Origin of the sequence: Paenibacillus sp. FSL H3-0329, assembly GCF_037963285.1 — a bacterium.
Lineage (GTDB): Bacteria > Bacillota > Bacilli > Paenibacillales > Paenibacillaceae > Paenibacillus_AQ > Paenibacillus_AQ odorifer.
Genome location: NZ_CP150150.1, coordinates 2,595,216 through 2,652,886, shown reverse-complemented (window position 1 = coordinate 2,652,886; position 57,671 = coordinate 2,595,216). Strand labels below are relative to the sequence as shown.

Sequence of the window (57,671 nt, the reverse complement as noted above, 5' to 3'; positions counted from 1 at the left end):
CGGGAAGGTCTGTGCCCCCCAGAAATGTCCACCTGCACGAACAATGGAAATATTCTCAAAATTCGTTGTCGGTGAAGCGCCAAAGCCGTTCATTGGATACCCGAAGTCAAGTGAGCTGATCGTAATTCCAGAATAGCAAAGCGTGTCGGCAATATAAATGTTGCGGAAGGTATTGGCATATCCGCCATAGACGGCTACACCTGCTGCCCGCCAGGTTAAGATTGAAGTGAGATTCTCATAAATATTATCCTTCATATCTGCACCACCGGAATCAATAGCCGAAAACAATGCAAAGCTATCATCCCCTGTAGCCCGTGCCTCAATATTGGATACGAGATTATTCGTGCTGCCATTCGTCATATTGATGCCGTCAGCGAAGGTGTTGCGGATACGGGAGTTTTTGATCACCATGTAATCCGTATTAGCTCCCCAGTACATACACACCTGATGTTCGGTCCAGATGTTATCGATCGTAATATTTGCCACATTGGAGAAATCAAATACTTTACCCGGACCATCAATACGTGATGTGTAGTTCCCAAAGTAAGCAAAATTCGCAAAAGTAGAGCCATTAGCAGTATCGCTTGCCCGGAAACCGATATCCGTATTCTCCTGATTCGTTGGAGCGTAGAATCTCGTATACCATGGGCCTGCACCAATGATCTTCACTGCTTTTCCATAGACTTGAAATTTACTGGAGGTCTGATAGTTACCTGCTGGCAAATACACACCTACGAGATTTCCGGTCGTATCCATGCGTACTTTATCTAGCGCATTTTGCACATCCTGATGTGTAAAGCCGGCTGGGACCGTATATTTGGCCGGATCTGGATTGGCAATCGGTGAAACCTGCTCCAGACTGATGAAATCAATGGCATACTGCGAGGTATTTGCCACATCCTTTTGCAGTCGAATCGTACTACCTTTCGGAATCGTGCTGTCGAACATAATGTTGGCTTCATCATAAATATGCCGCGGAGAGCCCGCGCTTGGTGAATTGCCGGGACTTATCTCTGAACCGTACAGCCATGCATATTTAGAGGTCAGATTAATCGCCTTGGTATAAACTCCGTTCACATAGATGTTCAGTGTAGCATTCGTACCGTCTCCACTCGCCGAATCTGGAATCGAGAAGCGGGTGACCAGTGTATTAGTGTCAGCCTTAGTAGTGAATTCTACATAACTGCCTGTAGTATTCAGTGTAACTGCTCTTCTGCCTGAAGCCTCACCCGCAAGATCTCCAATGGTCCGATTAGCAGTAAGCTTCACAGCCCCGCCACCAATCACGCCCTCCTCAGCCTCATACATGTCGTAAGGCATATTGGCTCCACGACCTACAAAAAGAGACTGTGTTTGAATATTGTTGGCTTGTTTAACTGGCAGCTCATTAGTGTCTACGGCAATTTCGGTCTTCACAGTATATTTGCCATTAGCTGCTGTCCAAGTGCCAAGGCTAACAGGAGGCGCTGTTACTCCACTGCCAATCACGCCGTTATAGGTTCCAGTTAAGGTTTGGAGTACAGCATTCGTAGTAGCATCCAGAACCTTCAAGGTTATGTTATGCGCACCCCCTGCGGATGCTGCCGTCCCTTGATTCTTAATTGCCACCGAGAAGCTGACCACATTGCCGCCTGCTGGATTGCTTGGTGTCCAGCTAACTGGGGAAGCTACTAGATCAGAACTGGATACGGGAGCAATAATAAGAGAATTTGGACTAGTGAAGCTGTTATTGCCTTCGTTCAATTCAATAACCGTATTATTCTCGTCAACCTTTGCAGTTAATGTATAGGTAGCTGCATCCTTTACGCCCATATTTAAAGTGACGTTCGTAGATGCGCCAGCCGCTAATGCCCCCACTGGGCTAGTACCTACAAGTGTGCTGCCCAAGTAGAAATTTACATTAGTCGCTGTGGAAGCTAATGTTCCAATATTTTTTACCGTTGCATTTAAAGTAATGGCATTGGTCTCTACTGGAGCTGAAGGTGACCATGTAAGACCGGTTATCGCCAAATCCGGATTAGCAGCTGGTGCACCCATCACTTGGAATTCAGCGATTTGTCCAGCGGTTGAACCAGTATTGGTGGTAATCTTCAACTGTACTTCACTAGCCGTGGCCGTTACCGGAATAGTGACCGTATTGCCGGTTGCCGGATTAAAAGTATACACGGTTGCTGGCACAAGACTAGTAAAGGCTGTTGTATTCTGATTATGCCCAAGCACTTGAATAGTCTGAGTACGTGTGGACCAGGCCGATGATGGATTCAGTTTGAGGACAATGGATGTAATATCGGCATTACTCCCCAGGTTTACAGATAATGTATTGGGATAACTTCCTCCTGCTCCTTCCCAGTAAGTAGTTACATCACCGTCATTCGCATTTGCAGGAACAAAGGTAAAGACGGAAGAGGAAGCGTTGATGCTTTTGTTCAAAGCCAGATTGGAACCCGCCCCAGGCGTTGGTGTAACTGTTGGTGTCGGGGTCGGTGTTACCGTTGGAGTTGGTGTAGGTGTTACTGTCGGTGTTGGCGTAGGAGTTACCGTCGGTGTCGGTGTTGGTGTTACCGTTGGAGTTGAGGTAGGTGTTGCCGTTGGTGTTGGAGTTGCCGTCGGCGTTGGTGTTGTCGCAGAAGCTGGAGTGACGTTCAAATTATCTAGATTCACATTTCCAGTGTCTCCTGCATCGTACTTATAAGTAATCGTGTTAGTGCCAGCATTCAGAGCCAGCGTCTCAATCTTTGTTGACCAAGTATTCCAATTGGCCAGATTCGCAAGTGAGATTTGCTTAATTTTAGTTCCATTCACATAAACACTGATGGTTTTTGTACTGCCTGATGCATTTGAAAATCTTAATGTAGCATCATAGTTACCAGCAGAAGCCACATTAACGCTAAATGCAGTCGCAGCACCTTGATTTAGGTAACCATCAACAAATCCTGTACCTGTATAACCTGTATGATCCGTGTTAACCTTGGCACCACCGGATAATGCGGCATTCTCCGCTTCATATCCTGAGGATGGAGTTGTAGTTGTATTACCATGAACCTCAAATTCCGCTAACTGTGCTGCTGGCCAGACCGTATTGGATGTGAAATTCAGTTTAACATATCTGACATTCGCAGCTGTAAAGCTGATGGTCACTGTATTGGAATCACTCGTTGGATTAAATGTATAATTGGCGGAATCTACTAAGTTATTGTAAGCTGCATCATCTGTACTCCCTTGCACCGCTAACGTTTGAGTTCTTGTTTCCCAATTCGTTGGCAGCTTTAGCACAACCTGATTCACGCTGCTTGCTGCCCCTAAATCCACTTTAATCCATTGCGGAAAAACACCGCTTGCGCTCTCCCAATACGTTCCTTGGCTGCCGTCATTAGCATTGGCTGCTACGTATACATCACCGAACGAGCTTGAAGTAATAGTCTTCCCTTGGGCTAAATTCCCCGCAGCTAAACTCACCGAGGGATATAACGTTAACTGACCTATGCATAATATAACAATTAAACAATAAAGTACTGCCGTCTTCCCGGTAAATCTTTTAAAAGCTGCTATCATTGAATAACCACCTCCCAAAGTTTTGTGGAGCTATGAAGCAGAAAGGATGCGCTTTCAAATTAGTAGTTTTATAGACATTCGCCTCCTACATTTGAAGTGATGAATTACGGATACAAGCTAACTAATAACGCTAATAATATAAGTTATACGTAGATGGCCGTCGATGGCAATTTCTATGCTTTGTATGTGGGATATTACGTTCAACAAAAAAAGCCCCGGAGAGGACAAGGGGACTATATTGCCCCTTAACTCTCCGAAGCTTCATGTTATACATTAAATCTAGCTACCAACCCTTGCAGTCCATGCGCCATTGTACTTAATTCACTTGCAGAGGATGCAATTTGTTCGACCGAAGCCATTTGCTCTTGCGAGGCTGCCGACACATGCTGAGTACTCGCAGCGGTTGTTTCCGAGATTTGCGTAACGTTACGAATTGACTCTACAATCTCATCCGCAGCCGCCGTAATCTCCTCCACGGCTCCAGATACTTCCTGAACCTGTTCGGCGAGTGAATCTATAGATAATCGAATCTCACCGAACGATCGTCCCGCTTCTTCGATAATCTCCGTACCTCCCTTTACTTCACGCATGCTGCTCATCATCACCTTCATGGCATCATCTGCTTCACTTTGGATCCCAGTCGCCATTTCTGCAATTTGATTGGCGGATTCCGCGGACTGCTCTGCCAGCTTGCGGACCTGATCGGCAACCACAGCGAAACCTCTACCTTGCTCACCAGCACGAGCTGCCTCAATCGTCGCATTTAGGGCCAGCATATTCGTCTGCGAAGCGATCCCTTTTATGACTCCTACAATACTGCCAATCTCCTGAGATCGATTCACAAAACCTTGGACCTGCTGTGATAAAGATTGTATGGAGTGATTAATCGATTCCATTTGCTGCCCAGCGGCCTGAAGGGATTCATCTCCTGTAATGGCAAATGCCGCAGAGCGATGGGAGGCTTCCGAGATGTCCTGGACACTGGCAGCAATTTGGCCGATTCCTAGTGATATTTCTGAGATTGTAATCGTATTGGTCTGCAAATCATTCATCTGTTTGGCTGTTCCGGTAGCGATTTCACCCATAAAATCCGATATTCGTTCTGTGGCGCCTGCCGTCACTCCACTATCTGACCTAAGCTTTGTAGAGGAATTCGCGAGACTATTTGCCGATAACTTCACCTGTTCAATCATCGTGCCCAGATTATCTGTCATTTTATTAAAGTTAAACGCCAGTTCACCAATCTCATCTTTAGAACGAACACTTAATTTGCGCGTAAGATCGGCATCCCCATCTGCAATTTCCTTCAACTGCGTGTTCACATCACGAAGCGGTTTAATAATCCGTCCAGAAATTAGCAGCGCAAGGGTCACCGCGAGCACTACCGACAATCCGGTCACACCAAAGCTAGTAATCAAAGCGTTATTACGATGCGAATTTGCCAGGCTTTGTCCATTCTCTATTTCCTCCATGAGCATGTTCTGAAACACAATCTGAGATTCTATCATAGCGTCTAATGATAGGTCCGTGAATTTCTTTTGCGCTTCCGGGAAGTTGCCTTCCTTAGCTAAAGCAAAAGCTTCCTTCAGAACGATCAAATAATCATTCCATTTGCTCTTCAGCTCAGTTACACCCTTTAACTCAGCTTCACTTAATCGGGCACTCTCCAGCTCTGTAATAGCATTTTCAATCAATGGGAGCATTTCTTCATACTGCGCCAGATAGGAATTCCGCTCATCATCTGTGTTGCTCATCACATAACGAGCACCCAGCTCATCTGCGGTACGAATCTTATCCGTTAAGCCTTGAACAAGTGACAGCTTGTCCCAGTTACGATTAACCTGATCTGTCAATTGGGTAACCTTCCCCTGAAACAATGTGTTTCCGGCTATCGCCACTAGAAAGACTATAATCACAGCAGTAAATCCTAAGACTATTTTCCCACGGATACTTTTCACCATCGTTTTTCCTCATCTCTATATGTATGTAGGTCTATTTGGTACTTTTATCCTACTAGCTCTCCCTTAAGCCTCTCTGAATTTGAACTGAATGTTTGCTTAAAAAAACAAAAAGACCCCTATTTCCGGCCGAGGGCAGGAACTAATGGTCTTTTGAGATCTTTTTATTCGTATAAATTTCCGTTAGCCAGCTCTGCCAGCTTCGATTCATCCAGTACACTTAAGCGTCCACGATTTCGTGTAATGATTCCTTCATCAATAAAACGACGTACGATTCGATTAAGATGCCGATAGCTTGTGCCGAGCAATTCTGCTGTTTCAATAAGACTTGAGGTCCGAATCTCCTCCACTCGCCGGTCACCGTTTTTATCTGCGAACAAAGACATTAAATAACTGGCAAATCGATTCTCCACAGGATACAACAGGTTAAGTGCGGAGGCTTGACCGAGCGTATGCAATTTGTGACTAAGTTCTCCGACGAGAAAACGTAACAACGCTGTATTTTCCTCAAGCTCTCTCAGGAGTAGTCTTCTCCCTGCAAAAAGAATCAAGCTCTCACCCACAGACTCCACTTGATTCTTAACAGGGAACCGGTGAAGCAGCTCTACATCCCCAATCACAGATATCGGATTTGTAAACCGCACCAGCATAGATTTGCCATTTGGCAGCAAGGTCTGAATTTTGAGCTTGCCCTCAACCAATATGAACATTCCATCCAATTGATCGCCAACCAGACACAGCTTTTCTTCATCCGCGTAACGTCTCAACTCCATTTTATGCGTTACCAGCGGGCTAAATATTCCGTCCAGACCGTTCTTCACTGCCAAGGCACGGACAGCCTCACGGTCATTTATCGTCTGCATGTAGTGCCCCCTCTATTGTTTGCTCCAGTGTAATTTAGAATACCCCACAAAAAAAGGACATATGTCCTTTTTAATGAGGTTTTCCTATGACACTTTACATTACAACAGAATCCACACAATAACGAATCATATCTACCTTCTGATCCTGCAGCCAAAATTCAATACTCCGATGGTTGATTTTATCCACGTATCCGATAATCTCAGCCCCTTGCTCCCCTCTTTTATAATAAGAAGTGCCATAAGCCTTGATCACTTCGTCTGCTGAAGCTCCAACATGAATATCTCTTGCCGTACTCATCGTATGATCGGAATAGACGCTGATTAAAATAATTTTATCATCGCCACGTGCTGTGGCTATTGTTGTCTCGTGGCCCAGATCATAATACTGATACCGCTCTATATCATTATTTGGCTTAGGTTCCCTAGCAATTGAATCAAGGCTTAGAAGCAGCTGAATGCCGCCCAGACTTTCCTGTTCAAGATTGGTGCTGGAAACACGCGAGTAATGATTTTGTTTGGGCGCATTGTATAAATAGATATGATAGATCCCGTAACTTAAACCTACCGTAATAAAAATGATGATAAATGACCAGCCTCTTTTAAATGGCTTCTTCCTCACTGACCTCACACCTTCTTCTTACCTTTACTGTGCAAAATATTCAGCCAGCTCACGCTGCGCCAGATATTGCGGGAAATTGAACGACTGCCAGGCCCGCTCACGCTTATTGAGTTCTCTCCATTCATTCTTTAAAAAATCATCCAGCATCCCATCTTCCTGTTCACTAAACCTTATCAGAGAAGGGATGACCTCCGGAGATAAACGGACCAAATAATTGGCGTCCAATTTACCACTTGCCGCATAACGATCCATATTTTTATTAGCGATAATAACATCCATCCCGATATAGTTCATGACGACGTAGGAGATCAAGCCCAGCACAATATAACATTTCGCCAATGGAACACGCTGAACAGCTATCCGTAAGGCTGCAACCACCAACAATAAGCCCATAAATATCATAAATGCATGCACTAAAAACCGAGTCGTGGTATAGCCGTACACCTCTTCATATAGAGTCAGACGGGTATAGGCGGAATATAGCATCACTGTCGAGCAACCAACCAGAATGTAGAGCAGGACATTAATAAATTTTTGCAGCCCTCCACTTCTATTTCCTTCCGATACCAAAGCCAGCAGCAAAATCACGAAATTAATCGCAGCCACCATAATCAGCTCAAAAAATCCACTACGTGCGTAATCAGCATATGAGCTGCCCTCTGGTAAAATCCCTTCCCATGCTCCAAACAAGTAAGAAAACTGTACGAAAACAAACAATACATATACCGTGTTAATGGCTATAAGAATCGTCGTCATAATTATCGGATCCATTTTAAAGCTTACAGGCGCCAGCACTGGACCATATTCCTTAGGCTGCATATTCCAGTCATAGATTTTCGAATCCACATACCCCCACACTAAGCCGAACAAGCCCATGCCCAGCAGGATAATCCACAGCACCCGCACAAAACCTTCCCCAAATGAAATCCGATCCAGCACATTCGGCAGCGCCAGCAGTACATGATGAAACACTCCGTCCGCTGAGGACAGCAGAGTAACCACAACCAGCAATATTGGAAAAGAGATCGCAAGTCCTATCAGCACTTTCCCCATGACCTGCTTACGCTCGTCCTTCATTTTACTGCCGCCAGTCCTTTTAATGATCGTAAACACAGTGCTACAATGGCGGAAATTCTGTGGAAGCACATGCTCCAGCGTGTTCCCCACTAATCCAAGCCGGCTCCAAGCCGGCCGTTTATCACTAAGCAAATAAGTCATATGTAATAAAATCAACACCGGGATCACCAGCAGGTTCAGCCCAAAGAAGAAAAAATTATGAAAGAATAAATAGGTTAATGAAAGTAGAAAAATCGCTCCAAACCAGAAGTAACTGAATTTGTTGAGCTTGCGGATTTTAGCCTTGGCATAATAAAGCATGAACGCATAGAACAGACACACAAAGATTGGATACGATAGGCCCGCCAGCTTTCCATAAAATAAATACTGATGAACTATTGCCAGTAAGAACGCAGCAAGCAAAGCAGCAAGTGATCGATTAAGCCTAAGTCCCGTTCCCGTTTCCATTTCCTCGGTCATGGTAATTACCCCCATTTTCTTACTTTCTCATCCTTATTTTACGTGATAAAATAAGAAAAAAAAGAGAAAGAATTTATTTATAATTTCCTATTTTCCGAAAGGAACCAAAACAATGAAGCTGCATAGCCAATTTTTAAAGCTGCAATCTCATTTTGGGGGAGCCACAGAAATCTCAGTGACGATGGATGAGTTGGCATTGATTTTCGGCTGTACACACCGCAATGCCATGCATATTGTGAATAAAATGATGTTGCAGGAATGGATCAAATGGACGCCTAAGCGTGGGCGAGGAAGCCGCTCTTTGCTGCAATTTCTTGTTCCCTCCGAAGAAATTGCCCTTCAATCCATGATGCAGGCGATTAGCCGCAAAGATGTCCACCACGCTATAGAAGGCATCAAAACCCATGCCAGCTCCACCTCACTGCAGGATACACTACAGGGTTGGCTGCTGACCTATTTTGGGCATCATTCTGAAATTCGTAGTGACAAACAAATTGATACTCTCCGCCTGCCCATTACCCAGCAGCTACATACCTTCGATCCGTTATATATGAATTTGCTGGCAGAGTCATTTGTTTCCAGCCATGTTTTCGACGGGTTAGTGAAAAGAAGCGGTGAACGGGACAAAATTGTTCCCTGTCTGGCTCACGCCTGGGAAGTCGATGAGAGCCGGACGCTCTGGACTTTTTTTCTGCGCAAAGAGGTGTTATTCCATCATGGAAAAGTGCTTACAGCCAAGGATGTAGTCTATTCCCTGGGACGGTTGATGCGAACCTCTAAACGGACACTCTATAGCTATATTTTCAAAGAAATCCAGCGGGTCACCGCATTAAATCCATCTACCGTTCAAATTACGCTTAAGCAGCCTAATGAACTATTTCTGCCATTTTTGTGCACGAGCAGAGCCGCAATTGTACCGCGTGATTTAGAAGGAATAGATGAGCAGAGCTTTGGCCGTAGACCCGTGGGGACTGGCCCCTTTAAGGTTGTGGACATGACCGAGGACACTTGTGTGCTGGAGGTTTTTCCTTATTATTTTCAAGGACGGGCTCATTTAGATCGGGTTGAAATCCTTTATGTCCCGTGGGATACCGAAACGTCATCCTCTGATACGGGTTCTGCTTTTCACGTGATTCAAAACCCCTCATCCGCCAGTTCTTCGACCTGGAGCCGAATTCATTCGGAGTCTTCCATTCGGAAATTCGTCACCTGCAATACGCAAAAAAAGGGACCGCTAAGCGATCCCCTGCTTCGGGCAAAAATAGTCTCCTGTTTAAAAGACGATTCAGCGTCCATCGAGCAAGAAGCGATAAAAGATCAAGAAATCACGTTGCAAATCTCTACGATTCCACAATATGCTGGCGATGCTGATTTTATTGCCACTAGACTAGAGCAACAAGGTTATAAATGCAATGTCATTTCCGTGTCTCCAGAGGAATTTAAAGGTCCGATTCGGCTGGAATCTGACCTGATTGTTTTCTCACTATTCCGTGATGAGGATGAACAACTTCGTTTATTTGATCTATACCTTACGCTCTCCCAGCATATTGAACCGTATACCCGGGCGGATATAGAAGGCTGGCTGTATACCATCGCGCGCGAACCTAATCCGGTGGCCCGAGCGGAAAGTTTCAGTATCATCGAGAACCGTCTGATTAAAGAACACCACCTACATATTTTGTATGAAAAGCCCACTCAGACAGCTTATCTCCCCTCTGTCCGCGGGGTTAGCTTCAATAGCCAGGGTTGGGTCGATCTTCGTCATGTCTGGTTTCCGCCACTGCTCTCTAGCAGCAGCACGAGTTGATCTGCTTGAATTAAAAAATGCGGAAATCCAGAGCTTGCCCCGGATTTCCGCATACGCGATAAAGCCTAATTATTAAGCTGCTGTTTTAGTCGTAGCTGTAACTGTAGAAGTCCCCGCATCCCACTTCACATCCATATTCAATCCCTCGGAAATAAATCTAACCGGAACTAATGTCCGATTTCCGATAATTTGCGGAGGAACGTCGAGTGTGAGCGCTTTGCCATTGATGTAAGCAGTCTTGCTGCCAATGGCCATTACGATCGTTGTATTGTCTTTTACTGCGGTGATTTTCTTAGTCGTTTGATCCATGGTTACTGTAGCACCCAGAGCATTAAAGATTGCATTCACTGGCACAAGCACCCGGCCATTCTTATTCACAGGAAGCTGATCTGCAAAGCTGACCGCTGTTCCGTTTAAAAGTACAGATATTCCGTTAGTGCCCGTCGTGTTCGGATTAGTTGTTGATGGTGTAGTAGTTACAGAGGGTAGAGGTGTGACGTTAAGTCCTAGCTGGCCTTGCAGATTAGCAAGTCTGTTCAGCGCAAAGGTCATAATCGAACCTGCAGCCATTGTGCCCATACCTTGTCCCCCGCCTCCAGCGTTACCTGTTGGAGGTGTAGGATTACCATCAGTCGCAGTCCCTGTATTATCAGGACGTGCTGGCGGTGTCGTTCCATCCGGAGGTGTCATGCCCTCCATCCCTTCAGGAGGTGTCATGCCTTCCATCCCAGCTGGTGGAGTCATTCCTCCACTACCACCCATCTCACCTGTTGCTGAATAAGTAACATTACTTTCAAATTGTTCCATGGTATAAAATTTGGTTGGGTCTGCTTGAACGTAAGGTTTAATTAAGGTAGCCAATTCAGTAATTCTGCTCTGAATTCCTTCCAAATAATCAACCAGCTCAGATACATATTTCAGGTATTTAGTCTTATATTCAGGCACTTCCAACAGATTAGCAATCATTGGGACCTGATCTAAACTTATCCCAAGTGTAGGATTATCAATTGATGCAGTTACTGCGTTGCTATTGGCTGCAATGGTTGTTGCCGATGTAGAAGTTGTGCCTGCAGCAGCTGTTGTACCTGCTCTGCCGCCTCCGCCACCAGAATACCCGTTAAAGGACATGTTCATGTCCCATGGAAGTACACTAAATTTACCGGATGCATCCCCGTACAACATATAATTATGACCTTTATCCCCGTTATAGCTGTCATAGTTACCCAATACAGCATTAGCGGCGATATACTTCAGGGCCGAATCCACATCTAGCACACTTTCAATAGAACCCTTCACACCGGCAGGCATCTCATTCAGTACCTTGATGAAGTTCTTTAACGAAGCTTTATCATCTTCTTTACCTGTATCATAAGTTATCGTTTCGTAGTCACTGTCTTCTTTGTACTGCAGATAACTTTTTTCTTCTGTATCATACAGAACACCTTCGTCATAAGTTTCTCCATAGGTACGTTCCAGGTAGCTGTCATCTATCGCTTCCACACCTACATAAAAACCATATAATTCTCCGTTGATATACAGATTGGTGAACACAGTCAAAGGTGCATCCACACCAACAGAACGGAGCGCTTCGTAATGTAAATATTCACGAATATACGAAGGGTCCGAAAAATTGTTGTTCAGTACCATTTTATCAAGACCAAGTAACGTTTGCTTCTTATCATATTTATCAAATTTCAGCCGGAAGCTGTATCTGTCCGAGTCTGTCATACTGGCTACCGATTTTAACGTCAGATTCCCTTTAGTAGAAAATCCAACATTTTCAACAACATTCCCGTCAACTTCAACCTTAACTTTTTTGTATTCTTTTTCGAGGGGACTTGCTAATATACTTTTCCAATCCGCATCATCAATCGTTACTTTAACATCAATGATTCTGTCACCCGCGAACAGGGATTCATACGCTTTCGTTACACCTGCATCCGCCGCACTAACTACGGGCGTGTTTCCAGCAACTCCAAACGCCGTTGAGACGATAGCAAGACTTAGTGTAACTGCCATGAACTTTCTCAGCAAATTTTTCTTCTTCACCATGTGTAATCCTCCTTGAAGTACAGATTTATGTTTTCGCAGTTCAAGGAGATTGTAAAATATGAATCTGAATATACGCTGAATAGCTTGTCTAAGCTTTGCCAGGCAGGCTGTTTATCAGCCCTTTGCCAATCAGATTAGCTGAAACCGGCGGTTTTCCGATCTCTCTGGCCCAGACCGATAATTGCCCGACATGATGAATCTCATGAGCAATCACATGGCGCATTACCTCACCCCAGGCATCGGTCACGATCCTGCCATCCGGAAGGTGATCCTCAAAAATCCTCTGCTCCAGCCCCTCATGCCAAGCCGTTACAAAGGGTTCCACCTCTGTGTGGAATTTTGCATCCAATTCTCGTACTTGCTGCAAAGTCTTGTACTGCTCAAAATCCTCTTGGAAATCCGGTTTTCCTTGCAATACTTGAATCCAGCTCCACTCCACATCCACAATGTGAGAAAGCGTCTTGAGTATACTGCCTACACCACCTATACGTATTGCAAGCAGCTCCTCCTCAGAAATATTTGCACACCACTCATACCATTGTTCGCGGACCATCCAGTTATATTGAAAAAATGTCTGCAAATAAAAACCTCCTAGAAAGTTGTTGTACTTTTTAATGGGAACTTAAATGTTTTCGGTATCCTTCTACCTTTTCATCTCTATAACCTAACGATTCATAGAACACATGCGCTTCCTTCCGCTGCTCACCGGAGACTAAAATAATATAATAGCAGTCTCTTTCCCGGGCCGCTTGTTCAATGGCGTTCATAAGTTTTTTGCCGACGCCTTGACGACGTGCCCGCGCTGAAACGACCACATTCTCAATCACCATAAACGGTTTGCAGTCCCCCACTAAGTCCTGACACACGATGCCCATCAAAGACCCTAGTAACTCCCCCTCTACAAAAGCACCCAATAGAATGTACCGGTTATCCGCCTTAACCACTTTAAACACTTCTTCAAGCTTATTAAAGTCAGACGGTTTATTCATCAGCTCTTGATATAAATTCCCCAGTTCAGGAAGAGATTCCATTTCTATTTCTTTAATATCAACCATGATTGTTCATCCTGCTTTCTTTTAAATTAACAGCCCTGCTCATACACATACAGTCCACCATTCCGTGGATGAGATATACGCTTTCAATTATAACCTCTTTGGACCAACTGCTGTGCCAACATCTTCATAAAAGAAGAATGCCCATAATACCAAGCCATCCGCCCCAGCACTAGCCACATAAAATGGATGCAGCTTAATCTTCTTCATAGCCCCATTATTTACGAACTATCAACTCGAATTCATCCATCTGTCCATCCCACTCTACGCACCAATCCCAGAATGTACGGACTTTAACTCACCTTTGACTCCCTCAACATTATTGCTGAATTCTTCTGTAGCCTGTTGAATATATTCCGCCGACCAAAAGTTCCTCCTATGCCATTTGTAAATATCTGAGCACGATCTCAACACGCTCTCCAACCGATAAATCTTCCTCTATTCGTAAAATAGGACATTCCAGTGCGGACATCCATTCCTCATGCAGCACTTTGCTCCTGACTTCAACTCCAGCAACATCATATAATGCCGCCCACTCCATAAAGGTCTGATACGCTTCGTATTTACTTCCTCCAGGCAAAATATGATCACCATATCTCTCGTACTCTCTGGCTCTTAATCTATCTAAACGAATTTCCGGTGGAAGTCCTAGAAAAATAACCAAATCGAATAATGGTCGAAGGCCATCTCCCCAGCCACATACCGCACCACTTAGAATCCAAGGCTCCATATGGGTCAAATCGTTTGTAAGTTTCGCTAATCGCGCATTGACCTCACGTTGCTTAGTGAATTTATGCTCCCAAAAATAGTCGTCACTGTCCAACTGGACATGTGGCAACACTTTAGCTAATTCGTAACCTAATGTACTCGTTCCTACGCCTGAGGCTCCCATAATATGAATTCTTCTCATACATTCCCTCACCTTTAAGTGGATTTAAAGTTGCAATTAAGGCAATTTCCCTCCAAATATAAAAACAAATAGACTGCTCTCTAATGAAGCAAAGCAGTCCATTTATCATATAGCTCTTATTCAGTTATAGCTGCTACGTCTTTAGGAATCCGGCGTGCTGCATCCGTGGATATAGCCGCTTGGATTACTGCCAGGCGGACCTGTTCAACTACTTTTTCGTTAAAAATACTTGGGATGATATATTGCTCATTGAGTTCATCCGGATGAACGACCGATGCAATGGCTTTTGCCGCAGCCAGCTTCATTTCCAGATTCACAGTTCTAGCCCGGCAATCAAGTGCGCCACGGAAAATACCCGGAAAACATAACACATTGTTGATCTGGTTCGGATAATCACTTCTGCCTGTCGCTAGAACGCGAACAAAAGGTTCTGCCAAATCCGGTTCAATCTCCGGTGTAGGATTAGCCATCGCAAAAACGATGTTATCACTGGCCATGCTTTTAAGATGCTCCACGGTCAGAATCCCCCCACGGGACACCCCAATAAAGACATCTGCCCCTCGTATAACCTCCGTTATTCCACCCTCAATTCCCTCAGGATTGGTTGCGGCAGCAAGCTTCTGCCATTCCGGATTATCATACTGGAGATCTTTTCTGAGAACGCCTTCACGATCAACAGCATAAATATAACGCGCGCCCGCTGCCAGCAGCAGATTACATATGGACACCCCAGCCGCCCCTATACCCACAACAACAATCCGCGCATTTTCAATAGATTTATTTACAACTTTAAGCGCATTCAAAAGTCCTGCAAAAGCCACCACGGATGTTCCGTGCTGATCATCATGGAATACCGGAATGTCCAGCTCTTCCGCAAGCCGGCGTTCGATTTCAAAGCAGCGTGGTGAACTTATATCCTCTAAGTTTATCCCTCCAAAGCCAGGAGAAACTGCTTTTACGATATTGATAATTTCTTCCGGATCTTTGGTATTTAAGCATAGCGGAAAAGCATCAATGTTCGCCAATTGCTTAAACAGCATCGCCTTACCTTCCATGACAGGCATAGCTGCTTCCGGGCCGATATCCCCTAGTCCAAGCACAGCAGTGCCGTCCGAAACGACTGCAACTGTATTTCTTTTCATCGTCAGAGAATAAGCTTTTCTGGGATCTTCGGCAATCGCCGTACACACTCGGGCTACCCCCGGCGTATACACTAAGGATAAATCCTCCCGATTTTTAATCGGCATTTTAGGTGTGATTTCGATTTTTCCGCCAAGATGAGCCAGAAACGTCCGATCCGACACGTTGATTATTTTAATTCCCGGCATCTTCGATAATATTGAGATAATTTCTCCATTAGCTGCGTCTTGCACATTCACTGTTATATCTCGGGTAGTGACATCCTTCCCTGCACGTATCACGTCAATAGCAACAATATCTCCGCCAGCTGCGGCAATTCCTGAAGCAACATCGCCAAAAGATGCAACCGATTTCCGAATTTCGAGCCTGATAATCATTGTAGTCGCAATCGACATGAATTAGCCTCTCTTTCTTCAATCCTATTATTTAAAAAATACTATACTTTCCCATTTAAACATATCTTCCGCCTATTAACTAGATCAACGAAAAATTTTTCTTCATACAGTATTCCCATCCGCACCCGGTCCAAATACATCAGGTATGGCAGCTACGGACACAGAGCCATTTTTCCCGTGAAAATAAATTTCATCATAATCTTAAGTGTATGTAAGCATAAACAAACCGTAAGCTCTTCTACTCTTCATTACCTTCACTGCATGCTGTAGAGCATCCCGCCGATTCTTTTCTCCGCTGGCACTTTCAGTTGCTCTCCCTCACTAAGGTCTGTACTGCTCTTCTAGCAAAACAGCCTTACCTTCTACAAATGTCAGATGGAATAATCTATCCACAAGCTCTTCGCTAATAAAATTCGTATAGTCAACTTGCTGAGGTCTCGCCCCATTTAGTTCAGCTATAGTTACATCAGTCTCAAGCTTAAGTCGTTCGATTTCATCGCTTGCATTTCGGATATAGAATCCATTAGGCAATGATTCGGGTTCTTGTATACCATCTTCTTTAGCCGCAATTTCTGCCGCCTCTCCACCGAACCATTCCACCTCATCCAGATCCAGATAAACCGTATTCCCTTCTGTGATTACTCCCTTTATAAAAGCTAATTTTTTCTCCACTTGAGGTAAGTTATAAATAATTTTTTTCAGTTCCTCCACGCTTTCACCCTGCACTCCACTCTCAGAGTTAGATTGGATTGAAATCTCGCCTATAGTTTGAACAAGCTCCTTGGTAGTTTGGTTAGTCTCTTTTGGTGGCTTGTTATAAAAAGAATATCCATTAAAGCCAAGTGAGACTAATGTGATACCCGCTAAGACTGTACCCATTAAATTTTTCCATTTCATAAGCTTCACCCTCTATCACAAGATTTAACGGAACCTTAATAAACAATTGCGCTATATCATAGACAATCACAAGTTGACCGGGCAGAATAAATATTATATACATGTCTTACCTATAACGTAGTTGAAGGAGCTCACACTTATGACAGAATCATTTCAAGCGTTAGTTGTCGACAAAACAGAATCTTCCTTCTCCGTAGCTGTTAAACCGGTTACCCTAGAGGATCTGCCAGCTGGAGAGGTTGTAATTAAGGTTGCTTACTCCAGTGTAAACTATAAAGACGGTTTAGCCAGTATTCCAAACGGTAAAATTCTAAGAACATATCCCTTTATTCCAGGGATAGATTTATCCGGTGTTGTGGTATCTTCCACAGATGAGCGGTTTCATAAAGGGCAGCAAGTCATTGCGACAGGATATGGTGTTGGCGTATCACACTTTGGCGGCTTTAGCAAATACGCTCGGATTCCAGCAGGTTGGATCACTCCCCTTCCCGAAGGCCTGACGCTTAAAGAAGCTATGATCTACGGTACTGCAGGACTGACAGCTGCCTTGTCCATACTAGCCCTGGAAGATCATGACGTTTCCCCGGACAAAGGCAAAGTACTTGTAACAGGCGCTACCGGCGGTGTAGGTGGATCTGCTATTGCCATGCTTGGCGCAAAAGGGTATAGCGTAGTGGCAAGCACAGGTAACGCCAAAGCTACCGATTACCTTAGAGGTATAGGAGCCGAAGACGTGATCTCACGTGAAGAGGTCATTGGCGGCGCCAGCAAACCCTTGGACAAACAATTATGGCAAGGCGCAGTAGATTCGGTGGGTGGTGACACCCTTGCCGCAGTTTTGAGTAAAATCACCTACAGAGGTTCTGTAGCTGCAAGTGGCTTAACCGGAGGCACTTCAGTTCCAACTACAGTACTTCCGTTTATTCTTCGGGGTGTTAACCTTCTCGGCATAGATTCCGTTGAATGTCCTGCAGACCTTCGCCAGAAGGCTTGGAAACGGATGGCGAGCGATCTGAAGCCAAGTCAGCTGGAGAACCTCGTGGATCGTGAAGTCACGTTAAACGAGCTACCGCAAGCATTGGAAGATATTCTACAAGGAAACCTTAGAGGAAGAGTACTTGTCCGTTTATCCTAGGTTTAACAACGAAACCTCCCGGAATCTAGAGTTCCGGGAGGTTTTTTTAGTTTACTCTTGGTTATTTGGATACTGGTAATGCGGCTGCTGCTGTACATAGGGTTGTTGGCGATAATGCTGATCATAACCCTGCGTATAGTACCCTTGCATCGGGTATGGCTGATAATTAAAGGCTTGTGTAGCTGGAGGCATTTGTGAAGATATCGGGATGGGTTGTGCCTGCATATGAGCGTATGGATTCATATTAGGATGCATATTTGGGGCCATGTTAGGGGCCATATTAGGAGCCATATTGCTGCTGCCCATTACTTTATCTTCTTCGCAGCAGTCAGCAGGAGGGCCGATGAAGGTTCCCGGCTTGATTGGAGCAAGAGCTTCTTTTACCTTAGCTTCATTTAAGCAGTAAGTATGGGCTAATACATTTGCTGGGGTTTTGCTAAGAATATCCGAACCTAAAATGACCTCAGGAATAGGTGCGTCAAAAATCGCGAGCAGATGTGTATTATCCGCAGTAGCTACCTCATAATGCCACCAGCCTTGCGGCACGTTTGCCACTTGACCCGGACAAATCGGAAAATGCAGAAGTTCATTTGTGAACGGATTGATTAAAGACACTACCGCTGAACCGCAGATACAATATACAAGCTCTGCAGCATTTTGATGATAATGAGGTTCCACAACATTTGATTTGCTAAGAAAAATATCCAGCAGCGATATGTTCTCAAGCGTGTTCAATTGTTTAATCGACAGCAAGTTAATGAAGTTGTTGGCATCTTTTTTAAAAAGTGTATTGGTGTTCACATCAAAAGTAAACTCTGTATTGGGGGACGTATAGTCCATGTATGAAGTCACTTTTTTTCCTGCCTTTCTGTTGCTATAAATTTTTGCTTTCCCTAAACACAAGATATGCGTTTGCCTATGCCTAGGTGCGGAGATTCACTACTCCTGATAAAAATTCATCTTTCTTTTCTAAACGGGGCATCCTCTAAGTATTACACTCTCACCCCACATAGGAGGCATAGTATGAAATCCATTCACACAAAAATAGTGTTAGCGTTATGTATCACTCTCTTTACAATTATGGGTTTCCAGCCTATGAATCTCAGCTCCACGGTTGAGGCCGCCAATAACAAAACATCATCGAAACAGGCGCCTCTTACATTTGTTCTAGTTCATGGGTCTTGGGCTACTGCTGGTTTTTGGGATCAAACGGCCGCCGCACTTCGCAGCTTAGGACACACCGTCTATACTCCGGAATATGCCGGTCATGGCGGGGACAAAAACAATAATGTAACGCATGCGCAAATTACACAGTCTGTTGTCGACTTTATCAAGCAAAAAGACTTAAAGGATATCATTCTGCTCGGACATAGCTTTGGTGGATCGGTGATCCAAACCGTCTCTCAGCAAGTACCGGATCGGATCAAACGTCTGGTATTCTTCGATGCCTTCGTACCGCTGGATGGGCAAAGTCTGGCGGACCAATTTCCAGCTGATTCGCTTAAGTACTTTGAACAGCTAAGAGATACTTCCGGCAATAACACCATAACGCTCCCCTTTCCTCTCTTCCGGGATACATTCGTCAACACCGCCAGTCTTGCGGAAGCGCAAGCTTTTTATAAACAAGCTCCTCCTGAGCCAGCAAGTCCACTTTTCGAAAAGCTTGATCTCAAGAAATTCTACAGTCTCCAGATCCCCAAAAGTTATCTTTATCTAACGGAGGACACCGCGATACCGCAAGGTCCATACGGATTCCATCCTACACAATCCAGTCATTTAGGCGTCTTCCGCTTCATCGAGGGCAAAGGAGATCACATGACCACCGTTCGAACCGAACCCAAAATGCTGGCGGAATTGATGGTGAAGGCGGGAAGAGATTAGTCGCTTAACAGCTGGATAGCCTAGTAGCTGTTGTGGCTTGAGCTGGGGTTCGCGAGCTGGGCTGGTGACGTGAGCTGAGCTGGTGGCTCGAGCTGCGCTTTGTGATGTGAGCTGAGCTATGCGATGTGAGTTGCGCTTTGTGATGTGAGCTGAGCTATGCGATGTGAGTTGCGCTGTATGATATGAGCTGGGCTGGTGACGTATGCTATACTCTATAATGCAAGCTGGGCTTTGTGATGCTGAGTTGGCCTTCCACTCTGAGCTGAACAATGCGACTCTAAATACACTAGAGCTTAGCGGGGATCGGACCGAGGAGCTCTTATTTTCACAATTTCGGCGATTTAGCCATGCTATCGGACTCAGATGCAGCTATTCACCCAAAAGTACTCCTATAATGCGTGATTTCAGGGGAATAAGAGCCATACAGTCCGAAACTCTCGCCAGAACGATCATAATGCCAAAATAGCTGCAATACGGTCCGTAACGATGTCTGACGCGAGGTCTCTTAATTAATCACCAACGTAGGCTGATGATTTGTGACTCGAGCTGGCATTGCCACTCTGGGCTGAACATTGCGACTCCAAATCCACTAGAGTTTGGCGGGGATCGGACCGAGGAGCTCTTATTTTCACAATTTCGGCGATTTAGCCATGCTATCGGACTCAGATGCAGCTATTCACCCAAAAGTACTCCTATAATGCGTGATTTCAGGGGAATAAGAGCCATACTGAAGCTAGAATAAAAAGTGGACAGTAGTTAACAGACTGGCGATAATGAGTCCACGGAGGTGTGTTCACATGGGAGAACATCGACAACGGTATAACGAAGAATTTAAAAAACAGACAGTGCAGTTCATTCAAGAGCAAACAAAGACAGTGGGCGACTTGGCGGAAGAGCTCAACATCCCAAAAAGTACCCTGCATCAATGGATGAGCCAGTATCGAGAACTAAAGAATGAACCGGCAGCTAGCGTGGATCGAGTACGGGAACTCGAGGCACAGTTGAAAGAAATGAGCCGTCAACTTCAAGAAAAAGATAACAAGATTGCTGATGTGGAAGAGGAATTAGCGATCGTAAAAAAAGCAGTGCACATCTTCAGCAAACCAAGGAACTGAGATTCCAGTTTATTGAAAAACATCGCTCCGAGTTTCTCTTGGAGAAGATGTGCATGACCCTACATGTGTCACGGAGCGGGTACTACAAGTGGCGGACAGAAAAAAACAGTACGCATATGCTTCGTAAGGCTGCGATAATGAAGCGAATTCAGTATCATTTTGCAGACCATCAAAAGCGGTATGGGAGTCCGAAGATCACCCGCCTGTTGCATCAAGAAGGTTATACCGTTACCGAACGCACGGTGAGTGTGTACATGCGACATATGAAGCTTCGCTCCATTGTCTCCAAAACGTATCGCGTACAGACCACCGACTCCAATCATGACCATCCGATTGCCCCAAATACGCTGAACCAGCAATTTAAAATACTCAAACCCAATTCAGTATGGGTTACCGACATTACATACATTCCTTGCCGGGGAGGGCGCTTGTACCTGGCTAGTGTGATGGACCTTTGCACGCGCGAAATCGTGGGGTGGCGCTTGGAGAACCATATGGAAACTAGCTTAATTTCGGGCGCCTTACAAGATGCTTACGAAGCTAAACAACCGGAAAAGGGTCTATTACATCACTCCGATAGAGGTTCTCAATATACTTCTCATGAATACAGGCAGCAGTTGAAAGCGTATGGCATGGAGTCCAGCATGAGCCGCAGAGGTAACTGTTATGATAACGCCTGTATCGAGTCGTGGCACAGCATTTTGAAAAAGGAGCTCATTTATTGTAATCCACGATTCAAAACTAAGGAGCAAGCCTACCAGACACTTTTTCAATATATTGAGTTTTACTATAACCGCAAGCGAATGCATGGCGCGCTGGGGTATCTTTCTCCAGTTCGTTTTGCTGAGCAATTGACTAGAATGTCTGTTGCGTGACTGTCCACTTTCTTGACAGAGGTCCATACAGTCCGAAACTCTCGCCAGAACGATCATAATGCCAAAATAGCTGCAATACGGTCCGTAACGATGTCTGACGCGAGGTCTCTTAATTAATCACCAACGTAGGCTGATGATTTGTGACTCGAGCTGGCATTGCCACTCTGGGCTGAACATTGCGACTCCAAATCCACTAGAGTTTGGCGGTGATCGGACCGAGGAGCTCTTATTTTCACAATTTCGGCGATTTAGCCATGCTATCGGACTCAGATGCAGCTATTCACCCAAAAGTACTCCTATAATGCGTGATTTCAGGGGAATAAGAGCCATACAGTCCGAAACTCTCGCCAGAACGATCATAATGCCAAAATAGCTGCAATACGGTCCGTAACGATGTCTGACGCGAGGTCTCTTAATTAATCACCAACGTAGGCTGATGATTTGTGGAGAAACAGACCACGTGGACTGATCGATGTGCTTTCGAATCAAAAAAAGAGCAAGCGTATGGGAACCCCCTACTACGCTTGCTCTTTTTCCTATCCATAACCAACCTACTTCCTAGGCAATCCGCCACGCGGCAGCTCGGGGTCCGATGTCACTCCGGTAATCACCCAGCTATTCTTCTCTTGCACAAGTGAGATTGTCAAAAGTATAGAAGGTGCTGGTCCACTTGAAGTCGCAGTATCCAGACGCATTTCAATGACCTCTGAATTCTTGTTAATTATCGTTTCTTTAGTGACCTCGTAGTTCGTGATCCAAGGGCTAGAGACACCCGTCACCCAGTTTAGTTCGACAAACCGCGGATACATAATCTTTTTGAAATCTTTGGAGAAGATCGAATATTGAATTGAGGCATTCCGATGCTGCAATCCGAACCCGTAAAGCTCTGATGCTTGAATTGCAGAAGGTAATATAATGCGCTTGGACTCCGGAGCTGGCTTGGGCATAGCCGATAGCAGTTCTCCATTAACGCGAGTCATAGCAACGGGGGCTGATGCACCCAAGGCCATTCCCGGCAGAAGCAACAACCCTGCAATTAGAGCAGTCGCCATTTTCTTTTTGCTAATTAGAATCACCTCATTCGTAGCCTGTTCACTACATGTGAATTGAATCTAATTATTCCCCCACTTCACCCATAAATATGTACACTGTTTCCAAATCCACCAATAATGTATACCTCAATGAATTAAACTGGTAATATAAAATACATACGATACTACGCAATCATCAATTCCATTAGATTTTTATAGGAGATGTTCTCATGAAAAAAATCTTAAACATTTGTCTAGCATCAGGCCTGCTACTCACTCTATCCGTCGGTACCTTAAATACAGCAAGCGCAGAATCCAAGGTCAAAACCTACAAAAACTGCTCGGAGCTAAACAAAGATTACAAAGGTGGAGTTGCTATTTCCAGCTCAACCAAGAACAAAGGCGGCAAAACGAAAAATAAACCCTATGTATCGAAAGAACTCTATAATGCCAATAAAAAAAGCGACCGTGACAAAGACGGAATCGCTTGTGAGAAATAGGCTTAACCTTACTCAACCATTTGCTTGAGCCTTAGATCCCGCGTGAATATCGCATTTCAACTATAAAAAAGAGAAAGACATCCAGATCCAAGACGCCTTTCCCTATTCGAACTATTGCTTTTTATTGATTAAACCGGGCCACAACAAACACCGCAGGTGAATTCCAATAGATCGTCACTTCATTCGTAGAATAGCTAAGCTCATGATCGACAAAGCACTGCGCAGCTGGTTTTCCCTGTAAATGCTCAACTACATATTCATCATGCAGCCCACGATCTGGCCCCCCTGACACCAATCCTGGCACCGGATCAGCCACTTGGTCACCTACAGAAGGGCGATGATGCGGATTCATCACGGCATGATCCCCAAATCCGGTAACATAGCTGATATCCAATATGTTACGCCCCATCAGATAATGTAGATGATCTAAGGCACAGTCCGCAAAACCGGAGTCTCCACTAAAATATTCAGCCGCCAGCAGCAGTATTGCATTGTTCATTACAAGCATATTGCTGCCCCAGATATAGTCCTCCTCTTTTAAAGAGATCCTATGGCCCTCCTCACGACTCTGTTCCACTAATCGTTGCGCCTCAGCAACAAGCCCTTCTTTTAACGAGACATATAAAGCACGTTCTGCTTGCTCCTCACCATTTAACAGATAAGCAATAGTGCCATAACCCCCCATATCACCCCAGCCTAAACTGTATTTTGGAAAAGCCAGCTGCACTAGCTGGAGAACAGCTTGATGATACTCCTCTTTCCCTGTCGTACGATACAGCTCCGCCGCTGCCCAATACCGCTCGTCCTTATCGACTCCATCCCCGTATTCTCCAGTGCTAATCTCAGGCGGATTCGTAAAACCGGGTACATCTGGATGCTGAACAAGCCATTCCCATGCTGCCCCTGCAGCATCCAGACATTTCCGCGCATAAGCAGCATCAAAAGACTCGTACACTCTTGCAGCCATAGCCATAACCCCAGCAAAATCTCCAGTAGCAGTAGCAGATATTGGTGAGAAGTACAGATCCGCTGTATCGTCCTCAGGCATAACATCCAGTCCAGGAAAGCTTAGCGTAGTCAGTTTATGGTATACACCACCTGTTGCGGAGTCTTGCATTTTAAACAACCAATCGAGCTCCACCTTGCATTCCAGCAGCACATCTGGCGTAGATCCATCACTTTCAGGCAATGGGATAGCGCTTACAAAAGCCGAGGGATATAATTCATATGCAAGCAGCATATCCGCGATAGCTTTCGCTCCGGGACCGCTATATTTTCCATAATCACCTGCATCATGCCAGCCACCCGAACAGTCTAGTTGAAGATCCGGTTGCCCATATACAATCCCTTTTGCGGTATGACACGCCTTGTGCTTCCAATCTTCAGCATATTCTTCAGTCAATTCAACGCCACAGCGATAATAATAGAAAGCTTTCAGCAAGCCCTGTTGAAGCTCATGATAAGGCTGATCTGAGATTGTAAAGGATGCCGAAGCTACACCCTCGCCCTGCTCAATCCGATATCTTCCCTCAGCCTTGACCTCCGAGAAATCACCTGTGTGCAAAGTTACTCCACTGGCTTTATCAAATCTTCCAGCATCTGAACTACCTTTGAACACAATAGTCCCGCTATCAACATCAACTACCTGAAAATCATGCTCAGCACCTGTAAATACTGCGATTTTTTCTCCATCCAGCGGATATCCGATTTGATTCACAGTAATGGCGCGAAGTGTACGCTCGCTCATCTTCATTCTCCTTTTATGTAAAAATGATGAAGCTGAAGTAACCTTTCTCTTCTAGTTGAGAATACTCTATTCTAGTTATCTATGGCAATGATGTATACAAGAAAAAACCTAGAGTCACCGAAACGAAACGGATAACTCTAGGCGGACAAAACAGCTTATTTATCGTCAAGCAGTTTAATAAAGTTAGCTGGAAGTGTGAACTGCTTATTATGAACCACTATACGGCGAAGCTCCTCCTCGAAAGAGCTAAGATCATCTTCATCATCGTCTTTAATTTCTTTTATATCTCGGTGCAGACGCTCCATTTGCAGATCAAGAGCATGGGCGGCATCCGCCGCATTTTTCAGCTCACGAGTCATGCTCTCAGGTACTGATTTATTATATTTATAAAAGATTTTATGTTCGAGGCTTGCCCAGAAATCCATAGCAATGGTACGAATTTGAACTTCTACACAGACAAGCTCCTGGCGATCGGACATAAAAACAGGGACTTGAATCAGCAAATGAAGACTCTGATATCCGTTAGGTTTAGGATTCTTAATATAATCCTTCACCTCAAGAACCGTTAGATCATCCTGCTTCTGAAGCATCTCACTAACATGATAGATATCAGAGATAAAAGAACAGGTGATCCGCAGACCAGCGATGTCTTTAATACAATTTTTCACTGAATTCAGCGATAATTCACCATTTTTGCGCAGCATTTTGTTCATGATACTCTCTGGTGACTTAATACGCGATTTGGTATGTTCAATTGGGCTGTAATCATGCAGAGACTGAAACTCCTGTTTTAGGATCTCAATCTTTGTTTCCATCTCATCCAATGCAAATTTATAAATCAACATGAAACGAGTGATATCGTGCTTAAGCTTCTTAAATTGTTCAATTTGATTCTCGGGGGTCATTATCTCATTTCTCCTCTTGTAGCGTTTCTCTATATTTATCATAGCCAATCCACTAGTGAAATTCAAATTCAGTGGTATTCACTTTTCAATTTAGAGAAGACAGCAAGATCCACATACCGACCTTTTTCGAACTCATGTTGCCTTAAGACCCCTTCTTTGTAGAAGCCGAGCTTATTCATCAATATAAGTGACGCCTCATTTTTCGGTTCCACTCTCGCTTCAATTTTATTTAGTCTGATGTTCAAAAAGCCAAACTGCATAACACGGTTCACTACCTCTGTCATAATCCCCTTTCCCCAAAAAGCAGGCATTAAGTCATACCCAATTTCCACACGATGATGATCTTGCTCATAATTCAGAAATCCGCAGGTTCCAATCACTTTTTGAGTCTCACGATCTTCAATCATCCACCGTAAACCGGATTGTTCCTTAAAAATTTTGTCATACCATTTCATTTCATCTATCGCATCCTCGACCGAAATGAAGGGTGTAAATGGCATATATTTCACAACGGCTTCTTGGGAATAAAGTTCAAATATATCATAGCGATCATTTTCTGTTGCTTTACGTAGTGTGCATCGTTCAGTTTGTAACACAGGGAAATCAGTAAATGCAAATTCTGAATTCATGTAAGTTCTCCTTTTTCTAGTTGAGCTGTTTCCACTTTTGCTCTAGCGTTTGCGGAACATACTCCTTCAATAGAGTTAAGAGTTCCATCGGCTCGTTGGATACGTTTAGCAGACTGAGATGCGAAGAATTAGAGAAGCCTTCTTGGATACTGTTATGAATCAGATTCAGCAGAGGATCAAAATAATTCCTGATATTTAGAACCCCTACCGGCTTCTTGTGTATGCCAATTTGTGACCAGCACAAAACCTCAAAAAGCTCCTCATACGTTCCAAACCCTCCAGGTAAAGCAATGAAGCCATCTGCCAATTCTCCCATTTTTGCTTTACGGCCATGCATATCTTCTACTTCTATCAACTCCGTTAATTCTCTATGTACCATTTCCCCATTAAATAATCCTCTAGGCATTACCCCGATTACCTCGCCTCCACCATTCAAAACAGCATTAGCGACTTCACCCATTAATCCGATTTTTGAGCCACCGTAAATTAAACGATAATTATTCATAGCCATGTAGTTACCAAGTTCAACAGCTTTAGCTTTATAATCCTCATGTCCCCCTAAATTCGATCCTGCGAAAACACATATTGATTTCAAAATCCCATCTCCAAACTATATATTGATAATGTCCGCTATCTAATATACTATATGCTGGAGTATAAATCATGTGAAAGATTAAGGAGTGCTACATAATATGGAAATTAATGATGTGCAGAAATGGATTAATCATTTTTATGGAGAACGAGGCTGGACTACTTATGGTCCTTTTATAAGAGTGGGATTCTTAATGGAAGAGACAGGTGAAGTAGCACGAGCTGTACGCTCCTATGAAATCGGCAGAGATCGACCGGATGAATCGACTCGTACTCCAGAGCAACTGAAAACCGACTTGATTGAGGAAATCGGGGATGTTCTCGGAAATATCGCATTGTTAGCCGACTTATATGGCATCACTTTAGAAGAGGCTTTTACTGCACATAAAGACAAATTAGTGAAGCGATTTAATTCCTAGGGACGAAGTAATCCTGAAAAAAATAGGACTACAATCGGCACAACCGAATTGTAGCCCTTCATTAATTTACTCTTTATGCCCTGTTAAGCTTTACCGCCTAATGTATGATTCGAAATTGCTTTGATTATGGTTTCCCAATCATCCGGATGGACTTCGTGGCCCGTTCCTTCCAGGGTTAGAAGCGACGCATTAGGAATTTCCGCAGCAAGTGCCAAGCCATGCTCTATAGGAAGCACCGTGTCTTCTGTGCCGTGGATAACCAAAGTAGGAACCATGATATTTTTTGCCTTGCCCTCGTAGTCGTCATCCCCTGTAAGGAGAGAATGATTAAACATGCTAAGCAAGTTGTTGGCACGTTTTATTTCCATCCTTACTTGTTTATACGCTCTTTTCTCATCGAATTTATGTTTTGAACCACAGAGTATGCCGGAACCTGAAACCAAATAATTGGCTACCGCTTCCTCATTAGACCAATCCAGTGTTGCTCCATCTGCATGGAATGCGAGGATCCGCTCATCCATAGGAGGCAAGTTCCGATCATTATCATCAGATTCGAAAAAACTTGATGCGATCAAGGTTAAGGTTAGAACTTTTTGCGGATGACGTGTAGCAAGGACTTGTGCAATCATTCCGCCTAAGGACATCCCAACGATATTTGCCTGTTCAATATTATAGGCGTCTAGTAACCCAGCGGCATCATTAGCCATATCTATCACGGTATAATTGGAACTCCCAGGCTCATAAACAACGGAACGTCCGACATCCCGGTTATCATAACGAATAACGTAACGTCCGGTATCTGCTAATCGCTGACAGAACTCTTCATCCCAATAAACCATAGAACATGTGGCACCCATAATCAGCAATATCGCAGGATTGCTAGGATCTCCAAAACTTTCCGAGCATATATCAATTCCGTTTACTTTTACTATTTTATCGCTCATTGTTCATTCCTCATTTCATTCGAATTTTATCAATGAATGCACAGTTAAATAAGACTCAATACATTTTCAAAAAAATGGATGATGTCATCATTGAATTGCACCTCAAATTAACGTAAACGAATGAATTTGATAATCACGATAAGCACTCTCCTATTCCATATTGAAAGGTTTTTAACCCAATTCCGATTATAACACAAAAAAGCTATCCCCTGATTTTACGGATCAAGGAGATAGCCTTACTATTTTTCGCCACAAAAATATTCGTTAAATAAATACTTCTTCAACAGTCAAATTACGCTCTTTAGATAAGTCTCTGAACGTAGTCTCATTTATTTTTACCAGAGGTTTGAAAATATCCAACGGATTATTCATAATAATCGTACCTTGCTCACCATTGCTAAGCTGAACGCTCTTACCCACAAAATTCGGCAATAAATGTCCGATCAGAGCTTGTACCGCATTTCCATTCAGCTTGCCAAATCCAAGTTCATGTACCTTGCGAAGAACGTTAATCAGGCCTTGTTTCGGTTGATTCGCTCTTCCTAAGGTCATGCCTACATAAGTATTTGCGACAGCAACAATCTGCGTATACGGGTGCAAGTCCTGTTTACGGAGATTGTTAGGATAACCTGTACCATCCTCGAATTCATGATGCTGAAGCGCCACTAGTGCGGTCTTTTCGTCATTCATCGATTTAAGGATAATGTCGTATCCATACGTAGTATGACGTTTTAGTTCTTCTGATTCTTCAGGAGTTAAGTTATCCGTCTTATTTAAGATATGTGGAGCAATCTGGCTTTTTCCGATATCGTGCAAATAACCGGCTCTACTAATCTCAAATCTTTCGGCTTTTGTATGACCTAACCAAGTCGCTATGTAAAAGGATAACAGTCCGACCTGCAATGAATGATTGTATGTACTGATATCATCACGTTCAAGCAGCAATAATAAAGAAACGACATCCTTTTGTTCATCCAATTTCTCCAGCAATGGCTGCAGCGTATTATCAACATCCGACTGCGTAAAGCTACCCTTGCTGAGTGCTTCCAGAAATATAGATTCATAGTTTTGGATGGCTTGATCAAAATTACCATCTATCCCTTGTGCCACATTCATTTCTTCATTATCCAGCGCCATCATGCGTGGTTCAATATCGACATAATCAATCTGATGCCTCATCAGGATGGTGATTTCTTCTCCGTAGACCACTGTCCCCTTCGGAAGCACGTGTAGGCCAACACTATTGAATGTATCTGCTATTAGACAATCGCCATGTTTGAGATCTGTGACATGAGCTTTCAAAATTCAGCACCCCTTACTATATGTAGGTATATTTTACCTTAAGGATAGCTAAATTCTTCCAAAGTAACAATATGGTTAAAGTCTCATTAAACCACTCGGTTAGTTCAAAAGACCCCCGCGACTTCAGCACCCCTAAATCTATTTTTAGAGATTAAGCCTTACATTTATCCGTCTTACACACTACCTAAAAGGGATTGCTAAATTCAGCGATCACTTTCCCAATCAGCTTATCCTTCGACACAAATGGAGTATCCCACAGATGAGCATCATAGCTTATATTCCGGTTATCTCCAAGAAAAAAATAATGATCGGCGGGTACCGTAACCGGTCCAAAAGTGTAATCCATCTGTTCATTGAGGTAAGGTTCGTTAACCATCGCTCCGTTTCGGTAAAGTTCGCCATCTTTAATTTCCAAGGTATCTCCAGGCAGCCCCATTAGCCTTTTTACATATCTTTTATTCTCATCACCAGCTACAGGTGGCGTAAATACAACAATATCTCCATGCTCCAGTGTGGTCATCCATAACATTTTCTCAACAATTAAGCGATCATTGATTTGAATCGTTGGGATCATAGAGCCCGTTGGAACTCGCATGGCTTCAGCAACATAGGTTCTAACAAACAAAGAAATAACCACTGCGATCATAATACTCGGCAACCATTGCTTCATAAATTTCAACATTATTGCTCACCTCGCATTCATTTTAATGAGTCAAACTTTTTCAGCTGGTTCATATTCAGTTCATATTGTCGTCATGTATAGTTCATCTTCATCGGGTAAGCTTCCTTTAGCGACTCGTTAAGGTAGCTAGAATAAAGCGATTAGAACAGGAGAAGATGCGAGTGAAACCAGAAGAAGAGGTTATAAAAAAAAGGATGAATAAACCGCTGAAAATTATACTTATTTCCTTAGGGGCTTTAGCTACTGCAATAGTACTTTTTCTAGTGACTGTTTTTGTCGCTAATATTTTCCTTAATAAATCGGACCAAGCTAAAATAAAACCCTATGGTCAGTCTGTAAGCGTCGACGGTAAAAATATGAATGTTTTGATTCAAGGAAATGGCGAAGAGACGGTCGTACTCTTACCTGGTTATGGAACGGTGGCACCGGGACTTGATTTTAAACTGCTGATAGATGAACTATCTCCATTTTACAAAGTTGTCGCGATTGAGCCTTTCGGTTATGGATTAAGTGATAGAACTGAAAAAGAACGAACCACGGAAAATATTGTAAGTGAAATTCATGAAGCTGTAAAGCAGCTTAATATTGACCGTTATATTCTAATGGCACACTCTATTTCCGGTATGTACAGTTTGAATTATGTGAACAAATATCCAAACGAAGTGAGTGCATTTGTCGGGATTGATAACAGTATTGCAACAGAAGACAGAACAAATGTTAATATACCAACAGGAAAATTAAAACTACTTAGAAAATCAGGCTTGGGCAGATTGTTATTTAAAACAAGTGGAAACCCCTATGTTGGATTGCCGTTTGATGATGAAACTAAAGAACAATTGAGATTATTTACACTTAGAAACACTTATAATTACACTCACTTAAATGAAGTGGAACATATGTCTTCTAATTATAAAGGGGCTCTAAATTCAACTTTTCCAAAGGATCATCCCCTTTTGCTCTTTGTACAAGGGGATGATACTCTCTTAAAAGATTGGATATCATTGCATGAAGAGCAAGTCAAAAATGCTAAACAAGGAAAATTGGTAAAACTTGATGCAGGACATTATCTGCACCATACCAAATCAAAAGAAATCACTGAAAATTTCAAGACATTTATGGAAGAAATAAAATAAAAAGCGTTTCTTCTATTCTCCATGCTGCAGTCATCGTGTGCAAGTTTCCTTGCATTTCATGACGCAGCATTTTTTTCTTAGTATTCAAATCTCGAACCGCTCAATAATTCGATTCATTTCCCCATCAACATCAATCGAAGTATTCTTAGGAATATGAATGACGAACAAACCGCCAAAGATCAACTCACATTTGCCTTCATTCTCTATAATTCTATGTTTAAAATCTGCAATGGCCGTAGAATCAACAGCCTCTTTACTAAGCAGCCAAGCGTATCTTTTGAAAGGAGATTTCTGGACGGTCTCTTGATAATAATAGACTCCATTTTCTTCCTTCACCTGTATAATATCTCCCATTGTAACAGCCGGATTAAAAATCGGTGTCTCTTCAATTCGAAATTTATCTTTGCCAAATGGAGTAACATCGAGGATTTCTATTTCACGGCCATCTGCGTTGAAGCAGATATGGATTCCGGACGATTCTAGCATCGGCACACCTCTATCCTTGTTCAATATCTAATCTTGTTCATTCTAAATAACACAAAACAAAGTAAATACATTAGGCTCGTAATCCCGAACAACCTAAAGATTCCGGGCGTTAATAACATATATAAACTGTAGGGAAAACTCCAGATAAATGCAAGCAGCATTAGCCGACTTCTGTTTAAAAAGACACCTATTGCTAATAACCCCGCCGGTAATAACAACATAATTATACTAATTACAAGAGTGGAGCGATTCGTAATCTCAGCATAAGGATTGATGAATATAAAAATTAGCCATAAAAAAACGGTCATCAAACTAGACATATAACCTATTAGTTTAATGATTGTTAAATTTATGGATGACTCCATCCTATCCCCTCAATTCTTTCGCAATAATTCTCTCCAGCCATTTCCATGGAAGCAGCGTTTTGCCTAAGATTAAGATTCGCGTGCCTTTGCCGATAGGATAACGTAGCCGTGGTGCTTTCATTTCGGTAATACGACCGATAAGATTAGCCACTTGACTAGGGTCAGGCGCTGTCTCAGCAGTATGTTTGGAATATCGTAGCACAGCGTCAAGACGTTCTTTATACGGAGAATCCTCCTTACGTCGAATTTGCTCCATGCCTTTTCCCCATATCGGTGTACGGAAGGAGCCCGGTTCAATTAATACCACCCGTATTCCATAAGGGGACATTTCATGACGCAGGCTTTCGCTGAAACCTTCAACAGCAAATTTAGAAGCTGCATAAGGCGCATAACCTGGAAATCCGGATAATCCGCTTACACTTCCCACATTAATAATCGTGCCGCTCTGCTGTTCTCGCATAATGGGCAGCACAGCTGTTGTCACAGCCACTAATCCAAAAAAGTTCGTCTCCATTTGCCGCCGCCATTCCTCCATAGATATTTCTTCTATGAAACCGCCAATGGCAAAACCTGCATTATTGACTAGAACATCAATTCTTCCAAATGTTTCGTGTACTGAAGATATTGCTGTCTCTATAGAATCGCTGTCGGTGACATCCATCGTCATTAAATGAAGCTGCTTTAAAATTCCTGCCTGCTCTGCCTGCTGCACCAGCTCGGCTTTACGGCTTAAATCACGCATGGTTGCTATCACCTTAAACCCCTGTCCAGCCAATTTGAGCGCTGTCAGCAATCCAAATCCACTGGAGGTTCCGGTAATCAGGGCCACTCGATCGTGCCCATACTCTAGATGTGAACTCATATTTACTCCCCTTTGTATTTCACAATTATAAAAACAAGCAAACAAACGTTCTATTGTCCATTGACTATCCATTAATTTCAAGTTATAGTAAGAGCATCTTTTATATTTCTGTGCGGGAGAAGCACCTCGCAAGACAGGCGTCAATGCCTATCTTGGAGGTGCTTTTTTGCGTATATTAACTAATTCATTAAGGAGCTGAGATGAATGTTTAAACCAAAAGGTACCGTCAGATGTAGAAAGAACATTTTCAGAATTAGGGATTTAAAATGGGTGGCTCAATTAGTGCTGGTAGCAGCTTTCCTAACCTGTAACCTTACACTTGTGTCTGCTGCTACTGGCTGGGATGCCGCGCTGGATGACATTAACAGTCTTCATGGTAATTATACCGCGCTTCAAGCCACCCTCAAGACAGATAACTCAGAAATTCAGAAGTTACGCAAGCAGAATAATGACGCTCTGAAATCTATTCGTTCCGTCATACAGTCAACAGATCAAGCACTGTTAAGCCGCTTATCTTCAGAAGCAACCTCAGTTCAGAAGAAACACGCTCCCCTTCTGGAACAATACAGCACACTCGGTAAACAGTCTACCGCAGCCAAGAAAGCTAAAGACTTGAAAAAAGTCACATTGCTGGAACTGAAGCGTAATAAACTAAAGGCTGCTGTAACCCTGGCCCGAGCCGAAATTAAGACAAAGACAACCGCTTTGGCAGCCGCTCGCAAGCAAACCTCTGCTAAGCTTAAACCCGTCAAAGATGCGTTAGCACCCATCACTGCTTTAAAGAAACAAATAACTGCCGAAAGTAAGAATCTCACTGTCACGCAGAAAGTACGCGCGGATGCTGACAAACAATATAAAGCAGCTGTTAAGCAAGGTGATGCAGTTAGAGCCGCTACAGAATTGAAATCATCCTATGAGCAAATGAAACGAATTCATTCCATGCAGCAGAATATTTACAGCTGGGAGCAGAAGATCTCGCTAGCTCTAAGAGCAGCAGAATCTAAACTTCGCTAATGATTAGCCCCACTGGCTCAAATCAGCTTCACTAACATACTAATTAGCTGGGCTGCGGGCACAATCAGGAGCTGAGCAAATATAGTGCCTACAAATCGAGAACCCATCAATACCACATATATTTTTCCTAGCTGATCACGGTATTCTACATTTTCAGTAGCCTTATGGGTAATAAGACCAAGCTGTGGGTCGATAAATATGGTCAGCAGAATAGTCGCCATACCGTTAATCAGTCCGGAAGCTTGAGAAGCAGTCGTGCTATATTGAGGCATTAGATGAGCAGCATACAAAGATGATATGACACCTACGGTGTAAAAGGCTGTAACAAAAACATTCATCACAATAAATCGTTTAGGAATCCCCAGGTATCTGAAGTTATATAGATTCACTTTTGGTTTTCTTATGTATTTTCTTGTGTTCTTTAGTTGCCCGATCGTTACACTGGTAAGCAGTTTTGGGATAGAACCCTCAATTTCAAGCTTAGAGATGATTCTCCCAAACAAGCCGACAAAGGTAGGAAAAACAGCAATGGCAATTAATGTCCCTAAGGAAGAAGCCAATAATATAATTCTCAAGTAATTTAGAAGCGGAAAATCAGAATGTATTTTGGCATAATCTACGAATTTAGCCGTCAGTGGAGCTTGGATCATATTTGCAGTTCTTGAGACGAGAACAATAATGCCTGTGAGAGATAACGCAATGGCTATCTTGTTCAGCTTCACTCCGGCATATCGTACCGAATACGATAAGGTTTCTGCCGTGTGAATAATCATCGTAAGCAAGCATACCACAATCAAACTATTTACCATTTAAAGGTTCCTCTCCAATAAACACTATTTATCATTTCGGTGCACCTTTTGGTGAAAGTATTGATCCAATCCATAACAAAGGGTAATGCCAACCAAATATCTAACGAGGTCGATCCATAGGAATCCTTTTCCGAGAATTAGACCACCCAATACTGTAGATCGGATGCTGTTGATCCACTCCGCTTGATACAGCTGGCTAAATTCTATGCCGAAGCTAAACACCAAACTCCATACAAAGGCGAGCCTTAGCTTTTGATTTACCAGTAGGACCCGAAACATAAAATAAACCATACTGCCCCAAAGCGCATCTCCGAAATGTCTAGATACAAACAAAGGCAGCTGATTCGTGAATACTCTAGAGCTTAACCCCAATACAATAACAACGAGGCAGATACAAGTATAAAAAAGTCTTTCTTTCAAATCATTGATCCTCATTTCCAACCTCTATCCAGCGTCTGACTTAAAAGTGATGCTTGCGATAATACTAATCATTGCGATATAAAACGGATAAATAATCATGGCTCCTATTATGATCAGTCCTGTTACCGGTGCAGGTTTATCTGCAGGTTCTGTGATTGGGAACCACCAAGCCTGAAATTCTGCTGATTCGATATATATTCAATGGCAGCTCTATTACAATAAACAACATAAAGGCATAAAGTACGCTTAGTGCATTCAGCTTTATAAAATATTTCATCTGTTCAGCACTTCGGAGTCCCACAGCCGCTCCACATGGGTAAGCTCCAATTCTTCAAATTCCAGCTTATAAATATCCGGCTTGGACGTCTGTTCAAAGAACTCATATCCATACTTCTTATCGAAGTAATTCAGGATAATGGTCATGATATTCCCGTGCGTACCTAAAGCGATTTTGCCGCCTTTATGCTGTTTAATTAATTGCTTGATAACAGGAATTGCACGCTCTTGTGCTTCCTGAGTACTCTCTCCATCCGGCATTTTATAATGCTTGTCGCTAAATGATGTCCGAATGCCCTGCAGAAAGTCATCTTCATTAATTTCAATCTCGACACTTCCGATTGCTCGTTCTCTGAGTTCTTCATACAGTTCAATCTCTTGGTTCGAAGCTTCTGCCAAATACTTGATCGTCTCTACGGCTCGTCTATATGGACTGGAGACAAAATGTGTAATTTTCTCCTCCGCCAAAAGCTCTTTGATTCTATAAGCGTCTGCGTGCCCTTTTTTGGATAATCCCCGTTCCCGCTCATTCCCTAATACAAAAGGTGACACTGCATGTCTAACCATATAAATGTAGGTCTTCATGAGGCACTCCTCTCAGTCACTCAAATATCGTTGCAGTCTTCTCTCGGTCTTTTATAAAAATCTCTCTAGGATATAGAATTGCAATCTCTGGCAGCTCGTTCTCTTTGAAAAATTTAAATTCTTCGATCTCCCCATCTATAGCTCTAAGCGTTCCTCTGATGATAGAGCACTCAAATACAATAACCGTATATTCTATCTGATCGCCATTACTATATTCGTATCTATATTTCGCTCCACCAAAAACACCTAAAATAGACGTAGGATGAACCATCAACCCTGTCTCTTCATATACCTCTCTGCGTAAGGTTCTTCCAGGACGCTCCCCTGGCTCAATCGCTCCCGCAGGCAATCCCCACAAAGATTCTCCTGGCTTGCGGATGAATAGAATCTCATCCTCTTTATTTCTTATTACTGCAGCTACGGAAGGCATCATTAATAATTCTGAGCCCACTTTCCCTCGAATTCCTTGATAGTACTCAGACATCGGCATATTGTTCATCCATCCTCTCCGTAAATGGGTTTATAATCTTTCTTTTAAAAAGCTGATCACATTTATTTTCTCACCGTCTGGCTGAACATTACATTGGGATAACTCGACATTAAACCGCTCACCTGTCTCTATTAGTTCAATCGCCTTGCATACATATTCGATCTTCCCAGGACTATTACTCCATGCATCTCTTGTATCATCCTTTACCCAATGAAGCTCTTTACCATTAGAATAGAAATCATGAATTAACTGTCCACTATCCGTGGTTGGCTCAATCAACATCAGGTTATCCCCTTTACCTTCACTAAACCTTTGAACCGTTTCTTTTATCCTGTTTAAATCTTTTTGATCAAAATGTATTAAAATATCATCATGTTTAGACTCATCTGAGCCTGGCTTACCTAGATCGGCCGCCAAAACGCCTACAAGCACAGCAATCATAAACAACTGAACAATGATTATCCATGTTCTAAATTTCATAGTTCCCCCTAATTTCTTTCCTTGGACTTCCCAAAAACCCACTATATGTATATTAGACATCACTATGAAGGAATCCTTTAGATTTCACAATATGCATAGCCAGGGACAAAAAAAAGCTTCCGAACTCAAAAAATCCTGAGCTCCGGAAGCAGTTACAATGAGGTGAGACTTAGTGTTTACCTTTTGTGCCAGCAAGCTGTACGATCATAATGACAAGAACGAGCAAAGCAATGAGCTGATCAATACTCATCTGCGTCCGCCTCCTATCCCAAATGAAGGATGGCTCATCGGACGGCATTTCCTCTCCCAAGGACACTGCTTCGTTCCCCTTATACACACTATGTATCCTGCAGCCTATTTATTACTTAAAGAATAACCTGCCCGTCCATACGTGCGAGTTCCTGCTCGACTTCGTCCAGCTGATCTTCGCCAAATACTTTAAACCCATTTTTCCTCAACAGCTCCGTAGTGGTGCCCTCTCCCGGTGCTTTCGTATCTTTAAAGGTTCCATCATAAATATACAGGCTTCCGCATGAAGGACTGTCTTGTTTTAAAATAGCTAATGCAACCTGATGCTCCCTAGCCAGCTTTAGTGTGGCTTGAGCCCCCTTCATAAATGGCTCGGTAACATCCGTGCCTGCCCCCGTCACTACCCGATCTCCTTGCCGCTGTGCGTCAGGACGAGGGGTTGGCAAACCGCCCACTACCTCTGGACAAATATGGACAAAACGCCCTTCCTCATACCACTTTAGGAATCGGGCATCGAGACACGGAACATCGCCATTATCATAACGTACTTTATGCCCTAACAGACATGCGCTCACTAGAATCTTCCCTGTCATCGTTATCGCCACCAGTCCGTCTAGTATTTAATATATTGCTATATTATTTATGACTAGAAACGGATATGCAATATCGAAATGCCTGTCCACGAAATGTTTGTGCTTGATACACAAAAGAAGACTCATTGTATACATATAGGAAACCATTATTTCTGATATTGAGGGGTTTTCTCCATCCGATATCGGCTCCAGCAGGTCCATAATAAATCCGCCATAAAGTAGAACCCCACGATCGGAAGCACGAATTTCCAAATAGGCTGAACACCCGAATATAAAAGCTCCATAAGCGGCTGAATTACATACACACTAGCTACTGAAAGCCCCCACCAATATAGAGAAAAACGCAGGCAAATATGCCCTTGCAGTTGATAAGACATTCCTGAGTAATCCCACCATTGCTTATGGAATACCGTTTTTAACAGCCAACCGCTTATAAATTCAACAGCAGAAGGAATGATTAGCGCAAGAAATAGGAAAAGCGGAAGTGGCAGCGTCAAATCTCTAGCAATCAATAGCAATAGTGGAGCAAAGCCATACATCGGCTTAAATGGACCTTTTAGAAATCCTTCTTTGCGAAAGCTTCCATTACTGTATAGATTATAGGTCCCTTCCAATACCCAGCCTAAAAAGGAATAGACCATAAAATAAAAAAAGTATTGGCCCACCACAGTAACTGCTATATCTCCACTTAACGAAAATATAGGAATAATCATGACCTAATCCCGCCTCTCGTTGTCATTATTTTCTTAGTCGCCCATCCGGCCCTATTATGTCTTGATCGTTCAGGAAATATGCGCACAAAAAAGACATAACCCAAAAGGTTATGCCTTCATTCCAGAATTTCAGGAGTAAAAGTCTCCCACTCGTTACTTTCTAATTATTTATGCTCTTCTTCATGAGGTGTCGTCAGCAACTGATCGTCGTTTTGTTTCTTCAGTGCATCCATCTTAAGCTCACTGCGTACGCCAAAGTTTGAACCGTACTTTTTCTCAAAGTTTCCTGCGAGAGCCTCACCACGTTTTTGCCGGTAACGGCTGTTCTCATTTCGACTACGCATTCCATTTCCTCCCCATTGGCAAAGATCTGTGAAATTTGCGAAAAGCTAAGACGAACTTGGAGAAAACACTCTGATGAGGTTGTACTTTTATTTATTATACAATACTTACTACAATCATCAACAAAAACAGACTGTCCCCTAAAGGACAGCCTGTCTTCCGAATCATTTACTCCAAATTATCGGGAAGCGGATCTGGGTGTGAGGATTCAGCAGGTTTGGCTACCCACTCATCTGCCTCTGGCTCGATGTCTACACCGTTCTCCATCTTCTTAATTTCAGCTAATGAATCGCCTTCTTTATTTTCCTTGTTGCGGATTTCCGCTTCATCTTGTGTGTGATCGGACATGTGAAATCCTCCTCAGGTGCTTTGCTTTTTTTGTTCCTTAGTTATAGTTACCCGATGGAGTGTTTTGCAAACATAGTCCAATTAAAAGAATAATTTAAGGGTACATCATCCACGCTACAAGTGGGCCGATACAAGAACCAACTATCGCGCATACAGTCATCGCAACCGAGCTCATCGAAACGGATTGTTCACCATATTCCAAGGCCTTTGCTGTTCCTAGAGCATGAGAAGCGGTTCCGAGACCAATTCCGATTCCAACCTCACTACGAATTCTAAACAGCTTGATGATAAAAGGTCCGCCAATCGCACCAGTAAATCCAGCAATCATAACAAATACGGAAGTTAAAGAAGAGTCCCCACCTAAGCTGTTCGAGATCTGTATCGCTACAGGTGTAGTGATCGATTTAGGTAATAAAGATAAAACATATAATTTAGAGAATCCTAGACCTGCCGCCAAAAGCAGTCCACTAAACATCCCTATAAGCAGTCCCACAATCGCTCCGCCCAGAATCGCCGGGAGATTCTCAATCAACACATTACGTTGTTTATATAATGGGTAGGCTAACGAGACTACAGCAGGACCGAGCAGCTGATTAATCCATTGGCCGCCTATCATATATGTATCATACGGAATATGAAAATATAGCAGTAAAGTTACAACAATCACTGTTGCTGTAAGCGCGGGAATAAGTACAGGAATACGAAATCGTCTATATACTACTGACATCATCAAATAAATAGCTAAGTTAAGCAGTACAATACCTGTTGCGATAAAAAACATTATATTTCCTTCCCCTTTTCGCTTAGTCTCTTGCCGCTCCAACCCGCTTTCAGCTTGTTGTTTACACTAGTAAGCCATTGGCTAGAATGTGCAGCTGCGGCAATCGTGAGAACACTGCTAACGATAAGGATTAGGATTAATAGTAAACCTCTACCACTAAAGATATCCATATGATTCACGATCCCAGCTGTCGCTGGAATAAAAAATAACGGAAGATAAGCTAATATCGTTGTTGCACCCTCTTCAATCCACTTCACAGGCACGACCCTGAATAGCAATAGAACAAAAAGTAACAGTAATCCTACGATACTCCCGGACACGGGGAGATGCAGTTGCTTTTGCAGATAGTCCCCAGCCAAGTAGAACAAATATAGCAGGAACACTTGGATAATAATGCGAATGATTTTCATGATGCAGGATCCCTTCATTATTAAGTTAAAGCGATAGCGCTAATATTGAGTCACCTTCATAAGGGTATCAGAGTTTTCATGAAACTTTCAATTACTTTTTGAATCTTATAAGAAATATCGCAAAAAAACCTGCAAAATCCCCAGAATACAGAGACTTTACAGGCTCAAAGATTAAAATTCAATTTCGTTAAACCCACTGAATTACTTGCTCTGCACCTTGACGCGTCTTACCACGTGGTTCATTCAGGCGATATCCGAAAGCTGCCATACAAGAGATTCCAAAATGCTCAGCGTCCATAATACCTTCTTCTGCCAATATCTGCTCAACCTTTGCTTTATCGAAACCTTCTATTGGGCAGGAGTCGATCCCAATTAACGCAGCTGATGTCAGCATATTCCCAAGTGCCAGATAAGTCTGCCGGCAGCTCCATTCGAACATCGCCCGCTCATTCGCCATCAGTCCGAAATCAACCTTCAAGAACTTATCAAAAACTTTACGTTTTCCTTCCATTACTTGCGGAGGCAACTCCTGCACATTCTCCATGATCCCTTTAATATAATCGGAGTCAGCAGCCATATCTTTAGGAAGACGTGAGAGAATAAGCACAAAATGGCTTGCGGTTGCCAATTGCTTTTGTGCTCCCCAGGCATTAGGACGTAATTTCTCACGTACTTCCGGACTTTGCACTACCACAAAACGCCAAGGCTCGAATCCGAATGAACTTGGTGACAATCGTCCAGTTTCCAATATAAATTGAAAGTCCGATTCACTAATTTTTTTATGGCTATCGAATTCTTTAGTTGCATGTCTGAACTGATATGCAGACAGGATTTCATTCTTGTTTAACGATAAAGTATCCATGAGTAACACTCCCTTTACTTGATTAGAATCGACGGGCATTTGACTGTTTGCCGATCACATGCTTAATATTAGTATATATATCACTTCTTTAAAAGTACGCACAATAATGTTATGTAGTATACAAAATGATACCATGGGAGTTGAACAGCTATGCGTGACCGAAAAGGTGGCTTCGGAAATTTCCCGGAAAGCAATAAAGAAGCTTGCCCTGTAGAATTCACACTGGACGTTATAGGAGGCAAATGGAAAGGAATTCTCATCTATCACTTGATTGATGGCACGAAACGTTTTAACGAATTCCGCCGGATCTGCCCGGGAATTACCCAACGTATGCTGACCCTGCAACTAAGAGAGTTGGAAGAGGATGGGGTTGTACACCGTGAGGTCTACCATCAGGTTCCCCCAAAAGTCGAATACTCTTTAACTGAATTCGGCAAGACACTGATTCCTATTATTAAACTCATGAAAGATTGGGGCGAGGTGTACAAAACAAAACAGCTTTCCGCAGAAAGCTGTCCTGAAAGTACAGATATAACGGTGTAGCTTAATGCTGCACCTTTTATTTTTCCCCATTAAAAAACGCTTCCGCCTTTTCCTTATGTTCGTTGGTTACCTGACCGGATATCGCTTTAATGCCTGCTGCGATAATCGCTGCATCATCTGTAAATCCAAGGCCTAGAATCGCATCGGGTATAGCATCTATAGGAGAAATAAAATAAGCCAATGCACCGAAAGCAATTCCTTTCGCCCATAAAGGTGTCTTAGCGTCGACGGCACAATAATACATCGCGATAGCATCTTTAGTAAATGGAATTTTGCCTGCAAACTTTTTAGTTTTCGTCCAAAAATTTTGCGTTACCATTTCCTCATTTTCTTTGCTATATGGAAATTCCTCTGCAGTGAGCTCCATGCTATTCTTGACCTTATCTTTCTTCATTGCCGGTTCCCTCCGAAAGGTTCATATGACGTACATACCTAAAGTATTCCCTCAATTGAGGTTTATATCTTTAAGATAAACTAAAGTCCGTATCCTGAACCTACTTACGATTAATCGATTGCTTTGATTTTCGTTAAATCGCTGCTGCATAACACTTCAAGATTATTAAAGATTCGCTCTGCATCCCAATCCCACCACTTCAGCGCTTCAAGATATTCGATCATTTCATCATCAAAACGTTGTCTAATCACTTTGCAGGGATTTCCTCCAGCTACACTATACGCCGGAATATCCTTTACAACTGTAGAATTGGCTGCGATAACTGCTCCATTTCCAATACGCACACCTGGCATAACCGTAACATTTTGTCCAATCCAAACATCGTTTCCGATGACTGTATCGCCTTTTAGCGGCAGATCTTTTAAATCCGGGACCGCCTGTTCCCAGCCATGTGCCATAATATTAAACGGATAGGTCGAAACCGAATTCATCCGGTGGTTGGCACCATTCATGACAAATTCAATGCCTTTGGCAATCGCGCAGAATTTTCCAATAATAAGCTTGTCGCCAATAAAATCATAATGATGAGTCACACGTTCCTCAAACTTCTCTGCACCGTTTATATCATCATAATAGGTATAATCGCCAACAATGATATTGTCTCTTGTAATCGCATTTTTTATATAGCAGATACTTTTAATTTGTTCATTGGGATAGAGCGTATTCGGGTTCGGTCCATATTGTTTCATAGTTTACGCCTCGCTCTCTTTTGGATAAAACATAGCAGAGATCAGAGCTGAATTCAAATAATGTACGATTTATAAACAAAAAAAGCGGCCACCTGCTGGTAACCGCCTATCTATTATCTACTTATATTGTCAAAGCTCGTTCTGCTTCTACTTCTACCTCTATCTTTTCGATAAAACCTCTGCCTCATACTGTTTTACTTCATTTAGCCAGCTTGCCCGGACCGGTACGCCATTCTTCGCACAATAATAATCCCAAATGGCTCCAAACGGATACGATTTAAATTCCTCGACCAAGGCAAGTCTTGAAGTGTAATCTCCATCCAGCTCAATTTGCTTCAATTGCTCGATTGGCTCCAGCATGGCACGAAGCAAAGCTTTTAATGTATTTCGTGTTCCGATCACCCAAGCAGCAACATGATTGATGCTTCCGTCAAAAAAATCTAATCCAATATGCGTTCTGTCCAGAAACTGGCCACGAACCAGTTCACGGGCAATCTCGAGCAGCTCATCGTCCATAGTTACCACATGATCACTATCCCAGCGTACTGGACGGCTAACATGCAGCAGCAATTGATCCCCAAACAGCAGCCAGGAAGACAGCTTATTCGAAATCGTCTCGGTTGGATGGAAATGCCCAGCATCGAAGCACACCGCCTTGCCCCGGCTTAGCGCATAACCCATATAGAATTCATGTGAGCCAACCACGTAACTTTCCGAACCAATACCAAACAGCTTACTTTCTACAGCATCAATGTTATATTGCTGATCGATTTCCTCGCTGAAGATTTCATCGAGTGACTGCTGAAGCCGTACCCTTGGTGACAAACGGTCGATCGGCGTATCTTTATAACCATCTGGAACCCAAAAATTAGTCACACAAGGCTGACCTAATGCCTGGCCAAAGGACTCGGCGATTCGACGTGAGGCCTTGCAATGAGCGATCCAGAAGTTGCGGATTTCAGGATCTGGGTGGCTCAGTGTGAAGCCATCGTTTGCTTTTTCATGAGAAAAACAGGTAGGATTGAAATCCAATCCGAGTCCCCGCTCTTTGGCCCAGCTCACCCATCGCTCAAAATGCTTAGGCTCTAAAGCATCGAGATCTACAGTCTCTTCTGTATCCGCATAAATAGCATGTAAATTTATTTTATGTTGGCCTGGGATGAGTGCAAGGGCCTGTTCCAAATCACGGCGCAGCTCCTCCGGATTCCCGGCCCTCCCCGGGTAACTTCCAGTGACTGCGATCCCGCCGCTCAGTTCTTTTTCCTTATTCAAAAATCCCTTCACATCATCACCTTGCCAACAATGCAAAGAAATCTTAATTTCCGCTAGCTGCTGCAACACCTTATCTACGTCGATCCCATGCTGTGCGTAAAGCTTTTTCGCTTCATTGTAGCTGTTCTGAATGCTCTGTAAGCTCTCTTTACTCTGCTCCATGATTGAGCCTCCTGATTGTGTTTTAGGTGAGGCACTTTTGCCTCTCTTTGGCTCGCGTGCCTCTTAACTTAGCTACTAATTAACGGCCTGCAACCGGGCGAACTGTGCCAAAGCCGCCTTTTTGGTAGTGGGGTCCATTCCCTTCGGTATATAAGATGTAACTTGGAATGAACGACTTATAATTTCTCTCGCCTCTTGAAGATCAGTTACAGCACCCGTGCTGATCATCTGCACCACCAGATTGCCTAAAGCCGTAGATTCCGTTGGTCCGGCGTGAATTTCCATCTCCAGCAGATCAGCCGTAATCTGGCACAACAGACCGTTATTTGCACCTCCGCCAACGATATGCAATCTCTCTAAGTTGTCCCCCGTCAATTGCTGGAGATCCTGAATGTAGAAATAATAAGATAAAGCAAGACTATCAAATACACATCGAGCCATTTCCCCAGGCGTTTGAGGAACCAACTGTCCTGCTTCCACACAATAGCTGCGGATCTCGTCAATCATGCTCTGTGGATTCATGAAGCGTTCATCATTGCAATAAATGATTGATCTAAAAGGGATTTCTTGTGCTGCCAGCTCTACCAGCTCGCCGAAGCTGTATTGTCCGCCGTACTCCTCACGAACCTTTTGAATCAACCACATGCCCATAATATTCTTAAGAAACCGGAATGAGCCGTAGGCTCCCCATTCATTCGTATAGTTGCGTAACATTGCCTCTGGACTTGTGATGGCTGAACCCCGTTCCACCCCGATGAGTGACCAAGTACCACTACTGAGAAATCCCCAGTTCTCGCTGTTTGCCGGAACCCCTAATACAGCTGATGCTGTATCATGAGAGGCTACTGCTATGAACTCGCAATCTGGAAGATCACCGCGAGCCGCCAAGTCCTCCGTCAACCTCCCAACGGGTTCCCCAGGTTCTGTTAAGGGAGGGAATTGCTCTTTTGAAAGACCAAGCACCGACAGAAGATCCTCATCGTAATCACGAGTGTGAAGATTCAGCATCCCAGAGGTGGAACCTATCGTCACTTCACTAATCTTGCGACCCGTAAGCCGATAATAAAGATAATCAGGGACCAGCAGGATGGAATGTGCTGCTTCCAGCTCCGCCTGATCATGCACAAACAGCTGATACAATGTATTAATCGGGAGATATTGTATCCCCACCTTTTCGTAAACGCTTTCAATTGAGATATTGCGATGCAGCCTCTCTATCGCTCCATCCGTTCGGGAGTCACGATAAGAAAAAACCTCATGGATCCGCGCTCCCTCCTGATCGAGAAGTACATAATCGACACCCCAAGTATCGATGCCCACGGTGCAGCGCGCGATCCCTCTAGCCTTGGCCTGCTGTAAGCCCTTGACGATTTCAGCAACTAAATAATCTATATCCCAATATAGATTACCATTTTGTTCAGCGAATCCATTACTGAAGCGATGAATTTCTTCTATAGACAGGGTTCCTCCCGGCTGCTGCAAGGTTCCGCAGACCACTCTCCCACTAGAGGCTCCGATATCAACAGCAATATGATTCTGAATTTGATTATGAGCTTGTGTATTCATCTCTATACAACACTCCTTATCTCCTATCAGCCTACTAGCAAAGCGAATACGATTCCTGGACCATGCACGCCTATCGTCAGATCATTCTCAATATCCGCTGAACGGCTAGGTCCGGAGATAAAGTGAATGCCCGCCGGCAGCCCCGATGGCCCAGCTTCATCAAAATCAATAAGCACCTCACCGAGACGAGTCTTCAGCCGCTCCAATGGAACGATGGCAATTAATGCGGTAGGTAATAAGCTGACTGAACGGCCTTTATTCTCAGAGGACAGCACAGTAATGGAGCCTGTATAGGCAACTGCATAATCCGCAATCACAATTCCAATATCAGCCTCGGCCGCCCTAGCTTTCCATGCCTCCTGATCATCTGTATTCCAGACAGACACCCGTGTATCTGTGAGTTCCTCCTCTAGTCGAAGTGCTGCTAGCTCGGTGACATTTTGCCGGAGAATATACCGTGCGAGCATCTCATTGACTTTGCTGACGATGAAAGCTTTGGCTTCATCCATATCCTCCATACGAAATACATGACCACCTGCGCTTTGAAAATTCGCCGTAAATTGTTCAATCCTTTCCTCCGGACTCCACTGGAATTGCTGCCAATACTGCGGTGCGCCGCGAAAAGGATGTGCAGGAGCTTCAGTAATTCTCGGCCGCTTCAGGCGGCGTGCGATATCATTCATGAATGCCTGCTGCTTTTCACGTGAATCCTGCTCCATACGTTCCAACCAGTTACTGTGCGTCTCTTCAGTCATGCCCGGCCCCTCCTTCCAGCTCTTCCGGCTTCCGCTTCGCTAGTAAATCTTCCATTCGCTTCTGTATCGCCGGGTCCATTTCGCGACTGTTCTTGTCTAGCTCCTGTTGCAGCCCCTTCCAGCTCTCACGGAAGGATTGATCTGCCAGCTTCGGGGCGATCCGATAATTGTTCCAACCTTTCAGCGGGCCCAGTTTCGACGGAATTCCTCCGTCTCGTACGAGCAGCTTTTGCCCGATTCTACCTACCTTCATCACATTACTAAATCGCTGTGACTTCGCCATGATCGCCCCAAAACCCTTCATGCCGAGACCTTCTGCCTTATCCCCATAACCACGTTCTACCTTACGCCGCCGTAAATAGATGAGCATATCATGCAGAGGGATTTTGACCGGACAGGCTTCATAACATGCTCCGCACAGGCTAGAGGCTGAGGCGATGTCATCCCATTGATCTACATTTTTATTCAACGCCGGAGTCAACACCGCTCCTATAGGTCCGCTATACGTTCCTCCATATGCATGACCGCCAATATGACGGTAGACAGGACAAGCATTCAGACAAGCTCCACAGCGGATGCAGTTCAGCAGCTCCTGAAACTCAGGATCGCCTAGCTGCTCAGATCGACCATTATCAAGAATAATAATATGTTGCTCTTCCGGCCCATCACCGTCATTATCCCTGCGGGGACCAGAAATACCCGACATATATACCGTTAACTTCTGCCCTGTTGCCGAACGAGGCAATAATGTAGCCATCACTTCAAGATCACTCCACGAAGGAATAATCCGCTCCATCCCCATCAGGGTAATTTGCGTTTTCGGTAAAGTGGTGACCATACGAGCGTTACCTTCATTCTCGAACAGCACCATCGAACCCGTCTCTGCAATAGCAAAGTTACAGCCAGTCATTCCGATATCCGCATCAAGGAACTTCTCTCTCAGCTTACGCCTTACAAATCCAGCAAGGATAGTAGTTTCGGGCAAAAGCTCCTCTCCTGCCTCTTTGGACAACAGCTCGGCAATCTGGTAGCGGTTCTTATGAATCGCCGGAATAATGATATGTGACGGGGTTTCCCCGGCAAGCTGGATAATATACTCCCCCAGATCCGTCTCTATGGTCTCCACACCAATGGATTCCAGCGCCTTATTTAAATGCAGCTCCTCTGTAACCATTGATTTGGATTTGACCACAGAAGCTGCCTGTTTTCGCTGCGCGATTTCAAGGGCAATCTTCACAGCCTCTTCACCCGTTGCTGCAAAATGAATATGTGTGCCGTTTACTCTTGCCTTGTCTGCAAAAAGGTTCAGATAGTAATCAAGATGGGCGATCGTGTGTAGACGGATTTGCCGCCCACGTTCACGCCACTCTTCCCAGTGGCCATGATCGTTAGCCGCTTTTTGTTTTCCATCACGCAGTCTCTCCGTGGTAAAACGAACAGCCTTGCGTAAAAAGTCATTATTCAGCGCCAAGTCTGCACGTTCTTTTACTGTAGCTGGCTTTCTATTCTCTGAACCCGCCTTGGGATTGGTGGTAGCTTGGCTCATTTATCAGTCACCCCCTCATACAGCAGTTCTGCTAAATGCATAACTCGAACGGGTTCGCGGCGGTAACGCAGATTCCCGGCAATATTCATCAGACAACCCATATCCAGACCCGTTAGGATTTCTGCTTCCGTCTCCAGCACATGATCTGATTTCTCAGTGACCATTGCCCCGGAGATATCAGACATTTTCACGGCAAAGGTTCCACCAAACCCACAGCAGTCCTCAGCAAAAGGCAGTGGCACCAGCTCCATCGCCTTCACATTTTGCATAAGCTGCATAGGTTCGTCGCGAATCCCTAGAATCCTTGTGCCATGACAGGAAGGATGATAGGTAACCTTATGCGGAAAGACTGCTCCTAGATCAGTTACGCCAAGTACCTGCACCATAAACTGGCTAAATTCATAGGATTTGCGTTGCAAATTCTGCGCCTTGACCAGATTAACCGGATCATCCTGAAACAGCTTAGGGTAATGATGAAGCATCCCCGTACAGGATCCGGAAGGTGCAATGACAAAATCACTGTCATCAAAAGCCTGTAGAATCGTAAGTGCAGCTTGCCGCGCTTCATTCCAATATCCACTGTTGTACGCAGGCTGTCCGCAGCAAGTCTGCACCTCCGGGAACTCCAGCTGTACGCCATACCTGGCTAGCAGACGAGCCATGGCTTCCCCGACCTTCGGGAACACGGCATCGCTGACGCAAGTTATAAACATCGATACCTTCATGCCTTCACCTCCTGCACAACTATTTACTACACCGTCGTTATTGCGATGTTCAGCTTCTGCAACTGCTTCATTTGTTCTCCAACAGGGTTGTAATCCGTTATTAGGACATCCACATCACTAGGAGCCGCAAAATGTGTGAACGCTTGTATTCCAAATTTACTGGAATCACATAATAAGATCACTTGCTCCGCTATAGAAATCATCTTTCGTTTCACCATAGCTTGCAGCTCATTTGATTCACTAGCGCCACGTTCGAGATGAAATCCTTTGCAGGAAAAAAACATCTTATCCACGTGATACAATTCAAGCGAACGTTCTGCTAAATGACCAACATAGGACATTGATCTGCGGCTCAGCTGTCCGCCTGTAGAAAAGACCTCGATCCGCTCCTTCCCGCTTAACTCTGCTGCCACTCTAGTAGAATTGGTCAACACAGTAAGCGGCATATCCGGCAAATGCGAAGCCATATACCAAGCCGTTGTACTGGCATCCAGCAGAATTCGATCGCCCGGCTTAATCATCATTACCGCCTCGCGGGCAATCCGCTGTTTCTCCGCTGCATTCATGATTTCTCGTTCGGCATAAGGGGTCTCCGGTTGCCGGTCACGCAGGCTAACTGCTCCGCCATGCGAACGCAGCAACCGCCCCGCTTTTTCCAATCGATCCAGATCGCGGCGAATGGTTTCTTCCGTCACTTGGCATAATGTACTCAATTCTGAGACACGGATACTGCCGCGTTCATTCACTAGTTCTACGATTCGTTCATATCTGTCTGCAATCAGCATGATTTCCCTCCGTTATCCCTATCTATATTCAAGCTACCTCTTATCTAGTAAAAGCTGCTGGCACTCCACCGTCGATTGTCAGCATACAACCCGTAGTTTTCTCTGACTTGGAAGAAGCAAAAAAAGCAACGCCTTCGGCAATATCACGCGGATAAATATTAACTAGCAGCGTCGTGCGTTTACGGTAATGCTCCTCTAATTGATCCGGCTCAATCCCGTAAGCAGCCGCCCGTTCATTACGCCAGTTCGAATTCCAGATGGCTGATCCCTGTAAAATTGCATCGGGCAGAATCGTATTGGCACGGATGCCAAACTCTCCGCCTTCAGCTGCTATACAGCGGGCCAGATGGGCTTCGAGCGCCTTGGCAGAACTGTAAGCCGAAACGCTTTTTCCTGCAAAAATAGAATTTTTGGAGCCGATGAACACCATGCTGCCACCGATTTTTTGCTCCTTCATCACTTTAAAAGCTTCGCGTGCAACGAGGAAATATCCTGTGCCCAGTACAGAAATATTCAAGTTCCACTCTTTTAATGAAGTCTCATCAAACGGACTGGAGGTTGCAAGCCCAGCATTATTAACGATAATGTCGACCCCGCCATAAAAAAGTGCTGTCTCCGCATATGCTGCGGTTACCTGCTCTTCCTGAGTTACGTCCATTTTAACGGCGAATGCACGATTTTCACCATACTTAGCGTTAATCTCTTCCGCTACTTTTTGTGCACCCTCCAGATTGAGGTCTGCCAATACAACATGCGCTCCTTCTGATACTAAACGACGAGCCGTCTCACTCCCAATTCCCCCGGCACCACCTGTAATAAAGGCAACTTGACGGGAGAACTCCGCTTCTGCCGGAGCCAGTGATAATTTATATAATTCCAAGGGCCAATATTCCACATTGTACGATTCATTCTCACTAAGAGAGACGAAATCTCCCAGTGCAGTAGCTCCGCGCATAACAGCAATCGCCCGGTGATACAAGGCTCCGCTGATCTTAGAATTGCTCCAGCTTTTACCTGTGTTGATCATGCCCACGCCAGGAATCAGGATCACACGTGGCGCAGCCTCGAACATTACATCGCCCTCATGTTTATTACGGTCGAAGTATGCTTTGTACTGCTCCTTATAAGCGCTAATCGCTTCGCTCAGCTTCGCCTTCAAGCCATCGATATCATTGGTGTTTGGCTCCCACGCAACAAAAAGCGGCTTCATTTTGGTATGTACCAAATGATCCGGACAAGCTGCGCCTACATCAGATAACTTCTCCGAGTCAGCCCCTCCTACGAAACGCAGCACATCCTCCGCATCATCGAAGGTCAAAATCATTTTACGCTCATCGCTAACTGCGCCTCTGATCAGTGGCATCACTGCGGCCGCTACAGCCCGTCGCTCTGCTTCTGGAAGTGCTTCTGATTTGCGGCCGCCAAATAGGTTCTGATCTTCAATTCTTTCTTCAATATAACTTTCCGCTTCGTTAATTATGGAGATTGTTTTGTCATAACAAGATTCAGGTGTATCCCCCCAAGTCACGAGACCGTGTTTCTCCATCAGCACTAATTCAGCTTTCGGGTTTGCGAGCACACCTTCGGCAATCATTTTGGATAAAGTGAAGCCTGGACGGATGTAAGGCACCCATACGAAACGATCCCCATAAATCTCACGGGCAATTTCCTTACCGTTATGCGCACAGCATAAGCTGATAATGGCATCTGGATGCGTATGATCCACATGTTTGAAAGGTAAAAACGCATGCAGCAACGTCTCGATGGAAGCACGCGGATGTTTAGGGTCAATCATACAATTTGCGAGATAAGCTACCATCTCTTCATCTGGCATTTCATCACGTTCAAATAACGGGGCAATATCCTGAAGCCTTAGTCCGGTAAAATTGCCTGCTTTCATCGTAGCGAGGTCAGAGCCGCTGCCCTTCACCCACATTACTTCTACCTCGCGCCCGCGAAAATCCAATTCTATCGTTTTGCTGGAGGTATTCCCTCCGCCAAAGTTACAGACTCTGCGATCTTCGCCCAGCAGATTAGAGCGGAACACTAATGCATCCAATCCCCCGTTTAATTTCTTTTCCCGAGATGAATCCCATAAGTTTTGTACCATTTGTGAATACCTCCGTTTTTGAATGTTTGTTTTTTTGTTTATTTTTGTTTGTTTTGATTTTAAACTATTTGTTTGTGTTTGAATAGAGCGCTTTCAACAAAATTTTAAATTATTTTCACATTTTAGACGAATCTACATTGGATGAACTACAATAACCTCGTGAATAACAAAAAAGAGCTGCCTCTTGGCAACTCCTCCACTATTTTTCAAACCAGCTTAAAGGGTGATCCAGTAGTTACATTTTTCATCCTTAATGCCATGTAGTTTTCCTTTGTTCGCTTCAATAACCTTTCTCGAAGATATATTGTCCGGCTCACAAGTCAGCATGACCTTATCAATCCCCATGTCCGCAGCTTTTTTTAACAGCTCTGCCAAAAAAATCGTACCATAACCTCTTCCTCTCTCACTGGGTCTGATACTATAGCCAATGTGTCCACCTGACTTCCTCAATTGATCATTTAAGGAATGTCTTAATTTTCCGACACCAACGGGATAGGAGTCAATCAGTAGCCAGTAGTTGGTCTGTGCTACATACTGTGGTGGAAGATTATCACCTTGTGAAAGTGCTATCCTCTCCCGGATGAAATCAGGAAATTGACTGAAAGCCAGATTAAATCCATTGTTGACGAATCCATTTTCCCCCGGACCTATCTCCACAATCATCTCAAAAATATCGCGTCCATCTGAAATGCTAGCTTCCTTTAGCTCAACAAGCATAATAATCCCCCCTAGAACGTTATTAATAACTTCCCTATCAAAAATTTACCGCAAAAAAGACCGGCATGCATTATTTAATTGCACAATCTACAACTAAAATGTACTTCAATGCTCACGCCTAATGTATTAAGTGTACTTTGTGCAATTAAATTCGCCCAATTTAGCTAAATCAGCTAATTACGAGAGATATAGTTGTACAAAGTACATCTATATCACCGAAGTGAGAGTAAAGTAGCAATTTAGTTGTATGAAATACACTTATCTGGCTCCTTGTGACTACTAGGTGATCAAGCAACAGGTATCTAAACTAATCTATCTAATCTAATCTATCTAATCTATCTAATCTATCTAATCTAATCACCATCTACTCACCCTCTAATCACCTTCTGCTCCCCCACTTTTCACAGGAATGTTTCTATTTCTCGCCCCTCCTTCCGCACTCTCGTAGTATACTTATTGGAATAAGATACAGATGTTGTATTTTTCACTAAGGAGGTTTGTGATGGTGAATAGCTTTAAGAATGCCAAGGCGCAAGAACAAGTGTGGCAGTCCTACCAACAGCTAGTTGATCAGTGGCCTGTTCCTCTTGAAGAACTCGATCTCCCAACCACATATGGGCTGACGCATTGTATCCTTACCGGGCAAAAGAGTAATCCCCCCTTATTTCTATTTCATGGCGTTGGTGATAACTCGGCGGTCATGTGGCTCCTTAACATCGAGGAATTATCGCGGCATTTTTACTGCATCGCTATTGATACTCTGGGCGGACCCGGAAAAAGCATTCCTAATGCGTACTTTAATAAACAAAAGTTTGAGCAGGTGGAATGGATTAATGAAATAGCCAAACATCTGAGCATAGACGTCTTTAATATTGCAGGGGTGTCAAATGGCGCCTATATTGCTTTTAATTATGCGACCAAGCAACCGGACAAAGTGAACCGTGTGATTTGTTTGGAAGGCGGAATGGTCACCACACCAATCAAAGCCATGCTGCAAACGCTAATGATGATGTTCCCAGAGATTCTGATTCCCACGGATCGCAATTTACTCAAAGTGCTGAAGAAGTTAAGTGCGCCTGACTCCCCTTTATTTGACAATCACCCAGAAGTAGCTGCTCATCTAATCCTTTTAATGCGCACTCATAATCAACAAGCTATGTTTGTTCATAAGCTTCAAAAATACGATAGAAACGCCGCAGTTGCCGTCAGAGATAAGCTCTATTTTTTAGTAGGAGAACACGCATTAAAACAATCAAAGGATTTCATAGATATTTTAGAGGACGGAAAGTTTCATTACCAAGTCATCCCCCGTGCGGGACACGGCATTAATCATGAGCAACCGGATAGAGTCAACACTGAAATCATCAATTTCCTGACCGGCGATAATGATAAATCACTTGCATCCTTATGAAAGCGTTACTATTATGAAGGTTATTACTCATACTTACTCTATTAAAGGAGAGGTTACCCATCAGATACGGAACTCTAGCCCACACATTTGGCTGCCTGCCGCTCAAGTCGTTAACTGCAACCCTTCAGAATTATGATATCGATTTTGTTCAGCTTGCATTATCCAAAGCCATTCAGGACATCGACACTTCTACCGGTAAACTAAGTCCAGGTCTTGCCAGCTATATTGGCGAACAATTTGATAAAGCAGGAATACGTATCGGTGTTTTGGGCTGTTACATCAACCCTGTTCATCCGGATCCTGTCATCCGGAGAGCTGAGATCAATCGTTTTAAAGAGCATCTTCGTTATGCCCGCCAATTCGGCGCACCTATGGTGGCAACAGAGACCGGTGCGCTGACTACTTTTCAAGCACAAGATCCGGTCCATTACGAAGCTATCGGCTGGGATACGTTAAGGGCAACTATAGAAGAACTTGCAGAGGAAGCTGAAAAATGGGGCGTTTTTCTAGGACTAGAAGGGGTCTGCACACATACACTTTCTACACCAGACAAGATGCGCCGCATCTTAGATGAAGTCCCATCAAGCTGTATAGGTGTTGTATTGGACCCTTGTAATTTTATTGGCACGGCTGCGCATTTGCAGGATCAAATTGTCGATGATTCCTTCAGATTATTCGGCGACCGTATCATTCTGGCGCATTTAAAAGATATCTATCAAGATGGTGAAAAAGCATACCACGGAAAAGCAGGCAACGGATTATTCCATACCGAAGCTTTCCTGCGCAAACTCCAAGAATATAAGCCAATGATCGATGTGTCATTAGAAGATATCAAGGATCTGGAGGTTAATGATACAGTTGCTTTACTGAAGAAGCTTGCTCCTATAACACAATAAAAACCCACTTCTGAGGATAGGTGTTAGCAGCAGCTGCGCATCTATCCCAGCTTTATCTATGCTCAAAAATAGTGTTTCCAGTTATTGAGCAGATGATCATCCTCTGCCTGCAGCAATTTGGAGGCATATACGATTTGACCTGTATGATAGGAATAATGTTCTACCGCTCCGATCATAATCTTTTGAATACTCCAAGTATAATTCTCCATTCCAGCCCCCTCAGGGAAACTAATGGTGACCTCCCGTTCTAGATCAGCCTTCGTCAAATTGCCCACCACCGCACGGCTTTCTTCCCTGACCTTCAGCATATACTGCAATAATTCCTGTGATGAATAACCGCCTCTGGTCAAAAATTCATTAGGTCTATCTCTTTCTATTGGCTTATTGCCGATTCCGCTGACCAGATGCTGATATTCGCTGCCCGCAATATGCAGGCATAGGTTACCAATGGCATTCATTTTTGACTTTGGACGAAACCATATCTCTTCGGTCGATAGCTTATTTACAGCTTGCTCCACATACCCCAAGGATTGATCGAGCCTTCTCATACATTCGATAATGATTTCACTCATACTAATCCCTCTTCCTTCTACTTTTGTTTGTAAACTTGTTAAATGGTACTTTTCTATAGGAGCTGAATAAAATAAGAAACATAACGATTGAATCATATTGTTTCACTATTACAGCTCTAACTTGGAAGGGACGGGATTATCAATGAGATTCACATTCCCTATTCTGACCTTATCTCATGGCGGAGCACAACGTATGCTGGTAGAGCTCACCAATGGGCTGACAGATTTGGGCCATCAGGTCAACCTCCTCTTGCCTGTGGATGGCGCTATTTCTTATGATGTGCGCGCAAACGTAATCCGCTCCTCACATATGAATATTCACGAGCATGACTTTCCTCCCGGAGACGTCATTGTTTCTAATTATTATACAACTGTCCCCATCGCCCAAGCAGCAAGCAAACAAGGAAAAGGGGTTCATGTACGTTTATCTTTATGTTATGAGCCTCCTTTTTTACCGGATAACGGACGCTCCTTCCCCTCCTATCACATCACTGAGCATCTAATCGTTTTATCACGTTGGCAGCAGGAGCTGATCTTTTTAAATCATGGCATCACCGGCAGTATCGTGCCCATTGGCATTAGCTCCTCTTTTAAAAATATGAATATCCGTCACAGTCTTCAAGAGCCTTTAAACATAACAGCTATATTAAGAAAAACAGAACGCGGTTTCTCCTGGCACCGCGAGCAAGATTACCTTATAGAACAGCTGGATTACGTAAAAAGCCAATATCCCGATGTAAATATTAACTTCATCAGTCCGCCTGACGAGTTCAACACCTCAGAAATTCTCCAAAGAATGAAAGCTACTGGCAAATATCGGTTCTTTACGCCAGCAAATGATGAGGAGCTCTGCTATCACTATAACGGTGCGGATATTTTTGTTAGCTCAAGTATTTTTGATACAGGTTCTTTACCGGGACTTGAGGCCATGCGTTGTGGAGCAGCGTTAGTCTGTGTATATTCGGGTGGGAATATGGAATACGCCCATCACAAGAAAAACTGTTTGCTCTCTTATCGATATGAGAACCGGCTCGGTGAAGATGTCATCCGCTTAATACGTGATCCCAACTTAAGAACTAAATTAGCGGAGCAGGGGGAAAGATATTCGCGCAAATGGACTTGGGAAAATAGTGTCAGATTATTTGAACAAGCGATCACAGATTTATTATAAAAATATAAAAAAGCAAGTCTCCAATGGCTGAGATTTGCTTTTTTATTGATCCAAAAGAATCATTGACTAGAGAAATAATACAAGATATTATGTAAGCGTTATCAATCGCAAAACAATGAAACACTTTAGGGAAATCTAAACTAAAAGGAGAAGGAATATGGCGAAAAAAGGTAGGCAAGGTTATCGGTTGTTATTGTTGTCTTTTTTAATGCTTTTTACAACTGTTTTCTCAGGAGGATCGCAAGCTTATGCAGCAACCTGGAATCTGACTGGAGATACCAACGTACACGACCCTTCATATATCAAAGAGGGGAACACACATTGGGTATTCAGCACGGGATCAGGTCTCCAAGTGATGTTTTCAAACGATGGAACTAACTATATTCGCTCCCTCCCGATTTATACCTCGAAACCCTCCTGGTGGAGCTCTTACGTTCCCAATCAAGAAGGGCTAGATGTATGGGCCCCAGAAATTTTCTACTATAACGGTACCTATTACCTCTATTATTCTATCTCCACATTCGGCTCAAGAGTGTCTGCTA

At 43.7% G+C, this 57,671-nt stretch carries 60 protein-coding genes (2 of these 60 cut by a window edge); 14 read left to right on the top strand and 46 right to left on the bottom strand.

Annotation, left to right across the window (positions count from 1 at the left end; translation table 11 throughout):
- The 5 genes from NSQ66_RS11405 to NSQ66_RS11385 all read right to left on the bottom strand — a co-directional run.
- Window positions 1-3,552 carry the 5' portion of a discoidin domain-containing protein gene (locus NSQ66_RS11405; protein WP_339279691.1) on the bottom strand. It extends 351 nt beyond the left edge of the window, so 3,552 of the gene's 3,903 nt are visible here — the first part of the coding sequence; it begins with the start codon at window positions 3,550-3,552; its stop codon lies off the left edge, out of view.
- Between the two features lie 266 nt (window positions 3,553-3,818).
- A complete protein-coding gene (locus NSQ66_RS11400) occupies window positions 3,819-5,513 on the bottom strand; it encodes a methyl-accepting chemotaxis protein (protein WP_076100730.1) in 1,695 nt (564 codons plus the stop codon).
- Window positions 5,514-5,674: 161 nt separating this feature from the next.
- Entirely contained in the window at window positions 5,675-6,373 is a 699-nt protein-coding gene (locus NSQ66_RS11395) for a cyclic nucleotide-binding domain-containing protein (RefSeq protein WP_036683474.1), read from the bottom strand.
- 94 nt (window positions 6,374-6,467) lie between these two features.
- The gene (locus NSQ66_RS11390) at window positions 6,468-6,992 is read right to left on the bottom strand and encodes a hypothetical protein (RefSeq protein WP_076100731.1); all 525 of its coding nucleotides are present in this window, start codon (window positions 6,990-6,992) and stop codon (window positions 6,468-6,470) included.
- 24 nt (window positions 6,993-7,016) lie between these two features.
- The gene (locus NSQ66_RS11385) at window positions 7,017-8,528 is read right to left on the bottom strand and encodes a DUF4173 domain-containing protein (RefSeq protein WP_076142363.1); all 1,512 of its coding nucleotides are present in this window, start codon (window positions 8,526-8,528) and stop codon (window positions 7,017-7,019) included.
- Window positions 8,529-8,640: 112 nt separating this feature from the next.
- Here NSQ66_RS11385 and NSQ66_RS11380 point away from each other — a divergent pair, with 112 nt between their 5' ends.
- The gene (locus NSQ66_RS11380; RefSeq protein WP_036683466.1) at window positions 8,641-10,335 is read left to right on the top strand and encodes an ABC transporter substrate-binding protein; all 1,695 of its coding nucleotides are present in this window, start codon (window positions 8,641-8,643) and stop codon (window positions 10,333-10,335) included.
- Window positions 10,336-10,407: 72 nt separating this feature from the next.
- On the opposite strand, the gene NSQ66_RS11375 is transcribed toward NSQ66_RS11380, so the two are convergent.
- From NSQ66_RS11375 to NSQ66_RS11350, 6 genes are all read right to left on the bottom strand, one after another.
- Complete coding sequence (locus NSQ66_RS11375; RefSeq protein WP_076142364.1) at window positions 10,408-12,387, bottom strand: CotH kinase family protein; 1,980 nt, start codon at window positions 12,385-12,387, stop codon at window positions 10,408-10,410.
- Window positions 12,388-12,475: 88 nt separating this feature from the next.
- The gene (locus tag NSQ66_RS11370; RefSeq protein ID WP_076142365.1) at window positions 12,476-12,967 is read right to left on the bottom strand and encodes a DinB family protein; all 492 of its coding nucleotides are present in this window, start codon (window positions 12,965-12,967) and stop codon (window positions 12,476-12,478) included.
- Window positions 12,968-12,998: 31 nt separating this feature from the next.
- Complete coding sequence (locus tag NSQ66_RS11365) at window positions 12,999-13,442, bottom strand: GNAT family N-acetyltransferase (protein WP_076142366.1); 444 nt, start codon at window positions 13,440-13,442, stop codon at window positions 12,999-13,001.
- A 373-nt stretch (window positions 13,443-13,815) separates the two neighbouring features.
- The gene (locus NSQ66_RS11360; RefSeq protein ID WP_076142367.1) at window positions 13,816-14,349 is read right to left on the bottom strand and encodes an AAA family ATPase; all 534 of its coding nucleotides are present in this window, start codon (window positions 14,347-14,349) and stop codon (window positions 13,816-13,818) included.
- A 116-nt stretch (window positions 14,350-14,465) separates the two neighbouring features.
- The gene (locus NSQ66_RS11355) at window positions 14,466-15,884 is read right to left on the bottom strand and encodes an NAD-dependent malic enzyme (RefSeq protein ID WP_036683453.1); all 1,419 of its coding nucleotides are present in this window, start codon (window positions 15,882-15,884) and stop codon (window positions 14,466-14,468) included.
- A gap of 321 nt (window positions 15,885-16,205) precedes the next feature.
- Complete coding sequence (locus NSQ66_RS11350; protein ID WP_076100739.1) at window positions 16,206-16,781, bottom strand: hypothetical protein; 576 nt, start codon at window positions 16,779-16,781, stop codon at window positions 16,206-16,208.
- 139 nt (window positions 16,782-16,920) lie between these two features.
- On the opposite strand from NSQ66_RS11350, the gene NSQ66_RS11345 reads away from it, so the two are divergent.
- Window positions 16,921-17,916 carry an acryloyl-CoA reductase gene (locus NSQ66_RS11345; RefSeq protein ID WP_076142368.1) on the top strand — a complete coding sequence of 332 codons (996 nt, stop codon included), beginning with the start codon at window positions 16,921-16,923 and terminating at the stop codon, window positions 17,914-17,916.
- A 51-nt stretch (window positions 17,917-17,967) separates the two neighbouring features.
- Here the strand turns inward: NSQ66_RS11345 and NSQ66_RS11340 are convergent, their stop codons facing one another.
- Complete coding sequence (locus NSQ66_RS11340; protein ID WP_081390188.1) at window positions 17,968-18,768, bottom strand: cupin domain-containing protein; 801 nt, start codon at window positions 18,766-18,768, stop codon at window positions 17,968-17,970.
- A 171-nt stretch (window positions 18,769-18,939) separates the two neighbouring features.
- Between NSQ66_RS11340 and NSQ66_RS11335 the strand changes: the two genes are divergently transcribed.
- The 3 genes from NSQ66_RS11335 (at window position 18,940) to NSQ66_RS11325 (ending at window position 21,787) form a co-directional block, all read left to right on the top strand.
- The gene (locus NSQ66_RS11335) at window positions 18,940-19,797 is read left to right on the top strand and encodes an alpha/beta hydrolase (RefSeq protein WP_081383996.1); all 858 of its coding nucleotides are present in this window, start codon (window positions 18,940-18,942) and stop codon (window positions 19,795-19,797) included.
- Between the two features lie 797 nt (window positions 19,798-20,594).
- Window positions 20,595-20,912 (top strand): transposase, encoded by a 318-nt coding sequence (locus tag NSQ66_RS11330; RefSeq protein ID WP_036683594.1) that lies wholly within the window; start codon window positions 20,595-20,597, stop codon window positions 20,910-20,912.
- Window positions 20,861-21,787: an IS3 family transposase gene (locus NSQ66_RS11325; RefSeq protein WP_143766314.1), complete on the top strand. Its 927-nt coding sequence runs from the start codon at window positions 20,861-20,863 to the stop codon at window positions 21,785-21,787. Before NSQ66_RS11330 ends, NSQ66_RS11325 begins: the two co-directional genes overlap by 52 nt.
- A gap of 551 nt (window positions 21,788-22,338) precedes the next feature.
- On the opposite strand, the gene NSQ66_RS11320 is transcribed toward NSQ66_RS11325, so the two are convergent.
- The gene (locus tag NSQ66_RS11320) at window positions 22,339-22,839 is read right to left on the bottom strand and encodes a hypothetical protein (RefSeq protein WP_076141999.1); all 501 of its coding nucleotides are present in this window, start codon (window positions 22,837-22,839) and stop codon (window positions 22,339-22,341) included.
- A 209-nt stretch (window positions 22,840-23,048) separates the two neighbouring features.
- Between NSQ66_RS11320 and NSQ66_RS11315 the strand changes: the two genes are divergently transcribed.
- Window positions 23,049-23,318 (top strand): excalibur calcium-binding domain-containing protein, encoded by a 270-nt coding sequence (locus NSQ66_RS11315; protein WP_038570042.1) that lies wholly within the window; start codon window positions 23,049-23,051, stop codon window positions 23,316-23,318.
- Between the two features lie 121 nt (window positions 23,319-23,439).
- Here the strand turns inward: NSQ66_RS11315 and NSQ66_RS11310 are convergent, their stop codons facing one another.
- The 4 genes from NSQ66_RS11310 to NSQ66_RS11295 all read right to left on the bottom strand — a co-directional run bounded on the left by NSQ66_RS11310 (window position 23,440) and on the right by NSQ66_RS11295 (window position 27,194).
- Window positions 23,440-25,065 carry a glycoside hydrolase family 9 protein gene (locus tag NSQ66_RS11310; protein ID WP_076142000.1) on the bottom strand — a complete coding sequence of 542 codons (1,626 nt, stop codon included), beginning with the start codon at window positions 25,063-25,065 and terminating at the stop codon, window positions 23,440-23,442.
- A 155-nt stretch (window positions 25,066-25,220) separates the two neighbouring features.
- Window positions 25,221-25,970 carry a GTP pyrophosphokinase family protein gene (locus NSQ66_RS11305; protein WP_036689808.1) on the bottom strand — a complete coding sequence of 250 codons (750 nt, stop codon included), beginning with the start codon at window positions 25,968-25,970 and terminating at the stop codon, window positions 25,221-25,223.
- A 68-nt stretch (window positions 25,971-26,038) separates the two neighbouring features.
- Window positions 26,039-26,599, bottom strand: a complete 561-nt coding sequence (locus NSQ66_RS11300) for a GNAT family protein (protein WP_076142001.1) — start codon at window positions 26,597-26,599, stop codon at window positions 26,039-26,041.
- A gap of 16 nt (window positions 26,600-26,615) precedes the next feature.
- Window positions 26,616-27,194, bottom strand: a complete 579-nt coding sequence (locus NSQ66_RS11295; RefSeq protein WP_076142002.1) for a TIGR00730 family Rossman fold protein — start codon at window positions 27,192-27,194, stop codon at window positions 26,616-26,618.
- A gap of 97 nt (window positions 27,195-27,291) precedes the next feature.
- Between NSQ66_RS11295 and NSQ66_RS11290 the strand changes: the two genes are divergently transcribed.
- The gene (locus tag NSQ66_RS11290; RefSeq protein ID WP_076142003.1) at window positions 27,292-27,609 is read left to right on the top strand and encodes a MazG-like family protein; all 318 of its coding nucleotides are present in this window, start codon (window positions 27,292-27,294) and stop codon (window positions 27,607-27,609) included.
- An 83-nt stretch (window positions 27,610-27,692) separates the two neighbouring features.
- On the opposite strand, the gene NSQ66_RS11285 is transcribed toward NSQ66_RS11290, so the two are convergent.
- The 3 genes from NSQ66_RS11285 to lepB all read right to left on the bottom strand — a co-directional run bounded on the left by NSQ66_RS11285 (window position 27,693) and on the right by lepB (window position 30,537).
- Window positions 27,693-28,553 (bottom strand): alpha/beta hydrolase, encoded by an 861-nt coding sequence (locus NSQ66_RS11285; RefSeq protein ID WP_076142004.1) that lies wholly within the window; start codon window positions 28,551-28,553, stop codon window positions 27,693-27,695.
- Window positions 28,554-28,817: 264 nt separating this feature from the next.
- On the bottom strand, window positions 28,818-29,855 hold the full coding sequence (locus NSQ66_RS11280) for an HD domain-containing phosphohydrolase (RefSeq protein ID WP_036689800.1): 1,038 nt from the start codon (window positions 29,853-29,855) through the stop codon (window positions 28,818-28,820).
- Between the two features lie 184 nt (window positions 29,856-30,039).
- Window positions 30,040-30,537, bottom strand: coding sequence for a signal peptidase I (lepB, locus tag NSQ66_RS11275; protein WP_076142005.1), 498 nt, complete (start codon window positions 30,535-30,537; stop codon window positions 30,040-30,042).
- A 155-nt stretch (window positions 30,538-30,692) separates the two neighbouring features.
- Between lepB and NSQ66_RS11270 the strand changes: the two genes are divergently transcribed.
- Complete coding sequence (locus tag NSQ66_RS11270) at window positions 30,693-31,670, top strand: alpha/beta hydrolase (RefSeq protein ID WP_076142006.1); 978 nt, start codon at window positions 30,693-30,695, stop codon at window positions 31,668-31,670.
- Between the two features lie 84 nt (window positions 31,671-31,754).
- Here the strand turns inward: NSQ66_RS11270 and NSQ66_RS11265 are convergent, their stop codons facing one another.
- Complete coding sequence (locus tag NSQ66_RS11265; protein WP_036689795.1) at window positions 31,755-32,156, bottom strand: DUF4265 domain-containing protein; 402 nt, start codon at window positions 32,154-32,156, stop codon at window positions 31,755-31,757.
- Between the two features lie 366 nt (window positions 32,157-32,522).
- The gene (locus NSQ66_RS11260; protein ID WP_038570030.1) at window positions 32,523-33,383 is read right to left on the bottom strand and encodes an SDR family oxidoreductase; all 861 of its coding nucleotides are present in this window, start codon (window positions 33,381-33,383) and stop codon (window positions 32,523-32,525) included.
- A gap of 204 nt (window positions 33,384-33,587) precedes the next feature.
- Here NSQ66_RS11260 and NSQ66_RS11255 point away from each other — a divergent pair, with 204 nt between their 5' ends.
- Window positions 33,588-34,397 (top strand): hypothetical protein, encoded by an 810-nt coding sequence (locus NSQ66_RS11255; protein WP_141118583.1) that lies wholly within the window; start codon window positions 33,588-33,590, stop codon window positions 34,395-34,397.
- A gap of 17 nt (window positions 34,398-34,414) precedes the next feature.
- Here the strand turns inward: NSQ66_RS11255 and NSQ66_RS11250 are convergent, their stop codons facing one another.
- From NSQ66_RS11250 to NSQ66_RS11190, 13 genes are all read right to left on the bottom strand, one after another.
- Window positions 34,415-35,206, bottom strand: coding sequence for a lipid II flippase Amj family protein (locus tag NSQ66_RS11250; RefSeq protein WP_036689792.1), 792 nt, complete (start codon window positions 35,204-35,206; stop codon window positions 34,415-34,417).
- A 24-nt stretch (window positions 35,207-35,230) separates the two neighbouring features.
- Window positions 35,231-35,626 carry a DUF2809 domain-containing protein gene (locus NSQ66_RS11245; RefSeq protein WP_036689831.1) on the bottom strand — a complete coding sequence of 132 codons (396 nt, stop codon included), beginning with the start codon at window positions 35,624-35,626 and terminating at the stop codon, window positions 35,231-35,233.
- A 273-nt stretch (window positions 35,627-35,899) separates the two neighbouring features.
- A complete protein-coding gene (locus NSQ66_RS11240; protein ID WP_076142007.1) occupies window positions 35,900-36,487 on the bottom strand; it encodes a histidine phosphatase family protein in 588 nt (195 codons plus the stop codon).
- Between the two features lie 16 nt (window positions 36,488-36,503).
- On the bottom strand, window positions 36,504-36,977 hold the full coding sequence (locus NSQ66_RS11235) for an NUDIX domain-containing protein (protein WP_076142030.1): 474 nt from the start codon (window positions 36,975-36,977) through the stop codon (window positions 36,504-36,506).
- A gap of 30 nt (window positions 36,978-37,007) precedes the next feature.
- A complete protein-coding gene (locus tag NSQ66_RS11230; RefSeq protein WP_076214438.1) occupies window positions 37,008-37,457 on the bottom strand; it encodes a DUF4362 domain-containing protein in 450 nt (149 codons plus the stop codon).
- Window positions 37,458-37,626: 169 nt separating this feature from the next.
- Window positions 37,627-37,773: a hypothetical protein gene (locus NSQ66_RS11225; RefSeq protein ID WP_155288116.1), complete on the bottom strand. Its 147-nt coding sequence runs from the start codon at window positions 37,771-37,773 to the stop codon at window positions 37,627-37,629.
- 49 nt (window positions 37,774-37,822) lie between these two features.
- Entirely contained in the window at window positions 37,823-38,299 is a 477-nt protein-coding gene (locus tag NSQ66_RS11220) for a DUF523 domain-containing protein (RefSeq protein ID WP_036689786.1), read from the bottom strand.
- Window positions 38,300-38,445: 146 nt separating this feature from the next.
- Entirely contained in the window at window positions 38,446-39,012 is a 567-nt protein-coding gene (locus NSQ66_RS11215; RefSeq protein ID WP_036689784.1) for a putative ABC transporter permease, read from the bottom strand.
- Between the two features lie 164 nt (window positions 39,013-39,176).
- Window positions 39,177-39,356: a hypothetical protein gene (locus NSQ66_RS11210; protein ID WP_038570027.1), complete on the bottom strand. Its 180-nt coding sequence runs from the start codon at window positions 39,354-39,356 to the stop codon at window positions 39,177-39,179.
- 166 nt (window positions 39,357-39,522) lie between these two features.
- On the bottom strand, window positions 39,523-39,702 hold the full coding sequence (locus tag NSQ66_RS11205) for a hypothetical protein (protein ID WP_036689781.1): 180 nt from the start codon (window positions 39,700-39,702) through the stop codon (window positions 39,523-39,525).
- 94 nt (window positions 39,703-39,796) lie between these two features.
- Window positions 39,797-40,483, bottom strand: a complete 687-nt coding sequence (locus NSQ66_RS11200; RefSeq protein WP_076142009.1) for an LrgB family protein — start codon at window positions 40,481-40,483, stop codon at window positions 39,797-39,799.
- Window positions 40,483-40,893 carry a CidA/LrgA family holin-like protein gene (locus tag NSQ66_RS11195; protein WP_036689778.1) on the bottom strand — a complete coding sequence of 137 codons (411 nt, stop codon included), beginning with the start codon at window positions 40,891-40,893 and terminating at the stop codon, window positions 40,483-40,485. Before NSQ66_RS11195 ends, NSQ66_RS11200 begins: the two co-directional genes overlap by 1 nt.
- 187 nt (window positions 40,894-41,080) lie before the next feature.
- Window positions 41,081-41,755 (bottom strand): NAD(P)H-dependent oxidoreductase, encoded by a 675-nt coding sequence (locus NSQ66_RS11190; RefSeq protein ID WP_036689777.1) that lies wholly within the window; start codon window positions 41,753-41,755, stop codon window positions 41,081-41,083.
- Between the two features lie 150 nt (window positions 41,756-41,905).
- Between NSQ66_RS11190 and NSQ66_RS11185 the strand changes: the two genes are divergently transcribed.
- Window positions 41,906-42,298, top strand: a complete 393-nt coding sequence (locus NSQ66_RS11185; RefSeq protein WP_036689775.1) for a helix-turn-helix domain-containing protein — start codon at window positions 41,906-41,908, stop codon at window positions 42,296-42,298.
- Between the two features lie 16 nt (window positions 42,299-42,314).
- On the opposite strand, the gene NSQ66_RS11180 is transcribed toward NSQ66_RS11185, so the two are convergent.
- The 10 genes from NSQ66_RS11180 to NSQ66_RS11135 form a co-directional block, all read right to left on the bottom strand.
- Complete coding sequence (locus NSQ66_RS11180) at window positions 42,315-42,692, bottom strand: YkvA family protein (RefSeq protein WP_080742463.1); 378 nt, start codon at window positions 42,690-42,692, stop codon at window positions 42,315-42,317.
- A gap of 110 nt (window positions 42,693-42,802) precedes the next feature.
- On the bottom strand, window positions 42,803-43,441 hold the full coding sequence (locus tag NSQ66_RS11175; RefSeq protein WP_036689774.1) for a Vat family streptogramin A O-acetyltransferase: 639 nt from the start codon (window positions 43,439-43,441) through the stop codon (window positions 42,803-42,805).
- A gap of 159 nt (window positions 43,442-43,600) precedes the next feature.
- Window positions 43,601-44,875 (bottom strand): L-rhamnose isomerase, encoded by a 1,275-nt coding sequence (gene rhaA, locus NSQ66_RS11170; protein WP_076142010.1) that lies wholly within the window; start codon window positions 44,873-44,875, stop codon window positions 43,601-43,603.
- Between the two features lie 75 nt (window positions 44,876-44,950).
- Entirely contained in the window at window positions 44,951-46,441 is a 1,491-nt protein-coding gene (gene rhaB, locus NSQ66_RS11165) for a rhamnulokinase (protein ID WP_249267759.1), read from the bottom strand.
- A gap of 26 nt (window positions 46,442-46,467) precedes the next feature.
- Complete coding sequence (locus tag NSQ66_RS11160; RefSeq protein ID WP_076142011.1) at window positions 46,468-47,196, bottom strand: lactate utilization protein; 729 nt, start codon at window positions 47,194-47,196, stop codon at window positions 46,468-46,470.
- Window positions 47,189-48,742, bottom strand: a complete 1,554-nt coding sequence (locus tag NSQ66_RS11155) for a LutB/LldF family L-lactate oxidation iron-sulfur protein (RefSeq protein ID WP_076142012.1) — start codon at window positions 48,740-48,742, stop codon at window positions 47,189-47,191. The genes NSQ66_RS11160 and NSQ66_RS11155 overlap by 8 nt, the downstream gene beginning before the upstream one ends.
- Window positions 48,739-49,467, bottom strand: a complete 729-nt coding sequence (locus NSQ66_RS11150) for a (Fe-S)-binding protein (protein WP_036689769.1) — start codon at window positions 49,465-49,467, stop codon at window positions 48,739-48,741. Before NSQ66_RS11150 ends, NSQ66_RS11155 begins: the two co-directional genes overlap by 4 nt.
- A 26-nt stretch (window positions 49,468-49,493) precedes the next feature.
- Window positions 49,494-50,252 (bottom strand): DeoR/GlpR family DNA-binding transcription regulator, encoded by a 759-nt coding sequence (locus tag NSQ66_RS11145; protein ID WP_076142013.1) that lies wholly within the window; start codon window positions 50,250-50,252, stop codon window positions 49,494-49,496.
- A gap of 40 nt (window positions 50,253-50,292) precedes the next feature.
- Window positions 50,293-52,362, bottom strand: coding sequence for a bifunctional aldolase/short-chain dehydrogenase (locus NSQ66_RS11140; RefSeq protein ID WP_076142014.1), 2,070 nt, complete (start codon window positions 52,360-52,362; stop codon window positions 50,293-50,295).
- A gap of 216 nt (window positions 52,363-52,578) precedes the next feature.
- Complete coding sequence (locus NSQ66_RS11135; protein WP_076142015.1) at window positions 52,579-53,079, bottom strand: GNAT family N-acetyltransferase; 501 nt, start codon at window positions 53,077-53,079, stop codon at window positions 52,579-52,581.
- Window positions 53,080-53,581: 502 nt separating this feature from the next.
- Here NSQ66_RS11135 and NSQ66_RS11130 point away from each other — a divergent pair.
- Window positions 53,582-54,490 (top strand): alpha/beta hydrolase, encoded by a 909-nt coding sequence (locus NSQ66_RS11130; protein WP_051491643.1) that lies wholly within the window; start codon window positions 53,582-53,584, stop codon window positions 54,488-54,490.
- A 29-nt stretch (window positions 54,491-54,519) separates the two neighbouring features.
- Window positions 54,520-55,386, top strand: coding sequence for a sugar phosphate isomerase/epimerase family protein (locus tag NSQ66_RS11125; protein ID WP_339279732.1), 867 nt, complete (start codon window positions 54,520-54,522; stop codon window positions 55,384-55,386).
- Between the two features lie 62 nt (window positions 55,387-55,448).
- Here the strand turns inward: NSQ66_RS11125 and NSQ66_RS11120 are convergent, their stop codons facing one another.
- Complete coding sequence (locus NSQ66_RS11120) at window positions 55,449-55,958, bottom strand: DinB family protein (RefSeq protein WP_076142016.1); 510 nt, start codon at window positions 55,956-55,958, stop codon at window positions 55,449-55,451.
- Window positions 55,959-56,100: 142 nt separating this feature from the next.
- Here NSQ66_RS11120 and NSQ66_RS11115 point away from each other — a divergent pair, with 142 nt between their 5' ends.
- Both NSQ66_RS11115 and NSQ66_RS11110 read left to right on the top strand, forming a co-directional pair.
- Window positions 56,101-57,129 (top strand): glycosyltransferase family 4 protein, encoded by a 1,029-nt coding sequence (locus tag NSQ66_RS11115; RefSeq protein ID WP_036689759.1) that lies wholly within the window; start codon window positions 56,101-56,103, stop codon window positions 57,127-57,129.
- A gap of 157 nt (window positions 57,130-57,286) precedes the next feature.
- Window positions 57,287-57,671 carry the 5' portion of a glycoside hydrolase family 43 protein gene (locus NSQ66_RS11110; protein ID WP_036689758.1) on the top strand. It continues 584 nt past the right edge of the window, so 385 of the gene's 969 nt are visible here — the first part of the coding sequence; the start codon lies at window positions 57,287-57,289; its stop codon lies beyond the right edge, outside the window.

Excerpts from the sequence above, each read along its gene's own strand:
- NSQ66_RS11400 (WP_076100730.1), bottom strand. The coding sequence starts at position 5,513 with ATGGTGAAAAGTATCCGTGGGAAAATAGTCTTAGGATTTACTGCTGTG.
- NSQ66_RS11395 (WP_036683474.1), bottom strand. The coding sequence starts at position 6,373 with ATGCAGACGATAAATGACCGTGAGGCTGTCCGTGCCTTGGCAGTGAAG.
- NSQ66_RS11385 (WP_076142363.1), bottom strand. The coding sequence starts at position 8,528 with ATGACCGAGGAAATGGAAACGGGAACGGGACTTAGGCTTAATCGATCA.
- NSQ66_RS11380 (WP_036683466.1), top strand. The coding sequence starts at position 8,641 with ATGAAGCTGCATAGCCAATTTTTAAAGCTGCAATCTCATTTTGGGGGA.
- NSQ66_RS11375 (WP_076142364.1), bottom strand. The coding sequence starts at position 12,387 with ATGGTGAAGAAGAAAAATTTGCTGAGAAAGTTCATGGCAGTTACACTA.
- NSQ66_RS11365 (WP_076142366.1), bottom strand. The coding sequence starts at position 13,442 with ATGGTTGATATTAAAGAAATAGAAATGGAATCTCTTCCTGAACTGGGG.
- NSQ66_RS11360 (WP_076142367.1), bottom strand. The coding sequence starts at position 14,349 with ATGAGAAGAATTCATATTATGGGAGCCTCAGGCGTAGGAACGAGTACA.
- NSQ66_RS11355 (WP_036683453.1), bottom strand. The coding sequence starts at position 15,884 with ATGTCGATTGCGACTACAATGATTATCAGGCTCGAAATTCGGAAATCG.
- NSQ66_RS11350 (WP_076100739.1), bottom strand. The coding sequence starts at position 16,781 with ATGAAATGGAAAAATTTAATGGGTACAGTCTTAGCGGGTATCACATTA.
- NSQ66_RS11345 (WP_076142368.1), top strand. The coding sequence starts at position 16,921 with ATGACAGAATCATTTCAAGCGTTAGTTGTCGACAAAACAGAATCTTCC.
- NSQ66_RS11335 (WP_081383996.1), top strand. The coding sequence starts at position 18,940 with ATGAAATCCATTCACACAAAAATAGTGTTAGCGTTATGTATCACTCTC.
- NSQ66_RS11330 (WP_036683594.1), top strand. The coding sequence starts at position 20,595 with ATGGGAGAACATCGACAACGGTATAACGAAGAATTTAAAAAACAGACA.
- NSQ66_RS11320 (WP_076141999.1), bottom strand. The coding sequence starts at position 22,839 with ATGGCGACTGCTCTAATTGCAGGGTTGTTGCTTCTGCCGGGAATGGCC.
- NSQ66_RS11315 (WP_038570042.1), top strand. The coding sequence starts at position 23,049 with ATGAAAAAAATCTTAAACATTTGTCTAGCATCAGGCCTGCTACTCACT.
- NSQ66_RS11310 (WP_076142000.1), bottom strand. The coding sequence starts at position 25,065 with ATGAGCGAGCGTACACTTCGCGCCATTACTGTGAATCAAATCGGATAT.
- NSQ66_RS11305 (WP_036689808.1), bottom strand. The coding sequence starts at position 25,970 with ATGACCCCCGAGAATCAAATTGAACAATTTAAGAAGCTTAAGCACGAT.
- NSQ66_RS11300 (WP_076142001.1), bottom strand. The coding sequence starts at position 26,599 with ATGAATTCAGAATTTGCATTTACTGATTTCCCTGTGTTACAAACTGAA.
- NSQ66_RS11290 (WP_076142003.1), top strand. The coding sequence starts at position 27,292 with ATGGAAATTAATGATGTGCAGAAATGGATTAATCATTTTTATGGAGAA.
- NSQ66_RS11285 (WP_076142004.1), bottom strand. The coding sequence starts at position 28,553 with ATGAGCGATAAAATAGTAAAAGTAAACGGAATTGATATATGCTCGGAA.
- lepB (WP_076142005.1), bottom strand. The coding sequence starts at position 30,537 with ATGTTGAAATTTATGAAGCAATGGTTGCCGAGTATTATGATCGCAGTG.
- NSQ66_RS11270 (WP_076142006.1), top strand. The coding sequence starts at position 30,693 with ATGCGAGTGAAACCAGAAGAAGAGGTTATAAAAAAAAGGATGAATAAA.
- NSQ66_RS11265 (WP_036689795.1), bottom strand. The coding sequence starts at position 32,156 with ATGCTAGAATCGTCCGGAATCCATATCTGCTTCAACGCAGATGGCCGT.
- NSQ66_RS11260 (WP_038570030.1), bottom strand. The coding sequence starts at position 33,383 with ATGAGTTCACATCTAGAGTATGGGCACGATCGAGTGGCCCTGATTACC.
- NSQ66_RS11255 (WP_141118583.1), top strand. The coding sequence starts at position 33,588 with ATGTTTAAACCAAAAGGTACCGTCAGATGTAGAAAGAACATTTTCAGA.
- NSQ66_RS11250 (WP_036689792.1), bottom strand. The coding sequence starts at position 35,206 with ATGGTAAATAGTTTGATTGTGGTATGCTTGCTTACGATGATTATTCAC.
- NSQ66_RS11240 (WP_076142007.1), bottom strand. The coding sequence starts at position 36,487 with ATGAAGACCTACATTTATATGGTTAGACATGCAGTGTCACCTTTTGTA.
- NSQ66_RS11235 (WP_076142030.1), bottom strand. The coding sequence starts at position 36,977 with ATGCCGATGTCTGAGTACTATCAAGGAATTCGAGGGAAAGTGGGCTCA.
- NSQ66_RS11230 (WP_076214438.1), bottom strand. The coding sequence starts at position 37,457 with ATGAAATTTAGAACATGGATAATCATTGTTCAGTTGTTTATGATTGCT.
- NSQ66_RS11220 (WP_036689786.1), bottom strand. The coding sequence starts at position 38,299 with ATGACAGGGAAGATTCTAGTGAGCGCATGTCTGTTAGGGCATAAAGTA.
- NSQ66_RS11215 (WP_036689784.1), bottom strand. The coding sequence starts at position 39,012 with ATGATTATTCCTATATTTTCGTTAAGTGGAGATATAGCAGTTACTGTG.
- NSQ66_RS11210 (WP_038570027.1), bottom strand. The coding sequence starts at position 39,356 with ATGCGTAGTCGAAATGAGAACAGCCGTTACCGGCAAAAACGTGGTGAG.
- NSQ66_RS11205 (WP_036689781.1), bottom strand. The coding sequence starts at position 39,702 with ATGTCCGATCACACACAAGATGAAGCGGAAATCCGCAACAAGGAAAAT.
- NSQ66_RS11200 (WP_076142009.1), bottom strand. The coding sequence starts at position 40,483 with ATGTTTTTTATCGCAACAGGTATTGTACTGCTTAACTTAGCTATTTAT.
- NSQ66_RS11195 (WP_036689778.1), bottom strand. The coding sequence starts at position 40,893 with ATGAAAATCATTCGCATTATTATCCAAGTGTTCCTGCTATATTTGTTC.
- NSQ66_RS11190 (WP_036689777.1), bottom strand. The coding sequence starts at position 41,755 with ATGGATACTTTATCGTTAAACAAGAATGAAATCCTGTCTGCATATCAG.
- NSQ66_RS11185 (WP_036689775.1), top strand. The coding sequence starts at position 41,906 with ATGCGTGACCGAAAAGGTGGCTTCGGAAATTTCCCGGAAAGCAATAAA.
- NSQ66_RS11180 (WP_080742463.1), bottom strand. The coding sequence starts at position 42,692 with ATGAAGAAAGATAAGGTCAAGAATAGCATGGAGCTCACTGCAGAGGAA.
- NSQ66_RS11175 (WP_036689774.1), bottom strand. The coding sequence starts at position 43,441 with ATGAAACAATATGGACCGAACCCGAATACGCTCTATCCCAATGAACAA.
- rhaA (WP_076142010.1), bottom strand. The coding sequence starts at position 44,875 with ATGGAGCAGAGTAAAGAGAGCTTACAGAGCATTCAGAACAGCTACAAT.
- rhaB (WP_249267759.1), bottom strand. The coding sequence starts at position 46,441 with ATGAATACACAAGCTCATAATCAAATTCAGAATCATATTGCTGTTGAT.
- NSQ66_RS11160 (WP_076142011.1), bottom strand. The coding sequence starts at position 47,196 with ATGACTGAAGAGACGCACAGTAACTGGTTGGAACGTATGGAGCAGGAT.
- NSQ66_RS11155 (WP_076142012.1), bottom strand. The coding sequence starts at position 48,742 with ATGAGCCAAGCTACCACCAATCCCAAGGCGGGTTCAGAGAATAGAAAG.
- NSQ66_RS11150 (WP_036689769.1), bottom strand. The coding sequence starts at position 49,467 with ATGAAGGTATCGATGTTTATAACTTGCGTCAGCGATGCCGTGTTCCCG.
- NSQ66_RS11145 (WP_076142013.1), bottom strand. The coding sequence starts at position 50,252 with ATGCTGATTGCAGACAGATATGAACGAATCGTAGAACTAGTGAATGAA.
- NSQ66_RS11140 (WP_076142014.1), bottom strand. The coding sequence starts at position 52,362 with ATGGTACAAAACTTATGGGATTCATCTCGGGAAAAGAAATTAAACGGG.
- NSQ66_RS11135 (WP_076142015.1), bottom strand. The coding sequence starts at position 53,079 with ATGCTTGTTGAGCTAAAGGAAGCTAGCATTTCAGATGGACGCGATATT.
- NSQ66_RS11130 (WP_051491643.1), top strand. The coding sequence starts at position 53,582 with ATGGTGAATAGCTTTAAGAATGCCAAGGCGCAAGAACAAGTGTGGCAG.
- NSQ66_RS11120 (WP_076142016.1), bottom strand. The coding sequence starts at position 55,958 with ATGAGTGAAATCATTATCGAATGTATGAGAAGGCTCGATCAATCCTTG.
- NSQ66_RS11115 (WP_036689759.1), top strand. The coding sequence starts at position 56,101 with ATGAGATTCACATTCCCTATTCTGACCTTATCTCATGGCGGAGCACAA.